This window comes from Streptomyces sp. ATCC 21386, from assembly GCF_018728545.1.
Taxonomy (GTDB): domain Bacteria; phylum Actinomycetota; class Actinomycetes; order Streptomycetales; family Streptomycetaceae; genus Streptomyces.
The window spans coordinates 9,777,689-9,834,868 of the sequence record NZ_JAAVVL010000001.1; the positions used below are offsets into that span (position 1 = coordinate 9,777,689).

Annotated in this window: 49 protein-coding genes, 1 tRNA gene and 1 pseudogene (1 of these 51 running past the window's edge); 32 read left to right on the forward strand and 19 right to left on the reverse strand. The window is 70.4% G+C overall.

Annotation, left to right across the window (positions count from 1 at the left end):
- The 6 genes in view from GWK25_RS42105 to GWK25_RS42130 are tightly spaced (at most 53 nt apart) and all read left to right on the forward strand, a layout consistent with a single transcriptional unit that may run on beyond the window.
- On the forward strand, positions 1–186 hold the end of the coding sequence (locus tag GWK25_RS42105; protein ID WP_215456984.1) for a DUF881 domain-containing protein. Its footprint begins 594 nt before the window's first position; 186 of the gene's 780 nt are visible here — the last part of the coding sequence; its start codon lies beyond the left edge, outside the window; it ends in the stop codon at positions 184–186.
- Between the two features lie 17 nt (positions 187–203).
- On the forward strand, positions 204–896 hold the full coding sequence (locus tag GWK25_RS42110) for a class E sortase (protein ID WP_215456985.1): 693 nt from the start codon (positions 204–206) through the stop codon (positions 894–896).
- A gap of 53 nt (positions 897–949) precedes the next feature.
- Positions 950–1,111, forward strand: a complete 162-nt coding sequence (locus GWK25_RS42115) for a hypothetical protein (protein WP_033530583.1) — start codon at positions 950–952, stop codon at positions 1,109–1,111.
- A complete protein-coding gene (locus GWK25_RS42120; RefSeq protein WP_215456986.1) occupies positions 1,108–1,758 on the forward strand; it encodes an aminodeoxychorismate/anthranilate synthase component II in 651 nt (216 codons plus the stop codon). The genes GWK25_RS42115 and GWK25_RS42120 overlap by 4 nt, the downstream gene beginning before the upstream one ends.
- Complete coding sequence (locus tag GWK25_RS42125) at positions 1,755–2,999, forward strand: class E sortase (RefSeq protein ID WP_215456987.1); 1,245 nt, start codon at positions 1,755–1,757, stop codon at positions 2,997–2,999. The genes GWK25_RS42120 and GWK25_RS42125 overlap by 4 nt, the downstream gene beginning before the upstream one ends.
- Before the next feature lie 25 nt (positions 3,000–3,024).
- Positions 3,025–3,765 (forward strand): class E sortase, encoded by a 741-nt coding sequence (locus tag GWK25_RS42130; RefSeq protein ID WP_215456988.1) that lies wholly within the window; start codon positions 3,025–3,027, stop codon positions 3,763–3,765.
- 170 nt (positions 3,766–3,935) lie between these two features.
- Here the strand turns inward: GWK25_RS42130 and pknB are convergent, their stop codons facing one another.
- The 6 genes from pknB to GWK25_RS42160 form a co-directional block, all read right to left on the reverse strand.
- A complete protein-coding gene (gene pknB, locus GWK25_RS42135) occupies positions 3,936–5,936 on the reverse strand; it encodes a Stk1 family PASTA domain-containing Ser/Thr kinase (RefSeq protein ID WP_215456989.1) in 2,001 nt (666 codons plus the stop codon).
- A 169-nt stretch (positions 5,937–6,105) separates the two neighbouring features.
- A complete protein-coding gene (locus GWK25_RS42140) occupies positions 6,106–7,566 on the reverse strand; it encodes a penicillin-binding protein 2 (protein ID WP_215456990.1) in 1,461 nt (486 codons plus the stop codon).
- The gene (locus tag GWK25_RS42145) at positions 7,563–9,014 is read right to left on the reverse strand and encodes an FtsW/RodA/SpoVE family cell cycle protein (RefSeq protein ID WP_215456991.1); all 1,452 of its coding nucleotides are present in this window, start codon (positions 9,012–9,014) and stop codon (positions 7,563–7,565) included. The genes GWK25_RS42140 and GWK25_RS42145 overlap by 4 nt, the downstream gene beginning before the upstream one ends.
- Positions 9,015–9,041: 27 nt before the next feature.
- Positions 9,042–10,577 carry a Stp1/IreP family PP2C-type Ser/Thr phosphatase gene (locus GWK25_RS42150; protein ID WP_251829280.1) on the reverse strand — a complete coding sequence of 512 codons (1,536 nt, stop codon included), beginning with the start codon at positions 10,575–10,577 and terminating at the stop codon, positions 9,042–9,044.
- A gap of 128 nt (positions 10,578–10,705) precedes the next feature.
- Positions 10,706–11,236, reverse strand: a complete 531-nt coding sequence (locus tag GWK25_RS42155; RefSeq protein ID WP_215456992.1) for an FHA domain-containing protein — start codon at positions 11,234–11,236, stop codon at positions 10,706–10,708.
- 10 nt (positions 11,237–11,246) lie between these two features.
- Positions 11,247–12,083: a DUF3662 and FHA domain-containing protein gene (locus GWK25_RS42160; RefSeq protein WP_215456993.1), complete on the reverse strand. Its 837-nt coding sequence runs from the start codon at positions 12,081–12,083 to the stop codon at positions 11,247–11,249.
- Between the two features lie 486 nt (positions 12,084–12,569).
- Between GWK25_RS42160 and GWK25_RS42165 the strand changes: the two genes are divergently transcribed.
- From GWK25_RS42165 to GWK25_RS42185, 5 genes are all read left to right on the forward strand, one after another.
- A tRNA-Leu gene (locus tag GWK25_RS42165) sits at positions 12,570–12,653 on the forward strand.
- Positions 12,654–13,347: 694 nt separating this feature from the next.
- Positions 13,348–13,488: a hypothetical protein gene (locus GWK25_RS42170; RefSeq protein WP_215456994.1), complete on the forward strand. Its 141-nt coding sequence runs from the start codon at positions 13,348–13,350 to the stop codon at positions 13,486–13,488.
- A gap of 289 nt (positions 13,489–13,777) precedes the next feature.
- Entirely contained in the window at positions 13,778–15,241 is a 1,464-nt protein-coding gene (locus tag GWK25_RS42175) for a DUF2252 domain-containing protein (protein WP_215457947.1), read from the forward strand.
- Between the two features lie 213 nt (positions 15,242–15,454).
- Positions 15,455–16,543 (forward strand): J domain-containing protein, encoded by a 1,089-nt coding sequence (locus tag GWK25_RS42180; RefSeq protein WP_215456995.1) that lies wholly within the window; start codon positions 15,455–15,457, stop codon positions 16,541–16,543.
- 117 nt (positions 16,544–16,660) lie between these two features.
- Positions 16,661–16,990, forward strand: a complete 330-nt coding sequence (locus GWK25_RS42185) for a rhodanese-like domain-containing protein (RefSeq protein ID WP_215457948.1) — start codon at positions 16,661–16,663, stop codon at positions 16,988–16,990.
- 76 nt (positions 16,991–17,066) lie between these two features.
- On the opposite strand, the gene GWK25_RS42190 is transcribed toward GWK25_RS42185, so the two are convergent.
- Complete coding sequence (locus tag GWK25_RS42190) at positions 17,067–18,293, reverse strand: acyl-CoA dehydrogenase family protein (RefSeq protein ID WP_215456996.1); 1,227 nt, start codon at positions 18,291–18,293, stop codon at positions 17,067–17,069.
- 326 nt (positions 18,294–18,619) lie between these two features.
- On the opposite strand from GWK25_RS42190, the gene GWK25_RS42195 reads away from it, so the two are divergent.
- From GWK25_RS42195 to GWK25_RS42205, 3 genes are all read left to right on the forward strand, one after another.
- On the forward strand, positions 18,620–19,555 hold the full coding sequence (locus GWK25_RS42195; protein WP_215456997.1) for a DUF5819 family protein: 936 nt from the start codon (positions 18,620–18,622) through the stop codon (positions 19,553–19,555).
- Positions 19,552–20,862, forward strand: coding sequence for an HTTM domain-containing protein (locus tag GWK25_RS42200; RefSeq protein WP_374200681.1), 1,311 nt, complete (start codon positions 19,552–19,554; stop codon positions 20,860–20,862). Before GWK25_RS42195 ends, GWK25_RS42200 begins: the two co-directional genes overlap by 4 nt.
- 116 nt (positions 20,863–20,978) lie before the next feature.
- Positions 20,979–21,845 carry a TrmH family RNA methyltransferase gene (locus tag GWK25_RS42205; protein WP_374200682.1) on the forward strand — a complete coding sequence of 289 codons (867 nt, stop codon included), beginning with the start codon at positions 20,979–20,981 and terminating at the stop codon, positions 21,843–21,845.
- A gap of 23 nt (positions 21,846–21,868) precedes the next feature.
- Here the strand turns inward: GWK25_RS42205 and paaN are convergent, their stop codons facing one another.
- Positions 21,869–23,575 carry a phenylacetic acid degradation protein PaaN gene (gene paaN, locus GWK25_RS42210; RefSeq protein WP_215456998.1) on the reverse strand — a complete coding sequence of 569 codons (1,707 nt, stop codon included), beginning with the start codon at positions 23,573–23,575 and terminating at the stop codon, positions 21,869–21,871.
- Between the two features lie 201 nt (positions 23,576–23,776).
- Here paaN and GWK25_RS42215 point away from each other — a divergent pair, with 201 nt between their 5' ends.
- Together GWK25_RS42215 and GWK25_RS42220 are read left to right on the forward strand one after the other, a co-directional pair.
- Positions 23,777–25,294, forward strand: a complete 1,518-nt coding sequence (locus GWK25_RS42215; protein ID WP_215456999.1) for a 3-hydroxyacyl-CoA dehydrogenase — start codon at positions 23,777–23,779, stop codon at positions 25,292–25,294.
- A complete protein-coding gene (locus tag GWK25_RS42220; RefSeq protein WP_215457000.1) occupies positions 25,291–25,881 on the forward strand; it encodes a TetR/AcrR family transcriptional regulator in 591 nt (196 codons plus the stop codon). Before GWK25_RS42215 ends, GWK25_RS42220 begins: the two co-directional genes overlap by 4 nt.
- A 93-nt stretch (positions 25,882–25,974) precedes the next feature.
- Here GWK25_RS42220 and GWK25_RS42225 read toward each other — a convergent pair whose 3' ends face one another.
- Positions 25,975–26,460: an Lrp/AsnC family transcriptional regulator gene (locus GWK25_RS42225; RefSeq protein WP_184906658.1), complete on the reverse strand. Its 486-nt coding sequence runs from the start codon at positions 26,458–26,460 to the stop codon at positions 25,975–25,977.
- Positions 26,461–26,649: 189 nt separating this feature from the next.
- Here GWK25_RS42225 and pdhA (GWK25_RS42230) point away from each other — a divergent pair, with 189 nt between their 5' ends.
- The 6 genes from pdhA (GWK25_RS42230) to GWK25_RS42255 all read left to right on the forward strand — a co-directional run bounded on the left by pdhA (GWK25_RS42230) (position 26,650) and on the right by GWK25_RS42255 (position 33,874).
- On the forward strand, positions 26,650–27,786 hold the full coding sequence (pdhA, locus tag GWK25_RS42230) for a pyruvate dehydrogenase (acetyl-transferring) E1 component subunit alpha (RefSeq protein WP_215457001.1): 1,137 nt from the start codon (positions 26,650–26,652) through the stop codon (positions 27,784–27,786).
- Entirely contained in the window at positions 27,783–28,787 is a 1,005-nt protein-coding gene (locus GWK25_RS42235) for an alpha-ketoacid dehydrogenase subunit beta (RefSeq protein WP_215457002.1), read from the forward strand. Before pdhA (GWK25_RS42230) ends, GWK25_RS42235 begins: the two co-directional genes overlap by 4 nt.
- Positions 28,787–30,238: a dihydrolipoamide acetyltransferase family protein gene (locus tag GWK25_RS42240; protein ID WP_215457003.1), complete on the forward strand. Its 1,452-nt coding sequence runs from the start codon at positions 28,787–28,789 to the stop codon at positions 30,236–30,238. The genes GWK25_RS42235 and GWK25_RS42240 overlap by 1 nt, the downstream gene beginning before the upstream one ends.
- A gap of 114 nt (positions 30,239–30,352) precedes the next feature.
- Positions 30,353–31,318 carry an NTP transferase domain-containing protein gene (locus GWK25_RS42245; RefSeq protein WP_215457004.1) on the forward strand — a complete coding sequence of 322 codons (966 nt, stop codon included), beginning with the start codon at positions 30,353–30,355 and terminating at the stop codon, positions 31,316–31,318.
- The gene (locus GWK25_RS42250; protein WP_215457005.1) at positions 31,315–32,670 is read left to right on the forward strand and encodes a molybdopterin molybdotransferase MoeA; all 1,356 of its coding nucleotides are present in this window, start codon (positions 31,315–31,317) and stop codon (positions 32,668–32,670) included. The genes GWK25_RS42245 and GWK25_RS42250 overlap by 4 nt, the downstream gene beginning before the upstream one ends.
- A 112-nt stretch (positions 32,671–32,782) precedes the next feature.
- Positions 32,783–33,874, forward strand: a complete 1,092-nt coding sequence (locus GWK25_RS42255) for a TrkA family potassium uptake protein (RefSeq protein WP_215457006.1) — start codon at positions 32,783–32,785, stop codon at positions 33,872–33,874.
- An 81-nt stretch (positions 33,875–33,955) separates the two neighbouring features.
- Here GWK25_RS42255 and GWK25_RS42260 read toward each other — a convergent pair whose 3' ends face one another.
- Together GWK25_RS42260 and GWK25_RS42265 are read right to left on the reverse strand one after the other, a co-directional pair.
- Positions 33,956–34,804: an ABC transporter permease gene (locus tag GWK25_RS42260; RefSeq protein ID WP_215457007.1), complete on the reverse strand. Its 849-nt coding sequence runs from the start codon at positions 34,802–34,804 to the stop codon at positions 33,956–33,958.
- Positions 34,801–35,832, reverse strand: coding sequence for an ATP-binding cassette domain-containing protein (locus GWK25_RS42265; protein ID WP_215457008.1), 1,032 nt, complete (start codon positions 35,830–35,832; stop codon positions 34,801–34,803). Before GWK25_RS42265 ends, GWK25_RS42260 begins: the two co-directional genes overlap by 4 nt.
- A gap of 499 nt (positions 35,833–36,331) precedes the next feature.
- On the opposite strand from GWK25_RS42265, the gene GWK25_RS42270 reads away from it, so the two are divergent.
- On the forward strand, positions 36,332–37,312 hold the full coding sequence (locus tag GWK25_RS42270) for an NAD(P)H-quinone oxidoreductase (protein WP_215457009.1): 981 nt from the start codon (positions 36,332–36,334) through the stop codon (positions 37,310–37,312).
- A gap of 114 nt (positions 37,313–37,426) precedes the next feature.
- Here GWK25_RS42270 and GWK25_RS42275 read toward each other — a convergent pair whose 3' ends face one another.
- Positions 37,427–37,858, reverse strand: coding sequence for a hypothetical protein (locus tag GWK25_RS42275; protein WP_215457010.1), 432 nt, complete (start codon positions 37,856–37,858; stop codon positions 37,427–37,429).
- 191 nt (positions 37,859–38,049) lie between these two features.
- Here GWK25_RS42275 and GWK25_RS42280 point away from each other — a divergent pair, with 191 nt between their 5' ends.
- Positions 38,050–38,595 carry a bacterial proteasome activator family protein gene (locus GWK25_RS42280; protein ID WP_215457011.1) on the forward strand — a complete coding sequence of 182 codons (546 nt, stop codon included), beginning with the start codon at positions 38,050–38,052 and terminating at the stop codon, positions 38,593–38,595.
- A gap of 137 nt (positions 38,596–38,732) precedes the next feature.
- Here GWK25_RS42280 and GWK25_RS42285 read toward each other — a convergent pair whose 3' ends face one another.
- Positions 38,733–40,388: a protein kinase gene (locus GWK25_RS42285; RefSeq protein WP_215457012.1), complete on the reverse strand. Its 1,656-nt coding sequence runs from the start codon at positions 40,386–40,388 to the stop codon at positions 38,733–38,735.
- Positions 40,389–40,778: 390 nt separating this feature from the next.
- Here GWK25_RS42285 and GWK25_RS42290 point away from each other — a divergent pair, with 390 nt between their 5' ends.
- Entirely contained in the window at positions 40,779–42,353 is a 1,575-nt protein-coding gene (locus tag GWK25_RS42290) for a protein kinase (protein ID WP_215457013.1), read from the forward strand.
- A gap of 73 nt (positions 42,354–42,426) precedes the next feature.
- Here GWK25_RS42290 and GWK25_RS42295 read toward each other — a convergent pair whose 3' ends face one another.
- On the reverse strand, positions 42,427–43,542 hold the full coding sequence (locus tag GWK25_RS42295; RefSeq protein ID WP_308404457.1) for a phosphotransferase: 1,116 nt from the start codon (positions 43,540–43,542) through the stop codon (positions 42,427–42,429).
- Positions 43,543–44,091: 549 nt separating this feature from the next.
- Here GWK25_RS42295 and pdhA (GWK25_RS42300) point away from each other — a divergent pair.
- Genes pdhA (GWK25_RS42300) through GWK25_RS42310 form a run of 3 tightly spaced genes read left to right on the forward strand, consistent with a single transcriptional unit; the run spans position 44,092 to position 47,836 of the window.
- On the forward strand, positions 44,092–45,312 hold the full coding sequence (pdhA, locus tag GWK25_RS42300; RefSeq protein ID WP_215457014.1) for a pyruvate dehydrogenase (acetyl-transferring) E1 component subunit alpha: 1,221 nt from the start codon (positions 44,092–44,094) through the stop codon (positions 45,310–45,312).
- Positions 45,313–45,314: 2 nt separating this feature from the next.
- Complete coding sequence (locus tag GWK25_RS42305; RefSeq protein ID WP_374105737.1) at positions 45,315–46,343, forward strand: alpha-ketoacid dehydrogenase subunit beta; 1,029 nt, start codon at positions 45,315–45,317, stop codon at positions 46,341–46,343.
- Between the two features lie 11 nt (positions 46,344–46,354).
- The gene (locus tag GWK25_RS42310; RefSeq protein WP_215457015.1) at positions 46,355–47,836 is read left to right on the forward strand and encodes a dihydrolipoamide acetyltransferase family protein; all 1,482 of its coding nucleotides are present in this window, start codon (positions 46,355–46,357) and stop codon (positions 47,834–47,836) included.
- A gap of 122 nt (positions 47,837–47,958) precedes the next feature.
- Here the strand turns inward: GWK25_RS42310 and GWK25_RS42315 are convergent.
- Both GWK25_RS42315 and GWK25_RS42320 read right to left on the reverse strand, forming a co-directional pair.
- Positions 47,959–48,931 (reverse strand): annotated as a pseudogene (locus GWK25_RS42315) (Bro-N domain-containing protein).
- A 172-nt stretch (positions 48,932–49,103) separates the two neighbouring features.
- Entirely contained in the window at positions 49,104–49,934 is an 831-nt protein-coding gene (locus GWK25_RS42320) for a D-alanyl-D-alanine carboxypeptidase family protein (RefSeq protein ID WP_251829282.1), read from the reverse strand.
- Positions 49,935–50,270: 336 nt separating this feature from the next.
- Between GWK25_RS42320 and GWK25_RS42325 the strand changes: the two genes are divergently transcribed.
- Both GWK25_RS42325 and GWK25_RS42330 read left to right on the forward strand, forming a co-directional pair.
- A complete protein-coding gene (locus GWK25_RS42325) occupies positions 50,271–50,954 on the forward strand; it encodes a GntR family transcriptional regulator (RefSeq protein WP_215457017.1) in 684 nt (227 codons plus the stop codon).
- The gene (locus GWK25_RS42330; RefSeq protein ID WP_215457018.1) at positions 50,951–52,267 is read left to right on the forward strand and encodes a nitrate/nitrite transporter; all 1,317 of its coding nucleotides are present in this window, start codon (positions 50,951–50,953) and stop codon (positions 52,265–52,267) included. The genes GWK25_RS42325 and GWK25_RS42330 overlap by 4 nt, the downstream gene beginning before the upstream one ends.
- 107 nt (positions 52,268–52,374) lie before the next feature.
- Here GWK25_RS42330 and GWK25_RS42335 read toward each other — a convergent pair whose 3' ends face one another.
- On the reverse strand, positions 52,375–53,199 hold the full coding sequence (locus GWK25_RS42335; protein WP_184906257.1) for a maleylpyruvate isomerase family mycothiol-dependent enzyme: 825 nt from the start codon (positions 53,197–53,199) through the stop codon (positions 52,375–52,377).
- Between the two features lie 233 nt (positions 53,200–53,432).
- Between GWK25_RS42335 and GWK25_RS42340 the strand changes: the two genes are divergently transcribed.
- The gene (locus tag GWK25_RS42340; protein ID WP_215457019.1) at positions 53,433–54,227 is read left to right on the forward strand and encodes a carbon-nitrogen family hydrolase; all 795 of its coding nucleotides are present in this window, start codon (positions 53,433–53,435) and stop codon (positions 54,225–54,227) included.
- Positions 54,228–54,295: 68 nt separating this feature from the next.
- On the opposite strand, the gene GWK25_RS42345 is transcribed toward GWK25_RS42340, so the two are convergent.
- Positions 54,296–54,790, reverse strand: coding sequence for an LURP-one-related/scramblase family protein (locus tag GWK25_RS42345; RefSeq protein ID WP_215457020.1), 495 nt, complete (start codon positions 54,788–54,790; stop codon positions 54,296–54,298).
- Positions 54,791–54,930: 140 nt separating this feature from the next.
- Between GWK25_RS42345 and GWK25_RS42350 the strand changes: the two genes are divergently transcribed.
- Positions 54,931–56,775, forward strand: coding sequence for a thioredoxin-like domain-containing protein (locus tag GWK25_RS42350; protein ID WP_215457021.1), 1,845 nt, complete (start codon positions 54,931–54,933; stop codon positions 56,773–56,775).
- 50 nt (positions 56,776–56,825) lie between these two features.
- Here the strand turns inward: GWK25_RS42350 and GWK25_RS42355 are convergent, their stop codons facing one another.
- On the reverse strand, positions 56,826–57,062 hold the full coding sequence (locus GWK25_RS42355; RefSeq protein ID WP_215457022.1) for a DUF6458 family protein: 237 nt from the start codon (positions 57,060–57,062) through the stop codon (positions 56,826–56,828).
- Positions 57,063–57,180 lie beyond the last annotated feature (118 nt).

Here is a 57,180-nt window from a genome sequence, read left to right on the forward strand (position 1 = left end):
AAGATCCAGGCGGTCGGTGACCCCGAGAAGCTGCAGAAGGCGCTCACCGCCAGCAAGGCGATCCAGAACTACATGGTCTACGTGAACGTCTACGGGCTGGGCTGGAAAGTCACCGAAGACGGGTCGGTGACTCTTCCCGGCTACTCGGGCACAGTGGATCTGAAGTACGCGAAGCCCGTGGAGTGACGGCAGCCGGGGGACCCGTGTCGGTGCGCGTGATCGTGAGGACCGCCAGCGAGCTCTGCATCACCGTCGGCACCCTGATCGTGCTTTTCGTCGTCTACGTGCTGTTCTGGACCGGCGTGAAGGCCGACACCGAGATGGATCACCAGGTCGATCTGCTCCAGGACCGCTGGGCGAAGCAGCCGACGGGGCCGACGTCCGGACCGGGATCCTCTGCGGCCCCGAAGGCGCCCGCCCCGTACGACAGCGGTGAACCCTTCGCGCTCATGTACATCCCGCGCCTTGGTTCCACGTGGAACAAGCCGGTCCTGGAGGGTACGAAGGCTGACACTCTCAAGAAAGGGCTCGGCCATTACGCGAACACCGCGCAGCTGGGACAGAAGGGGAACTTCGCGGTCGCCGGCCACCGCCGTACCTACGGCGATCCCTTCAAAGATTTTCCCACGCTGCGTCCCGGCGACGAGGTCGTCCTGTCCGACGGCGCGGACTGGTTCACGTACGTCATCGACAAGGGTCCCTACCGGACATTGCCCACGGACGTCCAGGTCATCGACCCCGTGCCGACGAAATCGGGCTACACGCGCGCGGGGCGCTATCTGACGCTGACGACGTGCGACCCGGAGTGGGGACACAGCCATCGGCTCATCGTCTGGGGCCATCTGGATTCCACGCAGCCTGTCGAGTCAGGGAAACCGGAGGCACTACGCCGTTAGTCTGGTGGCGGTACGGCGTGATTCCGGTGCCGTGGTGTGAAGGAAGGGACGGCATGTACGGCTGGATCTGGCGACATCTGCCGGGTAACGCGTGGCTGAAGGCGCTGATCTCGATCGTGCTGACCCTGGCCGTCGTCTATGTCCTCTTCCAATACGTCTTTCCTTGGGCCGAGCCCCTGCTGCCCTTCAACGATGTGACGGTGAACGACCAGTGAGTGCCGCCCGACCCGCCCGGGTCCTCGTCGTCGACAACTACGACAGCTTCGTCTTCAACCTGGTCCAGTACCTGTACCAGCTGGGTGCCGAGTGCGAGGTGCTGCGCAACGACGAGGTGGCGACCGCCCACGCCCAGGACGGCTTCGACGGCGTGCTCCTGTCCCCCGGCCCGGGCACCCCCGAGGAGGCCGGCGTCTGCGTGGACATGGTCCGCCACTGTGCCGCGACCGGCGTCCCCGTCTTCGGCGTCTGCCTCGGCATGCAGTCCATGGCGGTGGCGTACGGCGGTGTCGTGGACCGCGCGCCCGAGCTGCTGCACGGAAAGACCTCGCTGGTGGAGCACGAGGGCAAGGGGGTCTTCGCGGGCCTGCCCACCCCTTTCACCGCGACTCGCTACCACTCGCTCGCCGCGGAGCCGGCCACCGTGCCGGCCGAGCTCGAGGTCACGGCGCGCACGCACGACGGGATCATCATGGGCCTCAGGCATCGGGAACTGCCGGTCGAGGGCGTGCAGTTCCACCCCGAGTCGGTGCTCACCGAGCACGGCCACCGCATGCTGGCCAACTGGCTGGCCGAATGCGGTGACCAAGGGGCCGTGGCCAGGTCGACGGGGCTCGCCCCCGTGGTGGGCAGGGCCACGGCGTGACGGCACTGCGCCCCGAGCGCGAGAGTGCCCCCTACGGCGGCGAGGCCGCGTACGGGGGCGCCGAGGCGTTCGAGGCGGAGGCCTTCCAGCCGGGGGAGCCGTTCGGCGACCCGGCCGAGCCTCAGGCCTGGACCGTCCAGCAGGGCTCGCAGTACGGGCAGGGGGACTGGTTCGGCCAGCAGCAGCCGTACACGGAGCCCTCGTTCGAGCCGTACCAGTCCTACACCTCGTACGAGACGTACGATCCGCGTCCCCGGCCCACGGCGGAGGGGCTGTACGAGACCGACAGCGCTCTGCAGCACCCTCCGATCGACGAGGAGACGGTGGCGCTCCGGGTGGAGGAGGCGCGACGGCTGGCCGCCGCGGCCGAGCCGATACCCGCGCCCCCGGCTCCCGGAGGCCGTGCGGCCCGCCGTAAGGCCGCGAGGCGGCACGGGAGGCACGGGGGCTCCCAGGGGGCCCACGCGGACCCAGGAGCCGCTCAGGGGCCCGCGGAGGGCTTAGGAGAGGACGGGCAGTCGGCGCCCCGTTCCAGGGTCGAGGCGCGGCGGGCGGCGCGGGCGCGCAAGCCCAGCGCGGGAGTGATCGCGAGCCGGGTCATCGGCGAGGTGTTCATCACCACCGGCGTGGTGATGCTGCTCTTCGTCACCTACCAGCTCTGGTGGTCCAACATCCGCGCCCATCAACAGGCGGGCCGGGAGGCGACGAGCCTCCAGGAGGAGTGGAAGAGCGGCAAGCGCGCGCCGGGCGCCTTCGAGCCCGGGCAGGGCTTCGCCATTCTGCACATTCCGAAGCTGGACGTCGTCGTGCCGATCGCCGAGGGCATCAGCAAGTCGAAGGTCCTGGACCGCGGAATGGTCGGCCACTACGACGAGAACAGCATCAAGACGGCCATGCCCGAGGACAAGACGGGCAATTTCGGTATCGCGGGTCATCGCAACACCCATGGTGAACCGTTCCGTTACATCAACCGGCTCAAGCCGGGCGACCCGATCGTCGTGGAGACGCAGGACAAGTACTACGTCTACGACATGGCCTCGATCCTGCCGGTGACCCCGCCGTCGAACGTCAGCGTGCTCCAACCCGTGCCCCCGGGCTCCGGCTTCACCCAGCCGGGTCGCTACATCACGCTGACCACGTGTACGCCGGAGTTCACGAGCAAGTACCGCATGATCGTGTGGGGCAAGATGGTGGAGGAACGGCCGCGCAGCGAGGGGAAGCCCGACGCGCTCGTCCAGTAGGGGCTCGACCAAGGGCGGAAGAACTGTGGCAGTGACCACCGACGACACCGAAGAGAAGACGGACAGGTCCGAGGCCACGCCGCGGCGCCGCGGCATGAGCCGGATGGCCATGGCGGTCAGTGTCTTCGGTGAACTCCTCATCACGGCGGGCCTCGTGCTCGGCCTGTTCGTCGTCTACTCACTGTGGTGGACGAACGTGCTCGCCGACCGCGAGGCAGACAAGGAAGCAAACAAGGTCCGCGACACCTGGGCCTCGGACGACGGGCCCGGCGCCCTGGACACCAAGGACGGCATCGGCTTCCTGCACGTACCCGCCATGAGGAACGGCGAGGTCCTGGTGAAGAAGGGCACCTCCACCAAGATCCTCAACGGTGGAGTCGCCGGCTACTACACCGACCCGGTCAAGGCGACCCTCCCCGGCTCCGACAAGGACGGCAACTTCACCCTGGCCGCCCACCGGGACGGCCACGGCGCGAAGTTCCACAACATCGACAAGCTGGAGAAGGGCGACGCGATCGTCTTCGAGACCCGCGACAACTGGTACGTCTACAAGGTCTACGACACCCTCTCCGAGACCTCGAAGTACAACGTCAAGGTCCTCTCCGACATCCCCAAGGAGTCCGGCAAGAAGAAGGCCGGCAAGTACATCACCCTCACGACCTGTACGCCCGTTTACACGTCCCGCTACCGGTACATCGTGTGGGGCGAGCTGGAGCGCGTGGAACGGGTGAACGCGGAGCGCACGCCGCCGAAGGAGCTTCGATAGCCGCTCGGTGGGTTGCTCCCCCGGAGGGATGTTTCACGTGAAACATCCGGTTTCACGTGAAACATCGAGATGATGACGGAGCCCTGGCACCCCCTCTGGGAGGGTGCCAGGGCTCCTTCGTCATACGGGGCAGAGGGGTTGATCAGCCCCTCCGCCTCAGGCCGGCGGCGCTAACCGAAGAAGCCTCCGCCGTCGCCGCCGCCATTGTTGTTGTTGCCGTTGTTGCCGCCGAAACCGACCGACGCGAGGGTGATCGTCGTTTGGGCCGGGTCGGCTTCGTTGCCGCCGTCCGGGTCCTGGTCGGTGACGAGCGCGGTGTCGCTCTGGTCACTGCCGTTGGCGAACTGGATGTTGGTGAAGCCGGCCGCCTGAAGGATCTGCTTGGCCTGGCCCACGGTCCGTCCCACGACGTTCGGGACCTCGGCCTCCGGCTTCTCCTCCTCGGCCGCCTTACCGATCTGGATGGTGACCGTGTCGCCCTTGTTGAGCTCGGAGCCCGCCTCGGGGTTGGTCGCGACGACCTTGCCGACGAGGTTGGGGTCCTGGGTCTCGACCTCGGTACAGGTGCCGACGAGGTCGTTGGCCTCCATCTGGGACTTGGCGGCGTCACAGCTCCGGCCGGTGACGGTCGGCACGGTGGCCTTCTCCTCGGCCTTGGCGACCGTGAGGGTGATCGTGGAGCCCTTCTCCACTTCCTTGCCGGTCGTGGGGTTCTGGTCGAGAACCGTGCCGGCCTCCTCCGGGGACTCCTTCGTCTTGGTCTCGACGACGAACTCGTAGTCCTTGCCTTCCAGCTTGTCCTTCGCGTCCTCGATCTGGTCACCGATGACACTCGGAACTGCAACCTTTGGCGCGCCCGTGGACACCACCAGGTTGATGGTGTCGCCCTTCTTCACCTCGAGACCCGGCTGCGGGTTCTGCTCGCAGACGTTGCCCTTCTTCTGGTTCTCGCAGGGCCTCTGGGAAATCTGTACCTTCAGATCGACGTTCGTGGCCGCCTGTTTCGCTTCGGCCTCGCTCTGGCCCACGAAATTCGGAGCCTTGAGGGTGTCGTTGCCGGCGTCATTACCCGAGAACATCCATTGGCCGATGAGGACCGCGCCGATCAGGACCAGCACACCCGCGAGGACCAGGAGGATCGTCGAGGTGTTGTTCTTCTTCGGCTGCTGGCGGCGACGGCCCTGGCGGTCGTCGTAGCCGTAACCGTCGTCCGGGCCGACCGGCGGAAGCATCGTCGTGGCACCGGCGTCGGCGCGCAGGGCGGTGGTCGGCTGGTCGTCCGGGTAGCCGCCATAGCCGACCGACCCCATGGCCGCCGTGGCGGCGACGGGCTGACCGTCGAGGCAGGCCTCGATGTCGGCCCGCATCTCGTCGGCGGACTGGTAGCGGTAGTCCGGGTCCTTGACCAGGGCACGCAGGACGATGGCGTCCATCTCCGGAGTGATCTCCGGGTCGAAGACGCTCGGGGGCTGCGGCTCCTCCCGCACGTGCTGGTAGGCGACCGCCACGGGGGAGTCGCCGATGAACGGTGGGCGGACCGTCAGCAGCTCGTAGAGCAGACAGCCGGTGGAGTACAGGTCGGACCGGGCGTCCACCTGCTCGCCCTTGGCCTGCTCCGGCGAGAGGTACTGGGCGGTGCCGATGACCGCGGACGTCTGCGTCATCGTCATCCCGGAGTCGCCCATGGCGCGGGCGATACCGAAGTCCATCACCTTGACCTGGCCGTTGCGCGTCAGCATGACGTTGGCCGGCTTGATGTCGCGGTGGACGATCTGGTTGCGGTGGGCGTACTCCAGTCCCTGGAGGATGCCGATGGTCATCTCCATGGCCCGCTCCGGCAGCAGCTTGCGGCCGCTGTGGAGAAGTTCACGGAGGGTGGAGCCCTCGACGTACTCCATGACGATGTACGGGATCGAGACCCCGTCGATGTAGTCCTCGCCCGTGTCGTAGACCGCCACGATCGCGGGGTGGTTGAGCGAGGCGGCCGACTGGGCCTCCCGGCGGAACCGGGCCTGGAAGGTGGGGTCGCGCGCGAGGTCCGCTCGCAGCGTCTTCACCGCCACGGTGCGGCCGAGGCGGGTGTCCATCGCGAGGTAGACCTCCGCCATGCCACCACGGCCGAGCACCTGGCCCAGCTCGTACCGGCCGCCGAGGCGACGCGGCTCTTCCATAGCTTCCTACCAGCCCTCTCCGTCGGTCCCGACCGCACCCATGTGTGGTCCGGCGGCTGTGCTCCGGGCATACGGTACCCGGCTCGCCTTCTATGACCTGGCCAACCGCGTCACCCGATACAGGACCGGTATCGCAACGTGCACCGATGTGAAGGCGACGTGAGCGGGGTCACTTCTTGCTGTTGATCACTGCCTGCATCACGCTCTTCGCGATCGGGGCCGCGAGACCGCCACCGGAGATGTCGCCACGTGAGGCGTCGCTGTCCTCGACGACCACGGCCACGGCCACCGGCGAGCTGCCGTCACTGAGCTTGGCGTAGGAGATGAACCAGGCGTACGGCTTCTCCTTGTTGTTCACGCCGTGCTGGGCGGTACCGGTCTTGCCACCGACGGTGACGCCGGCGATCTGTGCGTTCGTACCGGTACCCGTCTTGACGACGCTCTCCATCATGTCCTGGAGCTTCTGGGCGTTCTCTGGTGAGACCGCTTGTGAGAGTGTCTCGGGGTCGTGGTTCTCGATGACGTCGAGGTTGGAAGCCCGCAGCTGGTCGACCATGTAGGGCTTCATCAGCTCGCCGTCGTTGGCGACGGCGGAGGCGACCATGGCCATCTGGAGCGGGGTGGCCCGGTTGGAGGCCTGCCCGATGCCGGCCATCGCGTTCTGCGGGCGGTTGTCCTCGGGGTAGACGCTCTCCGCGGCGCGGACGGGGGTGTCCAGCGTCGAGTCATTGAAGCCGAACTTCTCGGCCTGCTCGATCATCTTGTCGTTGCGGACGGCGTCGGAGAGCTTGCCGAAGACCGTGTTGCAGGACTGCTCGAGCGCGTAGCGGAGGGTGGCGTTCTTGCACACGCCGTGCTGGTTGGTGAGGGGGGTGGACGACTCCGGCAGTTTGTACGGGTCAGGCGTGTCCGTCTTGTCGTCGATATCCGTGACGATGCCGTTCTCCAGGGCCGCGGCGGCCGTGACCACCTTGAAAGTGGACCCAGGAGGGTAGGTCTCGCGCAGCGCGCGGTTCAGCATCGGCTTGTCGGAGTCCTTCTCCAGCTTCGAGAAGGTCTCGCCGTCCTTGGTGCTGATCCCGGCGAACGTGGACGGGTCGTAGGACGGCGTGGAGGCCAGGGCGAGGACCGCGCCGGTCTTGGGGTCGAGCGCGGCGACGGCGCCCTTCTTGTCGCCGAGGCCCTCGAAGGCTGCCTTCTGCGCGGCGGCGTTGAGGGTGGTGACGACGCTGCCGCCCTCCTTCTTCTTGCCGGTGAGCATGTCCAGCGTGTTCCGGAAGAAGAGCCGGTCGTCGTTGCCGGTGAGGATGCCGTCCTCGAGGTTCTCCAGCTGGGTGGCGCCGACGATCTGGGAGGAGTAACCGGTGACCGGCGCCCACATCTCGCCGTTTTTCCAAGTGCGCTTGTACTTGTAGTCGACGCCCTCGGTCGCGACGGACCCGGTGATGGCCTTGCCGTCGACGATGATGTCCCCGCGAGGCGTGGCGTAGCGCTCGATGGAGACGCGCCGGTTCTCCTTGTGGGTGGCGAGGGCATCCGCCTGGACGTACTGGAGCCAGTTGTTGCGGATGAGCAGGGCGAGGACCAGGATCCCGCAGAAGATCGCGATGCGGCGCAGAGGCTTGTTCATGACGGGCGGACCACCTGGGTCATCTCGGCGTCGGGGTTGGGTGCGGGGGCGGGTGCGGGTCGGCGTGCGGTGTCGCTGATTCTGATCAGCACGCCGATGAGCGCCCAGTTGGCGATGACCGACGATCCTCCGTACGCCAGGAACGGCATCGTCATACCGGTCAGCGGGATGAGGCCCATGACACCGCCGGCGACGACGAAGACCTGGAGGGCGAACGCACCGGACAGGCCGACGGCGAGCAGCTTGCCGAACGGGTCGCGAGCGGCGAGGGCCGTACGGATTCCGCGCTCCACGACCAGACCGTAGATCAACAGGATCGCCATTACACCGGTCAGACCCAGTTCCTCACCGAAGGTGGCGAGGATGAAGTCGGAGTTAGCGGCGAAGCGGATCAGTTCGGAGTGGCCCTGGCCCCAGCCGGTGCCGAGGGTGCCGCCGGAGCCGAAGGCCCAGAGGGCCTGCATGGCCTGCTCGGAGTGGACGACGCCGTCGTTGACCCCCGCGCGGCTGAGCTTGTACTCGCGGTACGGGTCGAGCCATGCCTGGACACGGGTCTGGACATGGGGCTCGAAGCTGGCCACGCCGACCGCGCCGGCCGCGGACATCAACAGACCGAAGACGATCCAGCTGGTCCGCTCGGTCGCGACGTACAGCATGATCACGAACATGCCGAAGAACAGCAGCGAGGTGCCGAGGTCGGTCTCGAAGACCAGGATGAGGATCGAGATCGCCCAGACGACGATGATCGGGCCGAGGTCGCGGCCGCGCGGCAGGTACAGGCCCATGAAGCGGCGGCTCGCCAGGGCCAGCGCGTCGCGCTTCACCATCAGGTAGCCGGCGAAGAAGATCGCCAGCACGATCTTGGCGAACTCGCCGGGCTGGATGGTGAAGCTGCCGACCTGGATCCAGATCTTGGCGCCGTAGGTGAGTTCCGCGCCGAGGCCCGGTACCAGGGGGAGCAGCAGCAGGACCAGCGCGCCGGCCATGGAGATGTACGTGTAGCGCTGAAGGGTGCGGTGGTCCTTGAGGAAGATCAGGACGGCGATGAGGAGCGCGATGCCCATCGCCGTGTAGACGAGCTGATTGGTCGCCTTGCCGCCTGCCTGGCCGATCTGCTGGAGCAGTTTCGACTGGTCCAGCCGCCAGATGGCCACCAGCCCCAGCCCGTTCAGCAGCGTGGCCAGCGGCAGCAGCAGCGGGTCGGCGTACGGCGCGAACTTGCGGATGACGAGATGACCGATACCGGCCAGCACCCCGAGACCGATGCCGTAGGCGGCGAGCCCGGCGGGCACCTCGTCGTTGAGGGCGAGACCCACGTTGGCGTAGGCGAACACCGGGATGACGACCGCGAACGCGAGCAGCGCCAGCTCGGTGTTGCGTCGGCTCGGTGTGCCGATCGCGCCGATCGTGGACGTGTGCTGCGTCGACGGGTTGGTAGTACTGCTCATGGTGTACGTGGGCCCCTCGCGGCTTGCCTACTGCTCACCGCACCGTGAGACCAGCTGCTGCTCCTCCTCCGAGAGGGTGGGGCCGGCCGACGGTGTGGGTGCGGTCTCAGTCTGGTTCGGGGTCGGGGACGCCGACTGTGTCGGCGTCGGGGACGATGTGGCCTTGGACGTGAGGGAGGTCTTCGTGGTTCCCGTGACTCCGCCTGCCTCGCCCTCGCCCGTCTTGGCGTTGCTGTCCGCGGCCTCGCGGCGCTCGGCGTTCTTCTTGCACGCCGACGCCTGGGTGGACAGCTCCTCGATCTTCTTCTGGGCGTCGCTCAGACCGCCCTCGGCGATCGTGGCTTCGACCAGCTTCTGCTGGTAGGGCGGGAGGTACTTGAGTTCGATCTCGGGGTGGTCCTTCTCGACCTTCGAGAGCGAGATCCAGGCCAGGTCCTGGCTGATGCCCCGGTACAGCGCCACGTGGTCATCCTTGGAGCCGACGTAGTACTGCGTCTGCGTCCAGCGGTAACCGCCGTACAGGCCACCGCCGACGACGGCGAGGGCGAGGATGCCGAAGAAGGATCTCTTCATCCACCTGCCCTTCTTGCGCGGCTTGACGAAGTCGTCGTCGGAGTAGTCCCCGAAGCCGCCCGCGGCGGGCATGTACCCGGTGGTGTCGCCGGAGCCGGGCGGGCCGAACTCGCCGCCGCCCTGCCGGTGCCCCTGACGGCCGAGACCGGAGGCCCGGCCGGCGGGGGTCTGCATGATGCCGTTGTCCTGGAGGTGGAGCTGGTTCTCGGCGACGGCGCCGACCACGACCGGGGTGTCGGAGAGCTGCCCGGCGAGGGTGTCTCCGGTGTCGAGGTCGAGGACGTCGGCGACGATGACCGTGATGTTGTCCGGGCCGCCGCCGCGCAGCGCGAGCTGGATCAGTTCCTGCACGGTCTCCTGCGGGCCCTGGTAGCTGGCGAGGGTGTCCTCCATCGTCTGGTGGGACACCACGCCGGACAGGCCGTCGGAGCAGATCAGATACCGGTCGCCGGCCCGGACCTCACGGATGGAGAGGTCGGGCTCCACGTGGTCGCCGCTGCCCAGCGCGCGCATCAGCAGGGAGCGCTGCGGGTGGGTGGTGGCTTCCTCCTCCGTGATGCGGCCCTCGTCGACCAGACGCTGCACCCAGGTGTGGTCCTGGGTGATCTGGGTGAGGACACCGTCCCTGAGGAGGTAGGCGCGGGAGTCGCCGACGTGGACCAGGCCGAGTCGCTGACCGGTCCACAGCAGGGCAGTGAGCGTGGTGCCCATGCCCTCCAGCTGCGGGTCCTCCTCGACCATCGAGCGCAGCTGGTCGTTGGCGCGCTGCACGGCAGTGCCGAGGGAGGTGAGGATGTCGGAGCCGGGGACGTCGTCGTCGAGCGTGACGAGGGTGGAGATCACCTCGGAGGAGGCGACCTCACCGGCCGCCTGGCCGCCCATGCCGTCGGCGATCGCGAGCAACCGCGGACCGGCGTAGCCCGAGTCCTCGTTGCCCTCGCGGATCATGCCTTTGTGCGATCCGGCGGCGAAGCGCAGTGACAGACTCATGCGCACCTCGCCCGTCGGCTCCGGGTACATCCGCACGGTGCCCACCCTCCGGTCGGGAGCGCGCCGGGAGCCCTGGTGAGGGCCGCCCCCGCGTGCTCGCTCCGCTCGCGCCTACTCATGATGTAGCACTACTTCCGCAGCTCGATGACGGTCTTGCCGATGCGGATCGGCGCGCCCAGCGGAATCGGCGTGGGAGTCGTCAGTCGGTTCCGGTCGAGATATGTGCCGTTGGTGGACCCCAGGTCCTCGACGATCCACTGGCCGTCGCGATCCGGGTAGATCCGGGCGTGCCGGCTGGAGGCGTAGTCGTCGTCCAGCACGATTGTGGAGTCGTGTGCGCGGCCCAGGGTGATGGTCTGGCCCTGGAGTGCCACGGTCGTCCCCGTCAGTGTGCCCTCGCTCACGACGAGCTTGGTCGGGGCGTTGCGCCCGCGACGGCCGCCACCGCCGGTGGAGGGGGCGGGTTGCTGGCCGCGCTGCTGCGGGGGCGCGGTCTGGCGGGCCGCCGGTTGCGGCCGCGCGCTCTCCCGGCGCGACCCCCGCTGGGTGACACGCGTACCGAACAGGTCGCTGCGGATGACCTGCACGGCCACGATCACGAACAGCCACAGTACGGCCAGGAAACCCAGCCGCATGACCGTGAGGGTCAGCTCTGACATTGCCCCCGCTTCACCCTTCGGCTTGCCGGTAAATGATGGTGCTGCTGCCCACGACGATCCGCGAGCCGTCGCGGAGCGTAGCGCGGGTGGTGTGCTGCCCGTCCACCACGATGCCGTTGGTGGATCCGAGATCCTGGATCGTCGAGGGCGTTCCGGTCCGGATCTCGCAGTGCCGGCGGGAGACGCCGGGGTCGTCGATCCGCACGTCGGCTTCGGTGCTGCGCCCCAGCACCAGCGTCGGGCGGGAGATCTGGTGGCGGGTGCCGTTGATCTCGATCCAGTAGCGCGTGCGTCCCCCGCCCGCCGGAGAGGCGGGCGGCCGCTGGCCGAGCGGGGCGGGACGGCCGCCGGGCGGCGGTGTGGCCGGCATGGGCGGGGCACCCGTGGGGGCGGCGGTGGGCGGGTAGCCGTAGCCGCCGGGGCGGCCCGCGGCGGGGCTCGCCGGGGCGCCCGAGGGGGCCTGCTGGTTGGTGGAGGAGGCGAGCGTACGACTGCGCACCCGGTACAGACCGGTGTCGAGGTCGTCGGCTTTCTCCAGATGGACCTTGATGGGGCCCATGAAGGTGTAGCGCTGCTGCTTGGCGTAGTCGCGCACCATGCCGGCGAGTTCGTCGCCGAGCTGGCCGGAGTAGGGGCTGAGTCGCTCGAAGTCGGGCGTGCTCAGCTCCACGATGAAGTCGTTGGGGACGACCGTACGGTCGCGGTTCCAGATGGTCGCGTTGTTGTCGCACTCCCGCTGGAGTGCTCCCGCGATCTCCACGGGCTGGACCTCGGACTTGAACACCTTGGCGAAGGTGCCGTTGACCAGACCTTCGAGACGTTGCTCGAACTTCTTCAGGACTCCCATGGGGCACCTCCTCCGTCGTCACCGCTCTGCGTACCGCATCGGTACTGCTTACTGATCGTATCCACGCGCCGGGAAATCGGCTGGTTCCCCCTGTCGGCCCGGTCGACCGGTGTCACCCGGCGTCGACGCCCACTGAAGTCCCCTCCCGGATTCCCATCGGAGCTCCTCTTCGAACTACCCCGTCCGAACTCTGCCAAGGATCGTAGAGGCGGCGCGAGACCAGTGTCCCGCACCGGACTGTGCGCCCCGTCCCTCTCCCAAGGAGATGGCCGGGACCGGTACGAGGTTGATACGTGAACCAGCACTCGTTGATACGTGACAGGAGAGGGCGTGTGTTCGGTCCGTGCTGGTCGGCCGGTCCAGGGCGGCGTGGTGTGGGGCGGGCCGCGGTTTAAGGGATGTGAAGCCACCCTCTCCAGCGTGCTAATCTTCTCGATGTCGGAAGGCGCCAGACCGCAAGGAACGGGGCCTGAGGACACACTCAATGCGCGGGTGGCGGAATAGGCAGACGCGCTGGATTCAGGTTCCAGTGCCCGCAAGGGCGTGGGGGTTCAACTCCCCCCTCGCGCACAGCGAAGCGGTCCCATCGTGATCACGATGGGACCGCTTCTTTTTTGTCGTTGGACTGCGCGCTCAGAGGCGGGTCGGCTTACTGCGCGGGACTCTGGAGTGTGAGGAGTCTCTCAGGAGATTCAGTAAGGGCTTTCGTCTTCCGGTGGTGCGAGACGGCGTGGGGGCGTGCCGCGCTGCGTGTGCGCGGTCGCCTGCGTCAGGCGGTCAGCGTCACATGAACCGCCGTAGATGCGGGCACGAACGATGTTTCACGTGAAACGGTGCCGAGGGCGTGCAAGTGGCCCCGTGAGGTGGACCGTTGGCCTCGGGAGGCCGTCAGTGCCGTTGACGCCCGACTGTGGCATACCGACCTTCTGGTCGATAATTCGCACAACGTACGAAATGTCGAACGTAATCTTCACTTCGATCTCAGCCACACCCCACCCCGCCAGAGACGGGGCGCACATGGCACCGCCCCTCTCCAGACGTTTCCTCCTCCAGTCGGCGATGCTCGCCGCGGCCGCACCCGGGGTCTCACTGGGGGCGGGCGGCGGCCGAGCGGTCGCCGCCACGGTCCCGACGCCGTCCACCTGGTCGGTACGGCCCTTCGAGCTCAAGGACGTGACGCTCGGCCAGGGCCTTTTCGCGGACAAGCGTCAGCTGAGGCTCGACCACGGCCGCGGCTACGACGCATGCTCGCCGTCACCGGCAAGTGGGGTGGCACGAAAACAAGGTCGCGCTGGTGGCGCGGGTGCAGTCGACCGTCGGTACGTGGGTGTCGGCGGGACTGCTGAGCCAGACCGACGGCCAGAGGGTGGTGACCACCGCGCAGAGTGCCACGTATGCGGCCTGAGGCCGTCTGACGCCGTCTGAACCGGTCGACGGGGTGGCTGCTTCCTCGCCGGGGTGGCCTCCCCTCGCATTCCCCGGCGGACCTGGGCGGCGAGGCGGGCAGGCTCCCGGTCTTCTCCGGTGGAGAGGACGTCGGTTCGATCCGGTTTTCCACAGGTGTGGACGGGTGCGACGTGGAGTTGTCCACAGGGTCTGACGCGTTTCGGCCACCGGCTGTACCGTCGTCACGAGTTGATGTTCGTGCGTGGACGTGTGCGGGGGAGGCGGTCGCTGTGACCGAGGTCGGTGTGATGGCGGCGGGCGCGGGAGCCGAGCCGGGGGCGGCGGAATCCGGGCGGACCGGGGCGGCGACGGTGGCGCCGTCCGCCGCCGCGCGGGTGCCGGCGGTGACGGGGTTCGCCCGTTGGCCCGCGGTGGGGTCGCCCAAGGACGAGGGCAAGGCGCTGCGCACCAGGGTGCCCCGCAGCGCGCACGCCGACCTGACGCTCACCACCGACCGGCCGGACGCGGTGTCGGCGGTCGAGGAGTCCAACCGCGGCCGGATCCCCGAGCTCACCCCGATACGAGTCGGCAGGATGGCGGCCACCCCCTTCGCGTTCCTGCGCGGCTCGGCCGGCCTCATGGCCCATGACCTGGCCCGTACGCCGATCACCGGCATCGGCGCGCAGATCTGCGGAGACGCCCACGCGGCCAACTTCGGCCTGTACGGGGACGCCCGCGGGGGGCTCGTCATCGACCTCAACGACTTCGATGAGACCGTGCACGGTCCTTGGGAGTGGGACCTCAAGCGCCTCGCCACCTCGCTGGTGCTCGCCGGCCGGGAGGCGGGCGCCGACGAGGACGTCTGCCGGAAGGCGGCGTACGACGCGACGGGCGCCTACCGGCGCACCATGAGGCTCCTCGCCAAGCTCCCGGCGCTCGACGCGTGGAACGCCATCGCGGACGAGGAACTGGTCTCCTACACCGACGCCCACGACCTGCTGGGCACGCTGGAGAGGGTGGCGGAGAAGGCGCGCGCCAACACCAGCGGCCGTTTCGCGGCCAAGTCGACGCGGCAGGTGGAGGGCGGTGGGCGCCACTTCGTGGACGCCCCGCCGGTGCTGCGCCGCGTGGACGACAAGGAGGCCGCCGTCGTGGCCACCTCCCTGACGCAGTACCTGACCACGCTCTCGGAGGACCGCCATCCGCTGCTCGCCCGGTACGCCGTGCAGGACGTGGCGTTCCGCGTGGTGGGGACCGGCAGTGTGGGCACCCGTTCGTACGTCGTCCTGCTCCTGGACCACCGTGGTGAAGCGCTCGTCCTCCAGGTGAAGGAGGCCCGCCCGTCGGCTCTGGAACCGCACCTCGTGACGGCCGGCTTCGAGGTGCCGGAGGTGGACCACGAGGGGCGCCGGGTGGTCCTCGGCCAGAAGCGGATGCAGGTCGTCAGCGACATACTGCTGGGCTGGACGACGGTCGACGGACTCCCCTTCCAGGTGCGCCAGTTCCGCAACCGCAAGGGCAGTGTCGACCCCGCCGCCCTGGCCGCCGACCAGATCGACGACTACGGTCGCATGACCGGCGCCCTCCTCGCCCGCGCCCACGCCCACAGCGCGAACCCCCGCCTGCTGGCCGGCTACTGCGGCAAGAACGACGAACTCGACGAGGCGACGGCCACGTTCGCCGTCACCTACGCGGACCGCACGGAGGCGGATCACGCGGACCTGGTGGCGGCGGTACGGGCAGGGCGGATCGCGGCGGAGTCGGGGGTCTGAGGGCAGGACGGATCGCGACGGATCCGAGGTAAGGGGGCGAGCGGGGGACGGGGCGGCCACGCGTGACGGCGGGTGGACGGGAGGGGCGGCCTGGGGCGGTGGCGGCGGACGGACATGGCGGCCTGGGGTGGTCGGGCGTTCGTATGGATGCGCGATGGCCAGGTGTCCGGTGGCTTGCGGTGCGGCCTGGGGCCGTGGCCTAGGCTGGGTCGGGTGACGACCCCGGAAGCCGACCAGACACCGTCCGAGCGCTCCACCGAGCCCGTGGAGACCACGGAGCCCGGCGCGGGCACCGAACCCGGCGGAGCGACGCCGTCCGCCGAGGGCGACGCGTCTCGGGCGTCAGGACCTGCTGAGTCGGAGCCTGCCGAGGCGTCGGGGCATGCCGAGTCGTCGGTGTCCGACGCGGGCCCGGCATCCGCCGACGGTCAGGGGAACGCCGGGGAGGCGGGCTCCGGGCGGCCCGAGGAGCGGTTGGAGCGGGCCGTGCGAGCGGCCGAGCAGGCGTTGATCGAGTACGAGATCGCGGTGGAGACCTTCCGGGTGGAGGTCGAGAACTTCTCCCGGTTGCATCACCAGAAGCTCGGCCCCATGTACGCGCGACTGGACGAGCTGGACGCCCAGATCGCCGAGGCGAAGGCAGCGCGCACCGGTGACCCCGAGGACGTGCGCAAGGCGCAGGAAGCGCGCGCTCGGGTCATGCCCATGCCGGGCGTGGAGGAGTTGTTCCACGGTTGGATGGACTCGGAGGGGTTGTTCCCCGAGGCGGCGGCCATGCTCACCGACCAGCCCGTGCGGCCCCCGGAGCGGGTCCGCCCGAGCGACGAGGCCCGCAGGCTCTACCGCGAACTGGTGCGCAAGGCGCACCCCGACCTGGCGCGGGACGACAAGGAGCGGGAGCGGCGGGACGAGTTCATCGCCCGGGTGAACGCCGCCTACGGCCGTGGTGACGAGGTGCTGCTGCGGGAGCTGTCCGAGGAGTGGGCGGCCGGTCCGGTGCCGGAGGAGCAGAGGCCGAGCCGTGCCGAGGAGCTGTACGCACGGCTGGAGTGGCTCGCCCAGCGCAAGGAGCTTCTCGCGCTCCTCGCCCGGGAGCTGGAGGAGGGTGCCATCGGCTCGATGCTCCGTCTCGCGCCGGACGACCCGGACCGCCTCCTCGACGAGATCGCCGACCAGCTGCTGGCGGAGGTCGAGCAGCGGGAGGCGGAGCTGGCGGGGCTGGTCGGCCAGGGCGTCGACGGTGGCCGGGACGGACAGGGGGAGCAAGAGGGCCAGGGAGGCCAGGATCGGCAGGGTGGCTGAACCGGCTGGGGCGGGCTGGGGCTGCTGAGTCGGTCCGCTGGTCCGCTCGGTTGCCGACGGCTTCGGACGGCGGCCGTTCGGTCGGGTAGCGTCGGACGCATGCATTTCGGAGCGGGTGTGCCCACGGTCGAGGTCTCGGACCTCAAGGACGACGACTTCCTGCTGGACGTCCGGGAGGACGACGAGTGGCAGGCGGGTCATGCCGAAGGGGCGCTGCACATTCCCATCAGTGAGTTCGTGGCGCGCTACGGCGAGCTCACCGAGGCGGCGCCGCAGGACGGCAGGGTCCATGTGATCTGCCGCTCGGGCGGGCGTTCGGCGCAGGTCACCAACTATCTCGTCCAGCAGGGCATCGACGCCGTGAACGTCGACGGCGGCATGCAGGTCTGGGCTGCCGTCGGTCGTCCCGTGGTGGATGACAAGGGCGGGGCGGGCTTCGTTCTCTAGGGAACGTGGCGGTTCGGGGCGCGCGGAGGACGAGCGGATCGGACGGGCGCGCCCCGCGTCGAGGCGTGCGCGTCGCTCAGCCGAGAGGGTGTGCCGCCAGCAGGTCCCCGAGGGCATCCTCGTGGGCCGCCGCAGGGCCGAGCGACAGTTCGAGGTGCTTGGCCCAGGCGTGATAGCGGTGCAGGGGATAGTCGACGTCGGCGCCGAAGCCCCCGTGCAGATGCTGCGCGGTCTGCACGACCCGCCGTACTCCTTCCGAGGCCCAGATCTTGGCCACGGCCACATCTCCGGAGGCGGGCAGCGCCCCTGTCGCGCCGGAGGTGATGCGCCAGGCGGCCTGCCACAGCGTCGCCTCCATCGCGCGCAGGTCGATGAAGCGGTCGGCGGCCTGGACGGCGACGGCCTGGAACGAGGCGATCGGGAAGCCGAACTGTTCGCGTTTGCCGGCGTAGTCGCTGGTCATGCCGAGGACACCCTCACCCAGGCCGAGCGCCAGCGCGCAGGTGCCGGTGGCCAGCAGGTCCCGTAGCCGTTCCCACGCGCCGTCCGCGTCGAGGACGTTCCGGTCGGCGATCCGCGCCGAATCCAGTCGCAGTTCCGCGAGCCGTTCGCCGGTGGTGGAGATCTGCTCGGCGAGCGTCACGCCGGCGTGGAGGCGGGGCACGAGGGCGAGCACGGCCCGGCCGTCATCGGCCGCGACCGGGTCCGGCTCGGCGGCACCGGCCTCGGCCGCCCCCTCGGATCGCTCGGCGGAGGCGCCGGGGGCCACCGACGTCGGTGCGACCGTCGCGGGAACGACGATGAAGTCCGCGTTGTGGGCCCAGGGCACCGCCGTCTGGATGCCGTCCAGGACCCAGGCGCCGCCTTCGTCCCGGCGGGCGGTCACGGCGAGCTCGGCCGGATCGTGTCCGCTGCGGCCGTGCGCGGCGACGGTCAGGACGACCTCGCCCCGGCCGACGCGCGCGAGCACCTCCGCTTTCAGGTCCTCGTCGCCGTGGGCCTGCACGGCCACGGCGGCCGCGCCGCTCTCCAGCAGGGGGACCCTGGCCAGCACCTTCGACGACTCGCGCAGCACCAGGCAGAGGGCGATCGGGTCGAGACCCGACCCTCCGTACGCGGGCTCGAGCAACAGGCTGAGCAGGTCCGCGTCGGCGAGCTTCGCCCACAGGGCCCGGTCGAAATCGTCGGCGACCGCCCCCGGCACGAGCGACGGGCTGGGCACTCCGTCCGGCGCGACCCCGGCGAACACCGCCCTCGCCGCCTCGGCCGCCGCCTGCTGCTCCTCGGTGAACGTGAAGTCCACGGTCCCGCCCCTTCCGTGTCGCCGATGACGGGGCGTCAAGATAGAACAGGTTCTAGAAGAAGGGAATGGTGCGGCGGGGCCCGGGCGACGGTCGGGTGACGAACGCCTGGTCCGGCGGGCGGCAGCGCGGCGGCAGGGGCTTTCGGGAGAGAAGCGGACCACACCGCGCCGTAAGGTGTCCCCCGCTGTGGATAACCTCTGGGGTGCCGTGTGAGCGGTGTGACGATGTGACTGCTGTGGCCATCGGGGCTGTGCCGGAGGAACACGGCTGAGTAAGTTCCGGTGGGGAAGTCGACCGGGTAGTGCAAATCGGGGAGCTGGGCGCAATGGACGCGAACGACGAGGACTCGAACGCCCGGCGAGGGCCGGACGAGCCCGAGAACGACGCGGCCTCGGTGCGCGATGCGCCTCGGAAGAGTCCGAAGAGCCCGGATCATCGACCGCCTCGTGAGGAACCGACGCCGTCGCCGCACCCATCCGAGTCCTCGGAGCCGCTGGTGGGGTCGCCGGCGGAGGTGTCCCCCTCGGGGCCGGAGCGGATAGCCGAGCCGGTGCAGCCGGCCTCCGGTATCGCCGCGCTGACCCTGCCGTACCAGATCGCCGTGGCGCTGGTGCTCGCGATCGTGGCGGTGACGACCTGCGCGCATCTCGGGCTGGTGTTTCTGCACATAGCCCCCTCGAACACACTGACGAAGCAGCACGGCCGAGCGGTCGACGAATGGGTCTACCCGGAGTTCGAGCAGAACTGGAAGCTGTTCGCGCCGAACCCGCTGCAGCAGAACATCGCGGTGCAGGCGCGCGCCGAGGTCCGCACGGCCGACGGTGAGGTGCGGACCACCGGCTGGTACGACCTGTCGGCGCTGGACGGCGCCGCGATCGACCACAATCCGGTGCCCAGCCACACCCAGCAGAACGAGCTGCGCCGGGCCTGGGACTTCTACACCGCCACGCATGACGGTGAGCACCGCGCCACCTCGTCGCGCGGTGATCTGTCCGAGCGCTATGTGCGCCGCATCGTCGTGATGCGCCTCGACCGTGAGCAGGCCGGCGGCCCCGGCGGCGAGCTCGAGCGCATCCAGCTCCGGTCCCGTACCACCAATGTGCAGCCGCCCGAGTGGAGCGAGGAAAAGGTGTCCGACAAGCCCGTCGTCCGCGAGCTGCCCTGGTGGTCGGTGACCGACGACGACCGGACGGACGCCGCCGCCGACGCGGCCGGTGCCGACCGTGCCGTCACCGGTCGGACGGAGGCGAGCGCCGGATGAGCTCCATGAGCCCGCCCCACCCGGCTCCGCCGGTGAGCCCCGTGGGACGCCTCGTCGCCGCGATCGGCAACGGCATCACCCGTGTCACGGATCGCGCGCTGGGCCCGTACCAGAGCGCGATCATCCGGATCGGCTTCTCCGCGACCTGGCTGCTGTTCCTGCTGCGCGAGTTCCCGCACCGGCGCGAGCTGTACGGCCCCGACGGGCCATGGAGCTTCGAGCTGGCCCAGCGGCTGATCGCGGACAACCACGCCTTCACGGTGCTGATGTGGTCCGACAGCATGGTGTGGTTCGAGATCGTCTACGCCCTCGCCGTGCTGTCGACCTTCCTGCTGCTGCTCGGCTGGCGCACCCGCGCCGTCAGCGTCCTGTTCATGGTGGGCGTGCTCTCGCTGCAGAACCGCAGCGTCTTCATGGGGGACGGCGGCGACAACGTCATCCACCTCATGGCGATCTACCTCGTCTTCGTCCGCTGCGCCCAGGTCTGGTCGCTGGACGCACGGCGCGCACGGCGCACGCGCGAGCGTCTCGAGCGCGACGGCCGAGCGCAGGAGGATCTGGTCGGGCCCGTCCTGTGGTGTGTGCTCGGTTTCGCGCTGCTGGTGGCGACGTTCGGCGGCCTGATCCCCGGGGGCCTGTTGGGCGGCTGGCTCACCTTCTTCTGGGGTCTGTGGGCGGTGCACGGCCTCTGGTGGGTCGCCGGGCGCGTCGAGTCGGACACCAAGCCGCGTGCGCTGCTCGACATCGTCGGCAATCTCTCGCACAACGCCGCCCTGGTCGTGATCATGGCCGAGGCGTGTCTGATCTACGCGGCGGCCGGCTGGTACAAGGTCCAGGGCTCGCGCTGGCAGGACGGCACGGCCGTCTACTACCCGTTCCACCTGGACTACTTCTCGCCCTGGGCCGCGCTGTCCGACCTGATGTCGTCCAGCGCCACGATGGTGATGCTGGTGACGTACGGGACGGTGATCGTGCAGGTCGCCTTCCCGTTCACGCTCTTCAACCGGCGGGTCAAGAACGTCCTGCTGGCGGTCATGATGACCGAGCACGCCGTGATCGCCGTCGTGCTGGGACTGCCGTTCTTCTCGCTCGCGATGATCGCCGCCGACGCCGTCTTCCTGCCGACGCCCTTCCTGAAACGCCTGGGTGGCCTGGTGGCACGCGCGCGTGACCGCGTCCTGCGTCGTGTGCCGCCCGGCGGCGGCCGGACGATCCCGGGCCAGCGCGTCCCGGGGCAACCTCCGCTCCCCCAGGAGAAGCAGGAGAAGGGGCCGGCCGAGCAGCCCCCCGTAGGCTTCACCGCATGAACGATCCGGTGAGCGCGCCAGGGGGCGAAAAGGCGGGCGGACCTGCGAGCGAGGCGGCTGGCGGACCCGAGGGCGGAGCGGCGGGCGAGCCTGGGGGCGGAGCGGCGGCCGGGCCGATGGCCGGACCCGCTGGCTACCCGGCGAGCGGATCACCCGCCCGTCCTGCCGACGCCTCGGTGAGCGAATCAGCCGCCCGTCCAGCAGGGATCCCGGCGAGCGCATCGCCCGCGTCCCCGGCCGGGGAACCCGTGCGGGCCTGGCGTCGTCTCGTCGACACCGCCGTCCTGCTCGACGGATTTCACGCCCTCAAACACGCCGTGCGCTTCGGCGCCGACGTGCCGGTGGCCGTCACCGTCGACCGTGCGGCGGCGCTCGCCCTGGCCGACGACCTCGCCCCGGACGTACGGGACCGTCTCGCGGGTCTCCTCCAGGAGGTCCCGGAGGAGACGTACCGGACCCTCGTGGCGCGGCCGCACCCCACCGCCGTCGCCGCCCTGGCCGTGCGCCCAGCGCGCGAGGCCCATCTGGCGGCGCTCGCCCGCATGCCGCGCTCCGCCCCGGTCGTCGTCCTCGACAACCCGCGCAACCTGGGCAACGCGGGCGCCGTGATCCGCCTGGCGGCCGGCTTCGGCGCGACCGGCGTGGTCACCACGGGCACCATGGACCCCTGGCATCCCACAGTGGTGCGCGGCGGGGCGGGCCTGCACTTCGCGACCGCCGTGGAGCGCCTGACCGTGGCCGATCTGCCCCCGGGCCCCCTCTTCGCGCTCGACCCCGAGGGCGACGACCTCCGGGGGCTGAAACTCCCGGACGACGCCGTCCTCGCCTTCGGCTCCGAACGCAGCGGTCTCTCGGCAGAACTGCGTTCCCGAGCCGACCACTTGCTGTCGCTGCCCATGCGGCCCCAGGTCTCCAGCTACAACCTGGCGACGAGCGTGGCGATGACGCTGTACCACTGGAGCGCGGGGTCGGGCGCCCCCTGAGGGGCGCTCAGCGGTGTGATCCGCTATGCCTCACGGCGCACTTCGACGACCCGGAAACGGTTGGCGACGAACGCCCCGTCGCACAGGGCCGCGTTCGCCGCCGGGTTGCCACCGGATCCGTGGAAGTCGGAGAACGCCGCTGTCTGGTTGACGTAGACCCCGCCCGTGAGGTTCAGCGACAGCTGCGCGCACTCCTCCAGGCAGACCTCCTCGACGGCCTCGGCCACCTCGTCGGAGGTCGTGTACGCGCCGACGGTCATCGCGCCCTTCTCGGCGATGGTCCGGCGCAGCAGGTCGAGCCCGTCCGCCGTCGAGTCCACGGCGACGGCGAACGACACCGGCCCGAAGCACTCGCTCAGGTACGCGGCCTCGTCGTCGGTCCGCTCCCAGTACTTGCGCGCGCCGTCGAGCTTCACGATCACCGGCGTCCTGACGACCGCGTCCGGGAACTCGGGGTGGGTGATCTCCCGGGAGGGGAGCGCGACTTCGCCGAGGGACGCGGCCGCTTCGAGGCGGGCCTTGACGTCGGGGTTCACGATCGCGCCGAGCAGCGCGTTCGCGCGCGCGTCGTCGCCCAGCAGGCCGCCGACGGACTTGGCGAGATCGGTGACGACCTCGTCGTAGGACTTGGCGCCCTCGTCGGTGCTGATGCCGTCGCGGGGGATGAGCAGGTTCTGCGGGGTGGTGCACATCTGGCCGCTGTACAGGGACAGGGAGAAGGCCAGGTTGGAGAGCATGCCCTTGTAGTCGGCGGTGGAGTCGACGAGCACCGTGTTGACGCCGGCCTTCTCCGTGTAGACCTCCGCCTGGCGGGCGTTGGCCTCCAGCCAGTCGCCGAAGGACGTGGAGCCGGTGTAGTCGATGATGCGGATCTCGGGGCGGGTCGCCAGGGCCTTGGCGATGCCCTCGCCGGGGCGTTCGGCGGCCAGCGCGACCAGATTCGGGTCGAAGCCGGTCTCGGCGAGGACCTCGCGGGCCACCTGGACCGTGAGGGCGAGCGGCAGCACCGCACGCGGGTGGGGCTTCACGAGCACCGCGTTGCCGGTGGCGAGGGAGGCGAACAGGCCCGGGTAGCCGTTCCACGTGGGGAAGGTGTTGCAGCCGATGACCAGGGCGATTCCGCGCGGGACGGGCTTGAAGCTCTTGGTGAGCGCGAGCGGGTCGCGCTTGCCCTGGGGCTTGCTCCACGCCGCCTCGTCGGGGGTGCGCACCTGCTCCGCGTACGCGTAGGCCACCGCCTCCAGGCCACGGTCCTGGGCGTGCGGGCCGCCGGCCTGGAACGCCATCATGAACGCCTGGCCGCTGGTGTGCATGACGGCGTGGGCGAACTCGTGGGTGCGGTCGCTGATGCGCTTGAGGATCTCCAGGCACACCGCCGCGCGCGCCTCGGCGCCCACGTCGCGCCACGCGCGCTGCCCGGCCTTCATGGCGGGCAGCAGCGTGTCCACGTCCGCGTGCGGGTAGGTGACGCCCAGCTCGATGCCGTACGGGGAGGTCTCGCCGCCCACCCAGTCGTCGGTGCCGGGCTGGCCGAAGTCGAGACGGGTGCCGAGGAGGGCGTCGAAGGCCGCCTTGCCCTCGGCCATGCCCAGGCTGCCGTTCTCGCCGTACGCCTTGGGGTGCTCGGGGTGGGGCGACCAGTACGCGCGGGTGCGGATCGCTTCCAGGGCCTGGTCGAGGGTGGGCCGGTGCTGGGCGATCAGGGCGTGCGCGGACGGTTCGACGGCCATGCTTGACCAACTCCTCACGTCAGGGGCTCTTCATCGAGTCCTGACCTGGGCAGGAACGAATTCGGGGGGTGGCGCGAAGCGCCTCGTGCAGGGTGGTGGTGGGCGACGGGCGGGCGGACAGAGTTAGAGTAACCGAACGATCGGTCGGGACAAGGGGGTCCGCCGCATCTGTGGACAACGCCGTGCGGGAGGATCGCGCACATGACAGCACTCGACCTCAGCAGCCCCGTGGCCGTCGTCGGCACCGGCACCATGGGCCAGGGCATCACCCAGGTCGCGCTGGTCGCCGGTCATCCCGTACGTCTGTTCGATGTCGCGCCCGGTCGTGCCCGGGAGGCCGCAGAGGCGATCGGCGCGCGGCTCGACCGGCTCGTCGCGAAGGACCGCATGAAGGGCGCGGACCGCGACGCCGCGCGCGCCCGGCTGCACGCCGCCGAGAGCCTCGCCGACCTCGCGGACTGCGGCCTCGTCGTCGAGGCCGTCCTGGAGCGGCTGGACGTCAAACAGGAGCTGTTCCGCGCTCTGGAGGACATCGTCGGCGAGGACTGCCTGCTCGCCACCAACACCTCCTCCCTGTCCGTCACGGCCATCGGCGGTGCCCTGCGCAACCCGGGCCGTTTCGTGGGCCTGCACTTCTTCAACCCCGCGCCGCTGTTGCCGCTCGTCGAGGTCGTCTCCGGGTTCGCCACCGACGTCACCTCCGCCACGCGCGCGTACGAACTGGCGCGCGTCTGGGGCAAGACACCGGTCGCCTGCGCGGACACCCCCGGCTTCATCGTCAACCGCATCGCACGGCCGTTCTATGCGGAGGCCTTCGCGGTGTACGAGGCGCAGGCCGCCGAGCCCGTCACCATCGACGCGATCCTGCGGGAGTGCGGCGGGTTCAGGATGGGCGCCTTCGAACTGACCGACCTCATCGGGCAGGACGTCAACGAGTCCGTCACCCACTCCGTCTGGCAGGCGTTCTTCCAGGACGTGCGGTTCACGCCCTCGCTCGCCCAGCGACGGCTCGTCGAGTCCGGCCGGCTCGGCCGCAAGACGGGACAGGGCTGGTACGACCACACCGACGGCGCCGAGCGCCCCGAGCCGCACACCGCCGAGCCGGTGCCCGCACCGGCGTACGTCGTCGTCGAGGGCGACCTCGGCCCCGCCTCCGACCTGCTCACCCTGATCCGGGAGGCGGGCATCCCCGTCCGCGAGGACGAGGAGGACCACGGCACGCGGCTCGTCCTGCCGAGCGGCGGCCAGCTGGCCCTCGCCGACGGGCAGACCTCCGTGGAGTTCCGGGACGTCGTCTACTTCGACCTGGCGCTCGACTACCGCAGAGCCACCCGGATCGCGCTCTCCGCCTCCCAGGACACCTCACCGCAGACCCTCACCGAGGCCACCGGCCTCTTCCAGGCGCTCGGCAAGGACGTCAGCGTCATCGGGGACGCACCCGGCATGATCGTGGCCCGCACGGTGGCCCGGATCATCGACCTTGCGCACGACGCCGTCGCCAAGGGCGTGGCCACCAAGGAGGACATCGACACGGCGATGCGGCTGGGCGTCAACTACCCGCTGGGGCCCTTCGAATGGAGCCGCAGGCTGGGCCGGAACTGGGCGTACGCCCTCCTGGACGATCTGCACCTGCGCGACCCGTCCGGACGCTACGCGCCGTCCCTGGCGCTCTACCGCCACGCCTACGCCTCCGACAAGCGGGAGGGCACCTCCTCATGACCACCGCCAGACGCGACACGTACACCCCGGAGACGCTGCTGTCCGTCGCCGTCCGGGTCTTCAACGAGCGGGGCTACGACGGCACGTCCATGGAGCACCTGTCCAGGGCGGCCGGTATCTCCAAGTCGTCGATATACCACCACGTCACCGGCAAGGAGGAGTTGCTGCGCCGGGCCGTCAGCCGGGCGCTGGACGGCCTCTTCGGGATCCTCGACGAGGAACCCGCGCGCGAGGGGCGGGCGGTGGAGCGTCTGGAGCACGTCGTCCGGCGCATGGTCGAGGTGCTCATGAACGAGCTCCCCTACGTGACCCTGCTGCTGCGGGTGCGCGGCAACACCGACACCGAGCGCTGGGCGCTGGAGCGGCGCCGCGACTTCGACCACCGGGTCGCCGAACTGCTGAAGGCGGCGGCGGCCGACGGGGATGTCCGGGGTGACGTGGAGGTACGGCTCGCGACCCGGTTGGTCTTCGGGATGATCAACTCGATCGTGGAGTGGTACCGGCCGGACGGGCGGGGCATGGGCGAGCGGGAAGTGTCCGACGCCGTGGCGCATTTGGTGTTCTCGGGGTTGCGCGCCGAGGGGTGAGCCGTCCTCGGTGGGCGCTCCTCGGCGCCCGCTCCTTGACGCGAGCGTGCGCCTGGGCGTCGTGCGGCGGGGCAGCCCGGTCCTCGGGCCCGCTCAGCCCTCCGGTTCCACGTCCTCCTCCTCGAACACCAGCAGCGTCCGCGTGCTGAGCACCTCCGGGATGGCCTGCAGCTTGGTGAGGACGACCTCGCGCAAGGCTCTGTTGTCCGAGGTGTGCACCAGCAGCAGGACGTCGTAGTCGCCGCCCACCAGCGCGATGTGGGCGGCGCCGGAGAGCTGGCGCAGCTGGTCGCGGACCGTGCGCCAGGAGTTCTGCACGATCTTGAGGGTGATGTAGGCCGAGGTGCCTTTCCCGGCGCGCTCGTGGTTCACGCGCGCCCCGAAGCCCCGGATCACGCCGTCCTCGATGAGACGGTTGATGCGCGCGTAGGCGTTGGCACGGGAGACGTGGACCCGTTCGGCGACCGACCGTATGGAGGCGCGGCCGTCCGCCTGCAGCATGCGAAGGATGTCCTGGTCTATGGCGTCCAGCGGTCGAGGGGGCGGCAGCGCCGGGCCGTGCTCCGACGGCTCGGCCATTTGTTCAGGTGCCATGTGCCCCCGCCTCCCTACCATGGACGTACTGCGTTCATTTGAGGTTGTGCAGAACCGTTTGTCCACAGCCTCGGGGTGCCTGTAGCCAAAATGCGCCAACGACCGAACAATCGGTAGGTGAGACGCGTCACAACCGTGCCGCGTCCCTGAGCCACTCCCACGAGGAGGTGCCGTATGACGGTCATGGAGCAGCGGGGCGCGTACCGCCCGACACCGCCGCCCGCCTGGCAGCCCCGTACGGACCCCGCGCCGCTGCTGCCCGACGCCCTGCCGTACCGCGTGCTCGGCACGGACGCAGCCGCCGACGCCGATCCCACGCTGCTGCGCCGGCTCTACGCCGAGCTGGTGCGCGGCCGCCGGTACAACACCCAGGCCACGGCCCTGACCAAGCAGGGCAGGCTCGCCGTCTACCCCTCCAGCACCGGCCAGGAGGCCTGCGAGGTCGCCGCCGCGCTCGTCCTCCAGGAGCGGGACTGGCTCTTCCCGAGCTACCGCGACACGCTCGCCGCCGTCGCCCGCGGCCTCGACCCCGTCCAGGCGCTCACCCTGCTGCGCGGCGACTGGCACACCGGCTACGACCCGCACGAGCACCGTGTCGCGCCCCTGTGCACCCCGCTCGCCACCCAGCTCCCGCACGCCGTGGGCCTCGCGCACGCCGCGCGTCTCAAGGGTGACGACGTGGTGGCGCTCGCCCTGGTCGGCGACGGCGGCACCAGCGAGGGCGACTTCCACGAGGCCCTCAACTTCGCCGCCGTCTGGCAGGCCCCGGTGGTCTTCCTCGTCCAGAACAACGGCTTCGCGATCTCCGTCCCGCTCGCCAAGCAGACCGCCGCCCCGTCGCTCGCCCACAAGGCCGTCGGCTACGGGATGCCGGGCCGTCTGGTCGACGGCAACGACGCGGCGGCCGTGCACCAGGTGCTCGCCGAAGCCGTGGCCCACGCGCGCGCGGGCGGCGGACCCACGCTGGTCGAGGCGGTGACGTACCGCATCGACGCCCACACCAACGCCGACGACGCCACCCGCTACCGGGGCGACGCCGAGGTCGAGACCTGGCGCGCGCACGACCCGATCGCGCTCCTGGAGCACGAGCTGACCGAACGCGGACTCCTCGACGAGGACGGCATCCGGGCCGCCCGGGACGCCGCCGAGGCGATGGCAGCCGACCTGCGCGAGCGCATGAACCAGGACCCGGCGCTCGACCCGATGGACCTCTTCGCCCACGTGTACGCCGAACCCACCCCCCAACTGCGCGAACAGGAAGCCCTGCTGCGGGCCGAGCTGGCGGCGGAGGAAGAAGGGGCGCACCGATGACCACCGTCGCGCTCAAGCCCGCCACCATGGCGCAGGCGCTCACCCGCGCCCTGCGCGACGCCATGACCGCCGACCCCACCGTGCACGTCATGGGAGAGGACGTCGGCACCCTCGGCGGTGTCTTCCGGGTCACCGACGGCCTCGCCAAGGAGTTCGGCGAGGACCGCGTCACCGACACCCCGCTCGCCGAGGCGGGCATCCTCGGCACGGCCGTCGGCATGGCCATGTACGGGCTGCGGCCGGTCGTGGAGATGCAGTTCGACGCGTTCGCCTACCCGGCGTTCGAGCAGCTCATCAGCCATGTCGCCCGGATGCGCAACCGCACGCGCGGCGCCATGCCGTTGCCGATCACGATCCGCGTCCCGTACGGCGGCGGCATCGGCGGCGTCGAGCACCACAGCGACTCCTCCGAGGCGTACTACATGGCGACCCCCGGCCTCCATGTCGTCACGCCCGCCACCGTCGCCGACGCCTACGGGCTGCTGCGCGCCGCGATCGCGTCCGACGACCCGGTGGTCTTCCTGGAGCCCAAGCGCCTGTACTGGTCCAAGGACACCTGGAACCCCGAGGAACCGCAGAGCGTCGAGCCCATCGGCCGCGCGGTCGTGCGCCGCAGGGGCACCAGCGCCACCCTCATCACCTACGGCCCGTCCGTGCCCGTCTGCCTGGAGGCCGCCGAGGCGGCCACGGCCGAGGGCTGGGACCTCGAAGTCGTCGACCTGCGGTCCCTGGTGCCCTTCGACGACGAGACGGTCGCCGCCTCGGTACGGCGGACCGGACGCGCGGTGGTCGTGCACGAGTCCGGCTCCTACGGCGGACCGGGCGGCGAGATCGCGGCCCAGGTGACCGAGCGCTGCTTCCACCACCTGGAGGCCCCTGTGCTGCGCGTCGCCGGGTTCGACATCCCGTATCCGCCGCCGATGCTGGAACGGCACCATCTGCCCGGCGTCGACCGGATCCTGGACGCCGTGGGGCGCCTGCAGTGGGAGGCGGAGAACTGATGGCCCAGGTGCTGGAGTTCAAGCTGCCCGACCTCGGCGAGGGACTGACCGAGGCCGAGATCGTCCGCTGGCTCGTCCAGGTCGGCGATGTCGTCGCGATCGACCAGCCCGTCGTCGAGGTCGAGACGGCCAAGGCCATGGTCGAGGTCCCCTGCCCCTACGGCGGTGTCGTCACCGCCCGCTTCGGCGAGGAGGGCACGGAACTGCCCGTCGGCGCGCCGCTGTTGACCGTGGCGGTGGGAGCGCCGGTCACCGACGGTTCTGCCGGGACGCCGGGCGCGGGCACCGCCGACAGGAGCGAGGGCTCCGGCAACGTGCTGGTCGGCTACGGCACCGGGGCGCCCCCGGCGCGCCGCAGGCGGGTGCGGCCGGGCGAACCGATCCGGTCCGCGGGCCCGGCGGCGCCGACGGTGGCGCTCGACTCCGTCGGGACGGCGGCAGCGCCGGACACCTTCCCCGGTCGGTCGGACGGGGCCGTTTCTGCCGCCTCCTCCGCTCGCCCGGAGAACCTCGCGCCGGACACCTTCCGCGCCCGCCCGGACGGGCCCGTGCCCGTCATCTCCCCGCTCGTCCGCCGTCTCGCCCGGGAGAACGGGCTCGACCTGCGGGAGCTGCGGGGATCGGGGCCCGAGGGCCTGATCCTGCGGGCGGATGTGGAGCAGGCGCTGCGGGCCGCCAAGGCTCCGGTCCAGGCACCCCCGGCCGTGACCCCCACGCCGGCCGCGACTCCGGACTCGCGGTCCGTGCCCGCGGGCACCGCCTCCGGTACCCGGGTCCCCCTCCGTGGCATCCGCGGCGCCGTCGCCGACAAGCTCTCCCGCAGCCGGCGTGAGATCCCGGACGCGACCTGCTGGGTGGACGCCGACGCGACGGAGCTGCTGAACGCCCGCACGGCCATGAACGCCGCCGGAGGCCCGAAGATCTCGCTCCTGGCGTTGCTCGCCCGAATCTGCACCTCCGCGCTGGCCCGCTTCCCCGAGCTCAACTCCACGGTCGACATGGAGGCCCGCGAGGTCGTACGGCTGGAGCAGGTGCACCTCGGGTTCGCCGCCCAGACGGAACGAGGGCTGGTCGTCCCCGTCGTGCGGGACGCGCACACCAGGAACGCGGAGTCGCTCGGCGCGGAGTTCGCCCGGCTGACCGAGGCGGCACGCACCGGCACCCTGACGCCCGGCCAGCTGACCGGCGGCACCTTCACGCTCAACAACTACGGCGTGTTCGGCGTCGACGGCTCCACGCCGATCATCAACCACCCCGAGGCCGCCATGCTCGGTGTCGGCCGCATCGTCCCCAAGCCGTGGGTGCACCGGGGCGAGCTGGCGGTACGGCAGGTCGTGCAGCTCTCGCTCACCTTCGACCACCGGGTGTGCGACGGCGGCACGGCAGGCGGCTTCCTGCGCCACGTGGCGGACTGCGTCGAACAGCCGGCGGTGCTGCTGCGCACGCTCTGATCACCGGCGTCGCCCGGTCGGGTCCGGCCGCCAGGGCGGCACCGGACCCGACCTGGCCGGGAACGCGCGCCCTCCCCCGTTCCCAGTGATCGTGGAGGCCCGCATACTCGGAGGGTGACCGCGTACGAGCCCCCTGGGTACCCCGGTACCGACGTGTTCGACGCCGTCGTGCTCGCCGGCGGTGCCGCCCGGCGGCTCGGCGGCACGGACAAGCCCGCCGTGCGCGTCGGCGGACGGGCCCTGCTCGACCGAGTGCTGAGCGCCTGCGCCGGGGCCGGGACGACCGTGGTCGTCTCCGACCCCCGGCCCACCGCGCGGCGCGTCCTGTGGGCCCGCGAGGAACCCTCCGGCGGCGGCCCCCTCGCCGCGCTGGACGCCGGACTCCGGCACACCACCGCGCCGTACGTCGTCGCCCTCTCCGCCGACCTGCCGTTCCTGGACGAGAAGACGGTACGGCGGCTGCTCGACGCCCTCATGGCCGACGCGGGGACCGCCGACGGCGTCCTGGTCGCCGACCCCGACGGCCGTGACCAGCCGCTCGTGGCCGCCTACCGGGCCGAGGCCCTCCGCCGCGAGCTCGCGCGGCTCGCCGTCGAGCACGACGGGCTGACGGGGCTCCCCCTGCGGCGGCTGACCGCCGCACTGCGCCTCACCCGAATCACCGACCCCCTCGCGTCCTTCGACTGCGACACCTGGGACGACATCGCCGCCGCCCGCGCACGGATCAGGGAGCATGGCCACGTGTTGGATGAATGGATTTCCGCAGTCAAGGACGAGCTGGGGATCGACCTCGACGTCGACATCACCGATCTGCTCGACCTCGCCCGTGACGCCGCCCACAGCGTGGCCCGGCCCGCCGCCCCGCTGACCACCTTCCTCGTCGGCTACGCCGCCGCCAAGGCCGGGGGAGGCCCCGAGGCCGTCACCGAGGCCGCGCGCAAGGCATCCGCCCTGGCCCTGCGCTGGGCCGACGAGGCCACTCCCGAGGCCGAGCCGGCCGCCGACCCCGAAGCCGCCCCGGAGGTCCAGCACCACCCCGGGCCCGGCGCCGGCCAGGACACCGGCCCGGCCGCCGGATGACCGCCCAGGACGCCGAGGAACTCGACGTGGAGGAGGCGCTGGCCGTGGCCAACGACAGGCCCGTCCGAGGACAGGCCGAGCCGAGCTCCCCCCGCGAGACCCCCACGGCTGGTCAGACCGGCGCGCACCGCGCCAAGGACGATTCCCACCACCGGGCCACTTCCTGGCCCGAGGCCCGGGCCGTCGCCGAAAGCGCCGCCCGCTCGGCCGGGCGTCGGGCCGCCGTGTCGGTCACCGTCGACAAGGCACTCGGTCTCGTGCTCGCCGCCCCGCTGACCGCCCTCACCGACCTTCCCTCCTTCGACACCTCGGCGATGGACGGCTGGGCGGTCGCGGGCCCCGGCCCCTGGGCGGTGCGCGCGCACGGAGTGCTGGCGGGGCACGGCGAGTCCGGCCGGCTCACGGACGGGGAGGCGGTCCGGATCGCCACCGGCGCCCGTATCCCGCCGGACACGACCGCCGTCCTGCGCAGTGAACACGGCCGCACCGACGACAAGGGGCGACTGCACCCGACCCGGGACCTCGCCCACGGGCAGGACATCCGGCCACGGGGCCAGGAGTGCCGCAACGGCGACCAACTGCTGCCGCTCGGCACGCAGATCACCCCGGCCGCGCTCGGACTCGCGTCGGCCGCCGGGTACGACACGTTGAGCGTGGTCCCCCGCCCACGCGTCGAACTGCTCGTCCTGGGCGACGAACTGCTCACCGAGGGGCTCCCGCGCGAGGGCTCGATCCGGGACGCCCTCGGACCGATGCTGCCCTCCTGGCTCCGGGCACTGGGCGCCGAGGTCACCGCCGTACGTCGCCTCGGCGACGACGCCGACGCCCTGTACCGGGCGGTGAAGAAGTCCTCGGCCGACCTCATCGTCACCACGGGCGGCACGGCGTCCGGGCCCGTCGACCATGTCCACCCCACTCTGCGTCGCGTCGGGGCCGAACTCCTCGTCGACGGGGTGAAGGTGCGCCCGGGCCACCCCATGCTGCTGGCCCGCATCAAGCCGGATCAGCACCTTGTCGGGCTGCCCGGCAACCCCCTGGCCGCCGTGTCCGGGCTGTTCACGCTCGCCGAGCCGCTGCTCCGCACCCTCGCCGGGCGCGCCGCCCCGGAGCCGTACACGATGCCGTTGCGGGAGGCGGTGCACGGGCACCCGTACGACACACGGCTCGTGCCGGTCGGTCTGCGGGGTGATGACGCCCTTCCGTTGCACTACAACGGTCCCGCTATGCTCCGCGGAATCGCCACCGCCGACGCCCTCGCCGTCGTACCGCCGGGCGGCGCTCGTTCCGGCCAGGAGTTGGAACTGCTCGATCTGCCCTGGGCGACGGCGGGCATCCAGGTGTGTTTCACGTGAAACGTCGATATGGCCCACCGGCCTTGCGGCCAACGGTGTTTCACGTGAAACAACACGCAGTCGGGGGCGGAGTGCAGCCAGGGGATGTACGCCGAAACGGGGAGTGTTTCACGTGAAACTTCCGGGCCAGGACGCGATCGCCCGCAATGCGGACGAGCGTCACGTGACCCACCAGGTGAGACTGCCGAAACAAGAGGTCGAGCGGCCGATCCGGCAGGTCGGCAAGCGACTGGCGATGGCTTTGTTCGTGCTGGTCTCCACCGCCTTCATCGTCTATGCCGACAACGAGGGGTACAACGACAACTCCGACGGTTCGGTGGATCTGCTCGATGCGTTCTACTACGCGACCGTCACCCTTTCCACCACCGGATACGGCGACATCACCCCGGTCAGCGATGCTGCCCGGTTCACCAATATCTTCGTGGTCACGCCGCTGCGTGTGCTGTTCCTGATCATCCTGGTCGGCACCACGCTGGAGGTTCTCACGGAGCGCACGCGCGAGGAATGGCGACAGAACCGCTGGAGGGCGGCCTTGAGGGAGCACACCGTTGTCGTCGGCTGGGGGACGAAGGGACGGTCGGCGGTCCAGACCGTCTGCGCGACGGGTCTGAAGAAGGAACAGATCGTCGTCGTGGACCCGAGCTCGAAGGCCATCGAGGCGGCGACCTCCGAGGGGTACACGGGGGTCATCGGGGACGCGACCCGCAGTGATGTGTTGCTGCGGGCCGAACTGCAGAAGGCGCGCCAGATCATCATCTCCACCGCGCGGGACGACACCGCCGTCCTGGTCGCGCTGACCGCCCGCCAGCTCAACCGGGGCGCGAAGATCGTGGCCGCCGTCCGGGAAGAGGAGAACGCGCCGCTGCTGAAGCAGTCCGGGGCCGATGTCGTCATCACCAGCGCCAGCGCGGCCGGACGGCTCCTCGGGCTCTCCGTGCTCAGCCCCGCCGCCGGCATGGTGATGGAGGACCTCATCCAACAGGGCAGCGGGCTCGACATCGCCGAACGGCCGGTCATAAAGGCCGAGGTGGGGCGAGGTGTTCGGGAGACGGAGGACCTGGTGGTCAGCGTGCTGCGCGGACACCGGGTGCTGGGCTACGACGATCCGTCCATCGGTGAGCTGCAGTTGACGGACCGGCTGATCACCATCGTCCGGGCCACCCCGAGCACGAAGATCACCCCCGAGACCAAGCACCTGCCGTAGCGGGAGCGAAAGCCGTAGCGGGAACGAAAAGGGTGGCCCCAGGGATTCCGCACCCCGGGGCCACCCTCTTGGACTGATCGCCTACTTGCGGTTGTACAGCCGCATCGTGATCGGTCCGAAGACCAGCACGAACAGGGCGGACCAGCCCAGCGTCCAGGCGAGCTCCGCCGTCGGCCAGTCGCCCGCCATCAACTCGCGGACCGCCGAGGCCAGATGCGTGACCGGGCTGTTGTTGACGAACGCCTGGAGCCAGCCCGGCATGGTGCTCGGATCGACGAAGACGTTGGACAGGAAGGTCAGCGGGAAGATCACCATCATGCTGACGCCCATCACGGACTTCTCGGTGCGCAGCATGAGACCGAACATCGTCCAGATCCACGAGAACGAGAACGAGAAGACGATGAGCAGCGCGACCCCGGCGACCACACCGACCACGCCCCCGTCCGGGCGGTAGCCGAGGATCATGCCGACGGTGAGCATCACCACGGACGCGATCGCGTAGCGCAGGGCGTCGCCCAGCAGGTAGCCGACCATCGTCGACGGCCGCCAGATGGGCAGTGAGCGGAACCGGTCGAAGACACCCTTCTCGATGTCCGTGTTGACCGAGACGCCGGTGTACATCGTGATCATCACGACCGACATCACCAGGATGCCGGGCAGCAGGAACTGGATGTACTGCTCCGGTGAGCCGGCCAGCGCCCCGCCGAAGAGGTACGTGTACATCAGCACCATCATGATCGGGAAGGCGGTGACGTCGAAGAGCTGCTCCGGTACGTGTTTGATCTTGAGCATGGCCCGCCAGCCGAAGGTCAGCGAGGCCGACACGGCGCTGGGCCGCGGCGGGCGGTCCTTGGCGATGAGCAGCGCGGCGAGCGACTCGGCGCTGACGGGGGCGAGTTCCTTGTTGTCGGTGGTGGTCGCCGTGCTCATGCCGCTGCCTCGTCCTTCGTCTCGGAAGCGTCGTCGGCCGGTGTGGCCGCCGCCTTGGTGTCGTGTCCGGTGAGGGCGAGGAACACCTCGTCCAGGCTGGGTTGGCCCAGCGAGAAGTTGTCGACGGTGATGCCGGTGCGCGCCAGCTCCGCGAGCGCCCGGGCGGCGGCCTCGGCGGCCCCTTGTCCGTTGGCGGATCCCGCGCCGACGCGAGCCGTCAGCGCCACCGGGTCCGGCTCGCGCTGCACGTCGGCGTCGAGGGCGAGGCGCAGCACCTCCTCGGCCTGCGGCCGCTGGGCCGCCTCGCGCAACCGCAGATGGACGGAACCGGCGCCCACGGACGCCTTCAGCTCACCCTTCGTGCCCTCCGCGATCACCTTGCCCTGGTCGATGACCGCGATCCGGGACGCCAGCTGGTCCGCCTCGTCCAGATACTGAGTGGTCAGCAGCACGGTCGTGCCCTGGGCGACCACCGCGCGCACGATGTCCCACACGTGGTTGCGGCTGCGCGGGTCGAGGCCGGTCGTCGGCTCGTCCAGGAACAGCAGGTCGGGCGTGTTGAGGATGGACGCGGCGATGTCGATACGGCGCCGCATGCCGCCCGAATAGTGCTTGACCTGCTTTCCGGCCGCGTCGCTCAGTCCGAAGGCCTCCAACATCTGACCGGCGCGCTGCCGGGCCGCTCGCTTGCCGTGGCCGAGGAGCCGGGCGAGCAGCACCAGGTTCTCGCTGCCGGTGAGGTCTTCGTCCACGGACGCGTACTGCCCGGTCAGGCTGACCCGGCCGCGTACCTCGTCGGCCTCCCGGACGACGTCGTGTCCGAAGACGTGCGCCTGGCCGCCGTCGGGGCGCAGCAGTGTGGCGAGCATCTTCACCGTGGTGGTCTTGCCGGCGCCGTTCGGGCCGAGGACGCCGTAGACCGTGCCGGCGGGCACGGCCAGGTCGACGCCGTCGACGGCCCGGGTCTCGCCGAACGTCTTCACCAGACCCGCGGTCTCGATCGCGAGGCCGGATGTCTGTGCGCTCATGTTGAGATCCTTCCGCGTACGGGGCCCGTGTCCGGGGCTACGCAAGGGGAGACCGCCGGGACCGCCGGAACTCATCGGTCGCCGCGCGGGAAAAACGTGGGAAACACGATCGCGTCGGCTGCTTCGGCATCGGGGCGAAGCGTGTCGGCGAGAACCCGTGCGGCCGTGGGGTCTCTACGGTCTCTCCGATGGGGGTCGATCGCACCCCAATTACGCCCGACCAGAGATGAACGATCAAAGGACCGAGGGCCGAACGACCGAGGGGCCGAACGACCGAGGGGCCGGCGGGGCCGGGCGGGGCGACGAGGGCAGGGCGGCGAGGCTGGACCGCGGTGGGAGTCCGCAGAGCCAGGTTGTGGGGCGGCCGGGGCGGTGATGCAGGTCGGATGCCCGGGGCGCGCGAGGGAGGCGCGGGGCGTGCGGGGGCAGTCCGGGATCGGCGAAGCCAGGGGGTACGGGGCCGGGATCGGACGGGGAGGGCGGGGGTAGCGTCCCTCTCATGCATGCGATCACGATTCCCGAACCCGGCGGACCCGAGGCCCTGGTGTGGGACGAGGTCCCCGATCCGGTGCCCGGCGAGGGCGAAGTGCTCATCGAGGTGGCGGCGAGCGCCGTGAACCGCGCCGACCTGCTGCAGCGGCAGGGCTTCTACGACCCACCGCCCGGCGCCTCCCCCTATCCCGGCCTGGAGTGTTCCGGCCGTGTCGCGGAGATCGGGCCCGGGGTGGCCGGATGGAGCGTCGGCGACGAGGTGTGCGCGCTGCTCTCGGGCGGCGGCTACGCGGAGAAGGTCGTCGTTCCGGCCGGTCAGCTGCTGCCGGTCCCCTCCGGCCTCGACCTTCGGCAGGCCGCCGCGTTGCCCGAGGTGACCTGTACGGTCTGGTCGAACGTCTTCATGATCGCCCACCTGCGTCCCGGTGAGACGCTCCTCGTGCACGGCGGCTCCAGCGGCATCGGCACGATGGCCATACAGCTCGCCAAGGCCGTCGGCGCGAAGGTCGCCGTCACGGCGGGTACCAAGGAGAAGCTGGAGCGGTGCGCCGCCCTGGGCGCGGACATCCTGATCAACTACCGCGAGCAGGACTTCGTCGAGGAGGTTCGGGCGGCCACGGACGGCAGGGGCGCGGACGTCATCCTCGACAACATGGGCGCGAAATACCTGGACCGCAACGTCCGGGTCCTCGCGGTCAACGGACGGCTTGCGATCATCGGCTTGCAGGGCGGTATCAAGGGCGAACTGAACATCGGTGCCCTCCTCGCCAAGCGGGCGGCGATCAGCGCGACCTCGCTGCGGGCCCGGCCCCAGGAGGAGAAGACGGCCATCGTGGCCGCCGTACGCGAACATGTCTGGCCCCTGATCGCCGGAGGCCATGTGCGCCCGGTCGTCGACCGTGAGATCCCGATGGACGACGCGGCCACGGCGCACCAGGTGCTGGAGGAGAGCGGCCACGTGGGCAAGGTGTTGCTGGTGGTGCCGTAGAAGGGCTCGGTGAGCCGCGCGGGCCGCCACCGTGCCAGGGAGCGGTGCGGACCCTGCCCCTACGGTGGGCCGGGCTCAGCTGGACCCGGCCTGACTCTGTGGCACGCCTGCGTTTCAGTACCGCCGTATGCGCAGCCCCACGAAGGCCAGTCCCAGGCCCATACCTATGAGAATGAGGCCGCCGCCGAGGGCGAGGGCCTGCAGGACGGGCTCCTCGACGGTCGCGGTGCCGGACCCGGGCGGAACGCCGGGGACGGGCAGGGCGGCGTTCTGGGAGGAGTCGGGGGCGAGGGGGGAGTCCGAGCCGTCCGGTTCGGCGGCGGGCGCTTCCGGGGGCGTGGAGGTCTCGTCCTCCGGTTCCACGGGGACTGCGTCCGGGCGGCCCGGCCGTTCGCGGCCTTCGCCCGCGCGGCTGCCGGCCCAGGAGGTCGCGGGGTCGGGGTCGGCCGCGTACGCCGTCGGCGCGGCCCCCGTCGTCAGAACGACGAGCAGCCCCGCGACGAGAACCGGTCCCGTCACGCGCACCGAACGAAGCCAGGTAGCCACGCCCTCAGCGTCACACGGCACCGACCTCCCGGCATCCGGACGCACCGCACCGCTGCTCCGAGCCGACCGGCCACGGCACGGCACGGCGGCATCGGTGGGTCAGAGGCGCGACCGTGGCTACGTAAACGGTGGATCACCCTGTGTGGGGGGCACCAGGGTGGTGAGGTGTACGCGTGCGAGAGAATGGCGGCATGGAGATGCCGAGGAACGAACGGTCGCCCGAACAGCCCCAGATCCTGGTCGTGGGCCAGGACGGCATGGCCGTGGGCGGCGGTGGAGGCGACGAGGAGTCCCGCGAGGTCCCGGTGACGGAGATGGTGGAACAGCCGGCCAAGGTCATGCGCATCGGCAGCATGATCAAGCAACTGCTCGAAGAGGTACGGGTGGCCCCCCTGGACGAGGCCAGCCGGGCCCGGCTGAAGGAGATCCACGCCAGCTCCGTCAAGGAACTGGAGGACGGCCTGGCGCCCGAGCTGGTGGAGGAGTTGGAGCGGCTCTCCCTGCCCTTCACCGACGAAGCGATCCCGAGCGATGCGGAACTGCGGATCGCCCAGGCCCAGTTGGTCGGCTGGCTCGAAGGCCTCTTCCACGGGATCCAGACGACGCTGTTCGCCCAGCAGATGGCCGCCCGGGCCCAGCTGGAACAGATGAGGCGCGCGCTGCCGCCCGGCGTCGGCGGCCACGAGGGCGACGACGACCCGCGCACGCTCGGCCGCTCCGGCGGCCCCTACCTCTAGCCACTCCTTCCGGCAGGCTCTCGGCGAGAGCCTGTGAGAGCCGTTCGGCGAACCCCCCACCACGTACGCAAAGGGCCCGGCACATCGAGTGCCGGGCCCTTCCTACGACTGTTCCCGCGATGGCTGCGACCGGGGCGTCAGGCCGGGTTGCCCGTCGAGACCTTGAGGATGATCGAGGGCATGTCCTTGGGGTCGACGTCTTCGGAGGCGGCCGGGTACTGCTCCATGACCGTGCCCTCGCCGTACGTGTTCTCGTCGACCTTCTGGACGTCGTACTGCCAGCCCGCCGCCTGGAAGCACTTCTTCACCGAGTCGATGTTCTTGAAGGTGAAGTCCGGCAGTTCGATCTTGTCGGGGTCGTTGTACGACTCCGTGGGTTCCGTGCACTCGGTCGAGTCGATGACCTTCGACGTGTCCGGACCCTTGTGCCCCTCCACCACGGTCGGAGAGGGGGACGCGCCCGCGCCGTCGTCGCCGCCTTCGGCCTCACTGCCCAAGTTCAGGCTGAGCGCCACGATCAGACCGCCCACCGCCAGGACCGACACCGCGATCGCGCCCATGATGACGCCCTTGTTGTTCTTCCCGCCCCCGGAACGCCCCGCCGACAGCGAGGACTGCTGGGGCGTGAGGTTGTACGGCGGCGGGGTGGCCGCGCCCTGCTGCGGCGCGTACGCGGCCGTCTGCGGCGGCGTCTGGTAGCCGCCCTGCTGCGGGTAGCCGTAGGACGGGGCGGGCGTCGGAGTGGGGGCGGGTGTGGGCGGGCCGTAACCGCCCGTCGCCGGCGGCTGGTACGGCGTCTGCACGCTGCCCGACTGCGGCGCGCCCGTGTGGTCGATCGGCGGGAAGACCGCGGAGGAGACCCCCGCGCCGCTGGCCGTCTGCACACCCGGCACGATGCTCGGCGCGACGGGCTGGAGGGACGCGGCGACCCGCAGGCACTCGTCCCGCATCGCCTCCGCGCTCGGGAACCGCTCGTTCGGGTTCTTCTTCAGCGCGCGGGCGATGATGGCGTCCACGGCGGGCGGCAGGGAACGGTTGATCGAGGAGGGAGCGACCGGCTCCTCCTGGACGTGCGCATACGCTATGGCCAGCGGCGAGTCCGCCTCGAACGGCAGTCGCCCGGTGGTCAGCTGGAAGAGCATGATGCCGACCGAGTACAGGTCGGAGCGGGCGTCCACGCCGCGGCCGAGGGCCTGCTCGGGCGAGAGGTACTGCGGGGTGCCGACGACCATGCCGGTCTGCGTCATCGATGTGACACCGGACTGCATGGCGCGGGCGATACCGAAGTCCATGACCTTCACGACGTTGCGCTTGGTCATCATCACGTTGCCCGGCTTGATGTCGCGGTGGACCAGGCCCATCTCGTGGCTGATCTCCAGCGCCGCCAGCACATCCGCGGTGATCTTCAGTGCCTTGTCGGAGGGCATGGCGCCGAGCTGGGCGACATCCGCGTCGAGCACCGAACCGAGCGGCTTGCCCTCGATGTACTCCATGACGATGTACGGCGTCGTCATGCCGTCCAGATCGTCCTCGCCGGTGTCGAAGACCGACACGATGTTGGTGTGGGTGAGCTTCGCCACGGCCTGCGCCTCACGGCGGAAGCGCTCCCGGAAGGCCTGTTCGCGGCCGAGGTCGGTGTGCAGTGTCTTGATCGCGACCTGTCGGTCGAGCACCGAGTCGTACGCGAGGTGGACGGAGGCCATTCCGCCCTCGCCGAGCAGGTCACGCAGTTGGTACCGGCCACCGGCTAGCGACCGCCCCGCGTACCGGTCCTGTGCGGCGTCCTGGCTCATCTTCCTGCGTCCCCCATCGGCGCGCGCGAAAGCAGCTGGCGTGGCTCCCGCGATCGGTGATCCCTGATGATGCTGGTGATCCTTTGTGCTATTCCCGGCCAAGTCTGCCCCAGGGCACTGACACGTCAAGCGCGGTGCCCGATCCGTGACCGTACGCGAAAGAAGCGTCGCGGAAGCGTTACAGGGGGCGTACGCCCGGTACACAGAACTTGCACGAGTGCGCGCGCTGCGGGTTTCATGGCCGATCAACCTTTGAATCCACCTTGAATCCGTCGTGAACCCGTCGCGCATCCAACCCGGACCGGCCTCTTGCGTGAAGGCTGTAGCGTGGCCGACGGAGACCGTAACAAGTACCGCGCGGACCGCGGGCAGAAACGACGGCGAGGACTGATGGCACAGCAGCAGCGCTCTCAGGGCCCGTCCGACCCCGAGGCGACTGGCGGCGGCATGTCGGACGCGCCGGAGTTGTGGGGCAACGGCGGGCTCGTAGGCGACGGCCGGTACCGGCTCACCCACAGACTCGGCCGGGGCGGTATGGCCGAGGTGTTCGCGGCCGAGGACGTACGTCTCGGGCGGACGGTCGCGGTCAAACTGCTCCGCTCCGACCTTGCCGAGGACCCCGTGTCCAAGGCCCGCTTCACGCGCGAGGCCCAGTCCGTGGCCGGCCTCAACCACCACTCGATCGTGGCGGTCTACGACTCCGGTGAGGATGTCGTGAACGGCACCCCGGTGCCGTACATCGTCATGGAGCTGGTCGAGGGCCGCACCATCCGTGACCTGCTCCTCAACGCCGAGGCCCCCGGCCCCGAGCAGGCGCTGATCATCGTCTCCGGTGTGCTGGAGGCGCTCGCGTACTCGCACCAGCACGGCATCGTGCACCGTGACATCAAGCCGGCGAACGTCATCATCACCACCAACGGCGCGGTGAAGGTGATGGACTTCGGCATCGCCCGCGCCCTGCACGGGGCGTCCACGACGATGACGCAGACCGGCATGGTCATGGGCACGCCGCAGTACCTCTCCCCGGAGCAGGCGCTCGGCAAGGCCGTCGACCACCGCTCCGACCTGTACGCCACCGGCTGTCTGCTCTACGAACTCCTGGCGCTCCGGCCGCCCTTCATCGGCGAGACGCCCCTTTCCGTGGTCTACCAGCACGTCCAGGACATCCCGGTGCCCCCCTCCGAGACCTCGGAGGGGGCGGCGCCCCCGGAGCTCGACGGGCTGGTCATGCGCTCCCTCGCCAAGGAGCCGGACGACCGGTTCCAGACGGCCGAGGAGATGCGCGGCCTCGTCCAGTACGGCCTGCAGATGCTCTACGACCAGGGCGGCCACACCGGCACCTGGAACACGGGGCCCGTCACCATGCACGAGGGCCGGCACACCCCTCCGGGCGGTATGTCCGGCACGACGGTCATGCCGCACCCGGGGGAATCGGGCACCTCGCAGATCCCGCAGCCGATCCTGCCGGGGTACGGCGGCGGAGGCCGGGACGACGGCGGTTTCGAGGGCAACGGCAACCGGGGCAGCGGCCGCGGCAAGCTGTGGATCCTCGCTGTTCTCGCGGTGATCGCCATCGCGGCGGGTGTCGCCCTCGCGCTGAACAACAAGGGCGACTCGGGCGGCGGCGGCAACGAGACCACGAAGTCCCCGACGGCCACGGCGTCCAGCAAGGACAAGGACACCAGCGAGTCGCCCACCGAAGAGGAGACCGAGGAGCCCACGGACGACTCCACGGACTCGAACAACGGCGGCGGCTACACGCCGTCGTACACGCAGCAGCCGAGCTCCAGCCCGTCGCCGACGCAGAGCCAGCCGTCGGAGGAGCCGACGACCGAGGAGCCCACGTCGGAGGAGCCGACCACCGAGGAACCGACCGACGAGCCGACCGACGAGCCGACCGACGACAGCAGCGGCGGCGGCGACGCCGGAGGCCTGCCGGGCGGTATCGGCGGCGAAGAGGGCTGACCACGCTGGAGGGGGTGCGCCGGGCGGACTCGCCGGGCGCACCCCTCCGTCGTGCAGCGCGCGCTGAGTCGGCTCACTCCACGAACGCCTCGCGCACCGCGTCGTACTCCCGTGTCCACCACACCACCAGCGCCGAGGCCGCCGGGAACTGCGGGTCGGCGCGGGTGTCACCCCGCTCGTAGTGCCAGCGCAGCATCCAGAAGTCGTTGAGCCGCTCCCACCACACACGGTGCACGGCCGCCGCCAGCTCGCCCGGGGCGGCGCCCGCGGAGCGCCGGTACGCGCGCGCGTAGGCGCGCACCTTCGCCAGGTCCAGGGCGCCGACGGGACGTACGAAGAAGATCACCGCCGCCCGGACCGCCTCCTCCGCGCGCGGCCGCACACCGAGCCGGTCCCAGTCGAGGATCGCGGCCGGCACCTCGGGGACGTCGTCCCGGTAGAGCACGTTGTAGGGGTGGAAGTCGCCGTGCACCCACCCCACCGGGCCACCCCCGGGCGGCCGCCGGTCCGCGTGCCGTTCCAGCAGGCGCCGCCGCTCCAGCAGCCGGTGCCGGGCGAGCGCGTCGAAGGGGGCGGCCGGGCGGTGGTGGCGTACCCGGTCGAGCAGATCGTCGATGAGGGCGAAGGTCTGCGCGGGATCGGCGCTCTCGGTCCCGTCGGCCGCCCCGGCACCCCTTTGGGGTCGGCGGGTCTCCCCCGTCCGCCGCTGCGCCGGGATCAGCCGCTTCGGTGAGGCCGCGACCGGATCCGGCGTCGGCATCACCCGTTCCAGCGAGGCGTGCACGACGCCCAGCAGCGCCCCCAGACGGGCGCACTGCCCGGGGGTGAGCTGGCCGCCGTGCCGGTGGCGCCCCTCGATCCACGGGTGCAGGGCGTAGGCGTGGCCGGCGACGATCGCCACCGTGCCCCCGTCCCGGCCGGTCAGCGGCGGGGCGACGGGAACGCCCAGGTCGGCGAGGCACTGGGTGGCCCGGTGCTGGCGCAGGATCGCGGCCGGGTGGGCGGTCTCGGGGTCGAAGTGGTGCTTGAGGAAGTACCGGCCGCGGGTGGTGCGGAGTCGATAGCCGCGATTGAGAAGTCCCTCGTCCACGGGTTCACAGGCCAGCACGGAACCGGCGGCGTACTGCTCCAGCAGGGGGCCCAGAGGGGGCGTGTGGAGCACAGGGGGTGGTACAGATGAGCGCGGCACGCGCCAGATGTTAGGGCACGCGCCACGCCGCTGACCTCACGCTTGTCACACACAGTCGTTACCGATCACCGAGGGCATAGATCCGAACTACGACTCGACGCGCAGACATACGGGCCGGGTGGACGCCACGCCCGGGCGGAGCGGGGCGCTCCCGCCCGCTTCACGGATGGAGCAACTTGCGCCACCGATCTCACGGCCCGCCTCCGGCGAACTCTTCCCGTGGCCGGGGTGGCCGGGATAACGTGCCGGTGTTCCGGCCCCCTGCCAGGCTGTTTCCAGTGCTGTGACCAGCAGCTGTTCCCGACGGACGCGACTTACTTGGACCCCCTAGTACCGAATTACTTGGAAATCCAAGGAAAATCGCAGGTCAGTAGGGGTTTCACAGGAATGTGGCGCACTGGGTAACGTGCCTCGTGCAGGGCGCTCGCCGGGGCACCTGTCACGTCTGTTCCCGGCCAAGGGCACCCACCCCGTGCACGGGCACCGGGATCAGGCGAGCCGCACTGGTCACCCGGCAACCCCGGGGGCCGGACCGACGGAGGAGCACACGTGACCGTGGAGAGCACTGCCGCGCGCAAGCCGCGACGCAGCGCCGCAGGCAAGACCGGCACCACCGGCAGCAAGGCGGCCGGCACCACCGGCACCAGGCGCGCCACTGCTGCCAAGAAGCCGACCGACGCCCAGCCCGAACTCGTCCAGCTGCTGACGCCCGAGGGCAAGCGCGTCAAGAACGCCGAGTACGACCCGTTCGTCGCCGACATCACCGCCGACGAGCTGCGTGGCCTGTACCGCGACATGGTGCTGACCCGTCGCTTCGACGCCGAGGCCACCTCCCTGCAGCGCCAGGGCGAGCTGGGCCTGTGGGCCTCGCTGCTGGGCCAGGAGGCCGCACAGATCGGCTCCGGGCGGGCCACCCGCGAGGACGACTACGTCTTCCCGACCTACCGCGAGCACGGCGTCGCCTGGTGCCGGGGCGTCGACCCGACCAATCTGCTCGGCATGTTCCGCGGCGTGAACAACGGCGGCTGGGACCCGAACAGCAACAACTTCCACCTCTACACGATCGTCATCGGCTCCCAGACGCTGCACGCCACCGGCTACGCCATGGGCGTCGCGAAGGACGGCGCCGACTCGGCGGTCATCGCCTACTTCGGTGACGGTGCCTCCAGCCAGGGCGACGTCGCCGAGGCCTTCACCTTCTCCGCGGTGTACAACGCGCCGGTCGTGTTCTTCTGCCAGAACAACCAGTGGGCCATTTCGGAACCCACGGAGAAGCAGACCCGCGTCCCGCTGTACCAGCGCGCCCAGGGCTTCGGCTTCCCGGGCGTCCGCGTCGACGGCAACGACGTCCTCGGCTGCCTCGCCGTCACCAAGTGGGCGCTGGAGCGCGCCCGCCGGGGCGAGGGCCCCACCCTGGTCGAGGCGTACACCTACCGCATGGGCGCCCACACCACCTCCGACGACCCCACCCGCTACCGCCACGACGACGAGCGGGTGGCCTGGGAGGCCAAGGACCCGATCGCGCGTCTGCGCAGTTACCTCGAGTCCGAAACGGACACGAACGAGGGATTCTTCGCGGAACTCGAAGCGGAGAGCGAGGCGTTGGGAAGGCGAGTGCGCGAAGTGGTGCGTGCCATGCCCGACCCGGACCACTTCGCCATCTTCGAGAACGCGTACGCGGACGGCCACGCGCTCGTGGACGAGGAGCGCGCCCAGTTCGCGGCGTACCAGGCGTCGTTCGCCGATGTGGACGAAGAGGAGGGCAAGTAGCGATGACCACGCAGACAGCCGCGCAGGCGGCAGGGCAGACCGCCGGGCAATCCGCTGTGAAGAACATGGCGATCGCCAAGGCGATCAACGAATCGCTGCGCAAGGCCCTCGAAGCCGACCCCAAGGTCCTCGTCATGGGCGAGGACGTCGGCAAGCTCGGCGGTGTGTTCCGGGTGACCGACGGCCTCCAGAAGGACTTCGGCGAGGACCGGGTGATCGACACCCCGCTCGCCGAGTCCGGCATCGTCGGCACCGCCATCGGCCTGGCCCTGCGGGGCTACCGCCCGGTGGTGGAGATCCAGTTCGACGGTTTCGTCTTCCCCGCGTACGACCAGATCGTCACCCAGCTCGCCAAGATGCACGCGCGCTCGCTGGGCAAGGTCAAGCTCCCCGTCGTCGTCCGTATCCCCTACGGCGGCGGCATCGGCGCCGTCGAGCACCACTCCGAGTCCCCGGAGGCGCTGTTCGCGCACGTGGCGGGCCTGAAGGTGGTCTCGCCGTCGAACGCGTCGGACGCCTACTGGATGATGCAGCAGGCCATCCAGAGCGACGACCCGGTGATCTTCTTCGAGCCGAAGCGCCGCTACTGGGACAAGGCCGAGGTCAACCCCGAGGCGATCCCCGGCCCGCTGCACAAGGCCCGGGTGGTCCGCGAGGGCACCGACCTCACGCTCGCCGCGTACGGCCCGATGGTGAAGCTCTGCCAGGAGGTAGCCGACGCCGCCGCCGAGGAGGGCAGGGCCCTGGAGGTCCTGGACCTGCGGTCGGTCTCCCCGCTGGACTTCGACTCCATCCAGGCCTCCGTGGAGCGGACGCGCCGCCTGATCGTGGTCCACGAGGCCCCGGTCTTCTTCGGTTCGGGCGCGGAGATCGCCGCCCGCATCACCGAGCGGTGCTTCTACCACCTGGAGGCCCCCGTCCTCCGGGTCGGTGGGTACCACGCCCCGTACCCGCCGGCGCGCCTGGAGGAGGAGTACCTGCCGAACCTGGACCGGGTGCTCGACGCCGTCGACCGCTCGCTGGCGTACTGAGGGAGAGGTCCGTGACGACGATGACAGACACGTCTCCGCGCGAGTTCAAGATGCCCGACGTGGGCGAGGGACTCACCGAGGCCGAGATCCTCAAGTGGTACGTCCAGCCCGGCGACACCGTCACCGACGGCCAGATCGTCTGCGAGGTCGAGACGGCCAAGGCCGCCGTCGAGCTGCCCATCCCCTATGACGGTGTCGTCCGCGCCCTGCACTTCCCCGAGGGCACCACGGTCGACGTCGGCACGTCGATCATCGCGGTGGACGTGGCGGGCGGTGCGGCCCCGGCCGGCGCCGCTGACACCGCTGCCGGTGATGCCGCCCCCGCCCAGCCGGCGGCCGAGCCGAAGCCCGCGGCCAAGCCCGTGGCGGCGACGGCGGCCAAGAAGCCCGAGGGCCGCAAGCCGGTCCTCGTCGGTTACGGCGTCGCCGAGTCCTCCACGAAGCGCCGCCCGCGCAAGGGTGTCCCGGCCGCCGCCGCGCCCGCCGAGGACACGCTGTACGGCGCCTCGGCCCTCCAGGGCATCCAGGGCGACCTCAACGGACACGGGCAGCACGGGGTCACCGTCGCCCGTCCGCTGGCCAAGCCGCCGGTCCGCAAGCTCGCCAAGGACCTCGGGGTGGACCTGGCGACGATCACCCCGTCCGGCCCGGACGGCATCATCACCCGCGAGGACGTCCACGCGGCCGTGGCCCCGCCGAAGGCTCCCGAGCCCGTGACGGAGACACCCGCGGCCCCGGCCGCACCTGCCGCGCCCGTCCAGGCCCCGGCTCCCGTGGCCTCGTACGACGGCGCGCGGGAGACCCGTGTCCCGGTCAAGGGTGTCCGGAAGGCGACGGCCGCGGCGATGGTCGGCTCGGCCTTCACCGCCCCGCACGTCACGGAGTTCGTGACCGTCGACGTGACGCGGACGATGAAGCTGGTCGAGGAGCTGAAGCAGGACAAGGAGCTGGCGGGCCTGCGGGTCAACCCGCTGCTGCTGATCGCCAAGGCCCTGCTGGTCGCGATCCGGCGCAACCCGGACATCAACGCCACCTGGGACGAGGCCGCCCAGGAGATCGTGGTCAAGCACTACGTCAACCTCGGCATCGCCGCGGCCACCCCTCGCGGTCTGATCGTCCCGAACATCAAGGACGCGCACGCGAAGACGCTGCCGGAGCTGGCGCAGTCGCTGAGCGAGCTGGTCTCCACGGCCAAGGAGGGCCGGACCTCCCCGGCCGCCATGCAGGGCGGCACGGTCACCATCACCAACGTCGGTGTCTTCGGCATCGACACCGGCACGCCCATCCTGAACCCGGGCGAGTCCGCGATCCTCGCGGTCGGCGCGATCCGCCTCCAGCCCTGGGTCCACAAGGGGAAGGTGAAGCCCCGCCAGGTGACCACCCTGGCCCTGAGCTTCGACCACCGCCTGGTGGACGGGGAGCTGGGCTCGAAGGTGCTGGCGGACGTGGCGGCGATCCTGGAACAGCCGAAGAGGTTGATCACTTGGGCGTGAGTCCACCTGCCACGGGATAGGCTCACGCCGAAGGGGCCGGCCGCAACTTCGTCTTGCGACCGGCCCCTTCTTTTTTCATTCTTTCTTTTTCATTCTTTGTCAGCCCTGGTCAGACGTTGCCGTCAGCGTCGGCTGAGCACATACACCGGCGCCCCGTCCTCCGCCGCACCCACGGGATGGATGCAGGCGTGCTTACGCAGCAGCCGGAGGCATTCGTTGACGCGGTGCACCGACAGTCCCGTACGGGCCGCGATGGCGTCCAGCGGCTGCCGCAACTCGCCCTTCTCGACGAGGACCGGGGCGATCACGACGGCCACGGTCCACACGTCCGCCGTCACGGACAACCGCTCGCGCCAGTCGGCCAGAACCGCCTCCGTGGTGGGGCGCGTCGAGACCGCGGTGGTGTCCGGCGTCGGTCGGGCGAGTGTGAGGGTGAGGACGTCGAGCCGGTCGGCGATGCGTTCCATGGCCTGGGCGATGGCCTGCTGGGCGGCGAGGGTTGCGCTCTGCAACTCCACCATTTGCTCCTGCAGGGCGATCGACCTGTGCTGCGCCTGCGCGAGTTGCTCGTCCGCATGGAGGTTGCGCTCCTCCAGGCGGACGATGGCTTCCGCCACCTGCTCCGGCATGGCGTACGCGACGGGTGCTGCCGGATCGGCGGGCTGCACCTCGGCCTCCTCCAAGGTGTAGGAGCCTTCGCGTTGAACGGTCTCGATCACTTCGGCGACCCACCGTTTGAAGGGGGCGCACTCCGGCTTGGTGCAGGCGCTGACGAGCAGGATCAGACCTTGGAGATCGATGAGATTCAGGTCTCGACGCCAATCCCTACCTGCGGGAATGCCGAGACCGTGACTTCCAGTCAGTGTCTCGAGACACTCTCGATGTTCTTCCGGCACGTGATCGAGGAGTGCCTTTCGGGGGCGTGGTGTAGCCCAACTGCTTGCAGACATCCACTGCCGGGAACCAGTGAGTCCCGTCCGGCATGGTCAGTCGGCGGACGCGGGCTCCGGTAGCCGCGTAGACGAAGTCGCCGACGTCGAGGGCGTCCTTCTTCCGCATGCGGGGGTCGGGCTGGTGCTTGCTGGGTTCGATCATGTGAACCACCTCCGCTGCGGAACGTACGGCGGTGGGAATCGAATATGCCAGCCGGGTTAGCCATGTTCACTATTGCGAGGTAAATAGGCCTGATCGGCTTGCGCGGGAAACGCGAAGGGGGCCACCGCGGTGAGCGGTGGCCCCCTTCGCATGCCTCCGAGAGGCCGGTCGTCTAGAGAGTGGCGAAGCCGTAGTCCATCAGCTTCTTCACATCGGCCGTGCGGGTGGTCGCATTGGTGGACGTCAGGACGGTGCCCACGATCGTCTTGCCGTTGCGGGTCGCGGCGAAGACAAGGCAGTACTTGGCCTGGGCGCCGGAGCCGGTCTTCACACCGAACGTTCCCTTCCAGCCGAGCAGGGTGTTGGTGTTGTTCCAGGTGTAGTAGCGGTAGCCGCCGCTCTTGGTGGTCACCTTCTGCTTGGTGGTCTTCGTGCCCACGATGGACTTGAACGTGGAGTTCTTCAGCGCGTTGCTGGCGAGCTTGGTGAGGTCGCGAGGCGTCGAGTAGTTCGAACCGTTGCTGATGCCGTCGAAGGAGTCGAACTTCGTGTTCGTCATGCCGAGGCTCTTGGCGGTGGAGTTCATCTTCCCGATGAACGACTTCACCCGCGCCGCACGCGTCGAGCCCGTGCCGAACTTGTCGGCGAGCGCGTACGCGGCGTCGCAGCCCGACGGCAGCATCAGCCCATAGAGGAGCTGGCGGACGGTGACCTTGTCGCCGACGATCAGGCCGGCGTGGGAGGCCTGGTTCTTGACGATGTAGTCGCTGTACGCCTTCGAGACCGTGACCTTGGCGTTCAGGTTCAGGTTCTTCTGCGACAGCACGACCTTGGCGGTCATGATCTTGGTGGTGGAGCCCGTGGACCGCTTGGTGTCCGCGGTCTTCGTGTACAGGGCCTTGCTGTTGGCGTTGTTCCATACGAACCCGCCCTTGGCGGTGATCGTCGGCTTCGCGGGAGCCGCCTGCGCGGGAGCGGAGGTGACGACTCCGGTCGCGATCATCGCACCGGTGGTCACGACGACTGCAGCGGCTCTGCGGACACGTGCGCCCTTTATGGCGGTAATCAAGTCAAGTACCCCGATTGCGTCAAATGTCTGTGGAGCGCGGCCACTTGTGCTCCTTTTTCGGGCAAGCAGTGCCGCTTCTCATGTGACAAGTGAGTAGCACAAAAGGTTGTGCTCTGGGTGGGGAGGGGGGCAATTCGCGTCCATCTCACAGTTCTTCGACGGATTCAGGGTGGGTGCGAGGCGGGTTCGGAGCCGGTTCCGCAGTGGGCGTGCTGTCCCGGATCGTGGACGAGGGCGGCAATGCGTACGTGTTGTATCTATGCTGTGGGCATGCCCTCCGCCCCAGCTTCCGCCACCGTCCCCGCGCTCCCCTCCGTGAAGCAGCCCCCCGCCGCCGACCGTGTCTACGCCCATGTCAAGCAGGGTGTGCTGGAGCGCCGCTACGAGGGCGGCACGCTGCTCACCGAGGGCGAGCTCGCTGAGGCGGTCGGCGTGTCGCGGACACCGGTGCGCGAGGCGCTGTTGCGGCTGGAGGTCGAGGGGCTGATCAAGCTCTACCCGAAGAAGGGCGCCCTCGTGCTGCCCGTCTCCGCGCAGGAGATCGCGGACGTCGTGGAGACCCGGCAGCTCGTCGAGGAGCACGCGGTCCGCAAGACGGCCCCGGCCTCGCCGCGGCTGATCGAGCGGCTGGAGAGCCTGCTGGAGCAGCAGAAGGCGCAGGCCGCCGCCGGGGACCTGGCGGGCGCCGCGGTGACCGACCGCTGTTTCCACGCCGAGATCGTCCGCAGTGGCGGGAACGAGATCCTCTCCCGCCTCTACGACCAACTCCGCGACCGGCAGCTGCGGATGGGCGTCGCCGTGATGCACGCCCACCCGGACCGCATCACCAAGACGCTGACCGAGCACGAGGAGATCCTCCGGGCGCTGCGCACGGGCGACGCGGAGGCGGCCGTGGAGATCGTGCACCGCCACGTCAGCTGGTTCTCCAACCTGGCGCGGGGTGAGGTCCGTTGAGCCGCCCCGTCATAGCGTCGTCCGCCGGGTCCCTGCCCGGGGACCCGCCCGGCGGCCGTCGCGCCCTCGCCGTCTGGGGTGTGGGCGTCTCCGTCTACTTCGTCGCCGTCATCTTCCGTACGTCGTTGGGCGTGGCCGGCCTCGACGCCGCCGACCGCTTCCATGTCGGCGCCTCCGCCCTGTCCACGTTCTCGATCCTCCAGCTGCTGGTCTACGCCGGGATGCAGATACCCGTCGGCCTGCTGGTCGACCGGCTCGGCACCAAGAAGGTGCTGACCCTGGGCATCCTGCTGTTCACGGCCGGCCAGATCGGCTTCGCGCTGTCGCCGTCGTACGGCATGGCGCTGGCGTCGCGGGCGCTGCTGGGCTGCGGCGACGCGATGACGTTCATCAGTGTGCTCCGGCTGGGCAGCCGGTGGTTCCCGGCCCGACGTGGGCCGCTGGTCGCGCAGATGGCGGGCCTGGTCGGCATGGCGGGCAACCTGGTCTCGACGCTGCTGCTGGCCCGACTGCTGCACGGGGTGGGCTGGACGGCGGCGTTCGCGGGGAGTTCGGTCGCCGGTCTGGTCGTGCTGGTCCTGACCCTGCTGTTCCTGAAGGACCACCCGGACGGGCACGCGCCGGAGCCGTTCCCGCACCGCGGTGCCGCGTACGTGCGGCGGCAGATCGCGGCGTCCTGGCGGGAGCCCGGCACCCGGCTCGGGATGTGGGTGCACTTCACCACGCAGTTCCCGGCGATGGTGTTCCTGCTGCTGTGGGGAATGCCGTTCCTGGTCCAGGCGCAGGGACTCGACCGGGGCACCGCCGGTGAACTGCTCACCCTCGTGGTCCTGTCCAACATGGTGGTCGGCCTGGTGTACGGCCAGATCGTCGCCCGGCACCACGCCGCGCGGTTGCCGCTGGCCCTCGGCACCGTCCTGACGACGGCGGCGGTGTGGGCGACCACGCTGCTCCACCCGGGCGAGCACGCCCCGATGTGGCTCCTGATCGTGCTCTGCGCGGTCCTCGGCGCCTGTGGCCCGGCCTCGATGCTCGGCTTCGACTTCGCCCGCCCGGCGAACCCGCCGGAGCGTCAGGGCACCGCCTCCGGAATCACCAACATGGGTGGTTTCGTCGCCTCCATGACGACCCTCTTCGCGGTCGGCGTCCTTTTGGACCTGACCGACGACGACTACGGCATCGCCTTCTCCGCCGTGTTCGTCCTCCAGGCGCTGGGCCTGAGCCAGATCCTGCGCCTGCGCGGCCGTGCGGCCCGCCGTGAGCGGGAGCGCCTGGTGGCGAGCCGGGTGGAGACGGTGCACGTACCGGCGTAAGGCCGGGGCGCCGGTGTGAGGGGCGACGCTTCGGCGGCCCCGCGAGCCGACGGCCCCGCAGAGCCGGCCGCTACCAGGTCACCCAGCGCTACCAAGTCACCCGGCCGCTACACGGTCACCGCGAAAGCGTGCAGGATCGCCGCGATCAGGTGGGGGTCACCCTCCGCCTTGATGCGGTCGGCGACGAGATCGGCGGTGACGCGGCCGCAGGCGAGGCGGACGTAGGTCTCCCAGTCGAGCGTGAGGGTGGCGGCGGGGCCGAGGGCGGGAGCTGTCTCCAGCGTGCCGCGGCCCTGGATGTCCACGCGGACGGTACGGATGAACTCCACCGGGCCGTGCACGTCGAAGACGACGGCCGAACTGCGCGGCGCCTGGGCGTCCTCCGCGACCACCTTCGGCAGCACGGACAGCAGCTCGTCCCGGACCACGTGCGCGCCCGGCGAGTCGAGGTTCCCCGGCTGTCCCAGCGCGGCGCGCAGGTCCTGCTCGTGGACCCAGACGTCGAAGGCGCGGTTGCGCATGGCCTGTTCGAGGGTCAGCTCGGTGCCGAGCGGCCCCCGCACCTTGTGACCCGGATCCCGGGACTCGTTCCGCAGCTGGCGGTTGCGCCGGATGATCGTGTACTCCAGCTCGGAGGTCATCTCCGGCGCGGTGTGGTGGCGTCGGGCGTCGACCTGCATCTCCATGTACCGCTGGTGCTCGGTCCGTACGTGGTACAGGTCGCGCGGCAGGGTGTGGATCGGCCGGGGGTCGCCGAGCATCTCGCAGTCCAGACCGATGACATGGGACACCACATCGCGCACCGACCACCCCGGGCACGGCGTCCGGCGGTTCCACTCGCCCTCCACGAGCGGCGACACCAGCTCGGATATCGCGTCCACGGAGTGGGTCCAGGCGTCGGCGTAGGGCTGAAGAGTGGGATGCAGACTCACGGAACGGGACCCCTCGGGCGGTCGGTACGTGTCAGTACGGTCGGTACGTGTCGGCTACGTGGGTGGTGGTCTTCAGTGGGGGCGTCGGCGTTGACGGCGTGGAGTAGGTCGTCGGCGGCTGTCAGTGGGTGCTGTGAAACGTTAAGTTACGCTGCTCTGAGGCACCCCGGCAGTGCTTTCGTGTGACGATCGTAGGCCGGTATGGACGGCTCGAATGCCAGGACGGTGGTACTGTGCGCGCCTCGCTCATCCAGATCGGCGTAGACGAGGGCGAATCGGTCGAATCGCGCAGGCGGCGGGTGGCCTCGCGGGTACGGGACCAGGCGGGCGCCGATCTCGTCGTCCTCCCGGAGCTCTGGACCACCGGCGCATTCGCGTTCGAATCCTTCGCCTCGGCGGCCGAACCGCTGGAAGGGCCGACGTACGAGGCGATGGCCAAGGCGGCGAGCGACACGGGCGTCTGGCTGCACGCGGGCTCGATCCCGGAGCGGGCCCCTGACGGAACCCTCTACAACACCTCCCTCGTCTTCTCACCATCCGGCGACCTCGCCGCCTCCTACCGCAAGATCCACCGCTTCGGCTTCGACAAGGGCGAGGCCGTGCTGATGGGTGCCGGCGCGGAACTGGTGACACTCCGCGTCCCGGACACCACCGTCGGCATCGCCACCTGCTACGACCTGCGGTTCCCGGAGCTGTTCCGGGGGCTCGTCGACGCGGGCGCCGAGATGTTCGTGGTGTCGGCGGGCTGGCCGGAGCGCCGCCGCTCCCACTGGACGTTGCTGGCGCAGGCCCGGGCCGTGGAGAACCAGGCCTACGTCCTCGCCTGCGGAACGGCCGGTACGCACGCGGGAGTTCCCCAGGCCGGTCACTCGATCGTGGTCGATCCCTGGGGCGAGGTCCTGGCGGAGGCGGGCCCCGGCGAGGAGGTCCTCACGGTCGACCTCGACCCGGCGAAGGTCGCGACGACACGTGAACAGTTCCCGGCACTGAAGGACCGCCTGCTGGGACTGGAACCACCGCGGCGCTGAGCTCTCGCGCCGCTGAGCTTCGGCTCGGCTGAGCCTTGGCGGCGCGTGCGCTTCCCGGCGTGTGTCCCTCAGTCGTCGTCCCGTTCCCGCTCCGCCAGGTTGATCACGCACACCGTCACGGCGATCAGCAGGGCCGGGTCCGCGTCGTCGCGTACGACGTCGAGGCCGTAGGTCTCGCGGACGTGCAGCCATCTGCGGGAGATGTGCGCGAGGAGTTCGCCCTCGTACTCGATGGCGAACTCACGGTCGAGGATCTTGCCGCTGACGTCGAGTTCGGTGCCGTCCGCCAGGGAGACCCGGTAGTGGTTGCGCAGGAGGGAGAGGCGCTTGCGGCGGACGGTGGCGAGGGGCTCGCCACCGCGTTCGACGACCATCGTGTCGCGCAGCGCGAACATCTTGCGGCGGATGTCGATCAGCACCTCCCCCCGAGTGTCCTTCAGTTCGAAGGTGTCCCGCAGCCGCATGGCCTTGCCGTCGACGAGGAAGGCCTTCCGGCCGTGCTCGTCCTCGATCCAGTAGTCGTCACCGATGCCGAGGATCCGGTCGCGTACGAGGAATCTCATGCCTGCAGACGTTCCCCGGGGCGCACCGCGGAACATCGCCGTAGACCCGAAAAGCCCAGCCCGACGAGTTGTCCACAGGCTGGGAGCGCGGTTTTCCACAGGCTCCGAAGCGGTTTCCCGAAAAGTGGCACGCTTGATCCATGAGCGATCCCACGACCCAGCACCCGGCCCCCCGCCGTGTCCGTGTCCGCGCTCCCGAGCTGATCGGGAAGGGCGGCTGGCTGAACACGGGCGGCAAGCAGTACACCCTCGCCGACCTGCGGGGAAAAATAGTGGTGCTGGATTTCTGGACGTTCTGCTGCATCAACTGCCTGCACGTTCTCGACGAGCTGCGGGAACTGGAGGAGAAACACCGGGACACCGTGGTGGTCATCGGGGTGCACTCGCCGAAGTTCGCACACGAGGCGGAGCACGGTGCGGTGGTCGACGCCGTCGAGCGGTACGGGGTGGAGCACCCGGTGCTCGACGATCCGGAGCTCGCCACCTGGAAGCAGTACGCGGTGCGGGCCTGGCCCACGCTCGTGGTGCTCGATCCCGAGGGGTACGTGGTCGCCCAGCACGCGGGCGAGGGGCATGCGCACGCCATCGAGCGGCTGGTCGCCGAGCTGGAGACCGAACACGAGGCCAAGGGGACACTGCGGCGCGGCGACGGGCCGTACGTGGCACCCGAGCCCGAGCCGACGGTGCTGCGGTTCCCCGGCAAGGCTCTGCTCCTGCCGGACGGCGACTTCCTCGTCAGCGACACCACCCGGCACCGGCTGGCCCGGCTGGCGGCCGACGGCGAGACCGTCGTACGGCATTACGGCTCCGGCGAGCGCGGGTTCGTGGACGGCGGCGCGGAGCACGCCCGCTTCAGCGAACCGCAGGGGCTGGCCCTGCTGGACGGCGGTGCCGTGGTCGTCGCCGACACGGTGAACCACGCGTTGCGCCTGCTCGACCCGGAGACCGGGGAGGTCACGACGCTCGCGGGCACCGGCCGCCAGTGGTGGCAGGGCTCCCCGACCTCCGGGCCGGCGCGGGAGATCGACCTCTCCTCCCCGTGGGACGTGGCCGTGTTCGACGGCAGGGTGTGGATCGCGATGGCCGGTGTCCACCAACTGTGGACGTACGACCTCACAGACCGCACCGTGGCGGTGGCGGCCGGCACGACCAACGAGGGGCTGGTGGACGGGCCGGCGGACGAGGCCTGGTTCGCACAGCCCTCGGGGCTCGCGGCCACGGCCGACCGGTTGTGGCTCGCCGACTCCGAGACGTCCGCGCTGCGTTGGGTGGACCTCGACGGCGCCGTGCACACGGCCGTCGGGACGGGACTCTTCGACTTCGGGCACCGGGACGGCCCGGCCGAACAGGCTCTGCTGCAGCATCCGTTGGGCGTCACGGCCCTGCCCGACGGGTCGGTGGCCGTAAGCGACACCTACAACCACGCGCTGCGCCGCTACGACCCGGCGACGGGTGAGGTCGGCACCCTGGCCACGGACCTGAGGGAGCCGAGCGACGCGGTGCTCGTCGGGGACGACATCGTGGTCGTCGAGTCCGCCCGGCACCGGCTGACCAGGCTGCGGCTGCCGGAGGAGACGGTGAAGGTGGAGGCCGTCGCCCACCGCACCCGGCGCGCGGCCACCGAAGTCGCCCCCGGCAGGCTGCGGTTGGACGTGGTCTTCCAGGCCCCGGCGGGGCAGAAGCTCGACGAGCGGTACGGGCCCTCGACCCGGCTGCTCGTCTCCGCCACCCCGCCCGAGCTGCTGCTGCGGGGCGAGGGCGCGGACACGGCCCTGTCCCGCGAGCTCGAACTCGACCCGTCCATATCCGAGGGCGTGCTCCACGTCTCGGCGATGGCCGCCTCATGCGACGACGACCCCTCCCATGCCTACCCGGCCTGCCACGTCCACCAGCAGGACTGGGGCGTGCCGGTCCGGCTCACGGAGGGCGGGACGGACCGGCTGCCGCTGGTGCTGGCGGGGATGGACGCGGACGACGGGGCGTAGGCCCGGGCCAGGCGCGGCCCACCAGGACCGGGCCAGGCCGTGTGTCCGGCCTAGTAGCCCTGGTAGCCGCCCCGCTGCTGGCCGGTCTCGTCCACGACCGGGGTGGTGGGGGGCACCACCACCCGCCTCCGCCTGGCGATACTGCTGAACGTCGCGACTCCGATGAGTCCGACGATCATGAAGATGATGCCGACCAGGTCGAGGTTGACCCCTTGCATGTCCCAGTCGGTGGCGAACGTGAGGATGGCCCCCACCGCGATCAGAATGATGCACCCGCCCAGGCCCATGAGTGTTCCTCCCTGTGTCCGGTTGGGTCGGCCGGTCGTTCCGGTCGTTCGGTCCTACCGGTTGACATCGGGTACCCGGACAGGCCGGTGAGTAACAGGCGTTGAGGGCGGGACGGGG

Coding starts and splice junctions, on each gene's coding strand:
- GWK25_RS42155 (WP_215456992.1), bottom strand. CDS start 11,236: ATGTCAGAGCTGACCCTCACGGTCATGCGGCTGGGTTTCCTGGCCGTA.
- GWK25_RS42225 (WP_184906658.1), bottom strand. CDS start 26,460: ATGGCCGAGCCGTCGGAGCACGGCCCGGCGCTGCCGCCCCCTCGACCG.
- GWK25_RS42355 (WP_215457022.1), bottom strand. CDS start 57,062: ATGGGCCTGGGCGGGTGCATCATTCTGATCGCGGTGGGGGCCATCCTC.
- GWK25_RS42240 (WP_215457003.1), top strand. CDS start 28,787: ATGGCCCAGGTGCTGGAGTTCAAGCTGCCCGACCTCGGCGAGGGACTG.
- paaN (WP_215456998.1), bottom strand. CDS start 23,575: ATGGCCGTCGAACCGTCCGCGCACGCCCTGATCGCCCAGCACCGGCCC.
- GWK25_RS42260 (WP_215457007.1), bottom strand. CDS start 34,804: ATGAGCACGGCGACCACCACCGACAACAAGGAACTCGCCCCCGTCAGC.
- GWK25_RS42325 (WP_215457017.1), top strand. CDS start 50,271: ATGCCCTCCGCCCCAGCTTCCGCCACCGTCCCCGCGCTCCCCTCCGTG.
- pknB (WP_215456989.1), bottom strand. CDS start 5,936: ATGGAAGAGCCGCGTCGCCTCGGCGGCCGGTACGAGCTGGGCCAGGTG.
- GWK25_RS42285 (WP_215457012.1), bottom strand. CDS start 40,388: ATGAGCCAGGACGCCGCACAGGACCGGTACGCGGGGCGGTCGCTAGCC.
- GWK25_RS42350 (WP_215457021.1), top strand. CDS start 54,931: ATGAGCGATCCCACGACCCAGCACCCGGCCCCCCGCCGTGTCCGTGTC.
- GWK25_RS42280 (WP_215457011.1), top strand. CDS start 38,050: ATGGAGATGCCGAGGAACGAACGGTCGCCCGAACAGCCCCAGATCCTG.
- GWK25_RS42205 (WP_374200682.1), top strand. CDS start 20,979: ATGGCCGGACCCGCTGGCTACCCGGCGAGCGGATCACCCGCCCGTCCT.
- GWK25_RS42290 (WP_215457013.1), top strand. CDS start 40,779: ATGGCACAGCAGCAGCGCTCTCAGGGCCCGTCCGACCCCGAGGCGACT.
- GWK25_RS42115 (WP_033530583.1), top strand. CDS start 950: ATGTACGGCTGGATCTGGCGACATCTGCCGGGTAACGCGTGGCTGAAG.
- GWK25_RS42220 (WP_215457000.1), top strand. CDS start 25,291: ATGACCACCGCCAGACGCGACACGTACACCCCGGAGACGCTGCTGTCC.
- GWK25_RS42250 (WP_215457005.1), top strand. CDS start 31,315: ATGACCGCCCAGGACGCCGAGGAACTCGACGTGGAGGAGGCGCTGGCC.
- GWK25_RS42235 (WP_215457002.1), top strand. CDS start 27,783: ATGACCACCGTCGCGCTCAAGCCCGCCACCATGGCGCAGGCGCTCACC.
- GWK25_RS42195 (WP_215456997.1), top strand. CDS start 18,620: ATGGACGCGAACGACGAGGACTCGAACGCCCGGCGAGGGCCGGACGAG.
- GWK25_RS42140 (WP_215456990.1), bottom strand. CDS start 7,566: ATGAACAAGCCTCTGCGCCGCATCGCGATCTTCTGCGGGATCCTGGTC.
- GWK25_RS42345 (WP_215457020.1), bottom strand. CDS start 54,790: ATGAGATTCCTCGTACGCGACCGGATCCTCGGCATCGGTGACGACTAC.
- GWK25_RS42215 (WP_215456999.1), top strand. CDS start 23,777: ATGACAGCACTCGACCTCAGCAGCCCCGTGGCCGTCGTCGGCACCGGC.
- pdhA (WP_215457001.1), top strand. CDS start 26,650: ATGACGGTCATGGAGCAGCGGGGCGCGTACCGCCCGACACCGCCGCCC.
- GWK25_RS42265 (WP_215457008.1), bottom strand. CDS start 35,832: ATGAGCGCACAGACATCCGGCCTCGCGATCGAGACCGCGGGTCTGGTG.
- GWK25_RS42200 (WP_374200681.1), top strand. CDS start 19,552: ATGAGCTCCATGAGCCCGCCCCACCCGGCTCCGCCGGTGAGCCCCGTG.
- GWK25_RS42160 (WP_215456993.1), bottom strand. CDS start 12,083: ATGGGAGTCCTGAAGAAGTTCGAGCAACGTCTCGAAGGTCTGGTCAAC.
- GWK25_RS42175 (WP_215457947.1), top strand. CDS start 13,778: ATGGCGGCGGGCGCGGGAGCCGAGCCGGGGGCGGCGGAATCCGGGCGG.
- GWK25_RS42150 (WP_251829280.1), bottom strand. CDS start 10,577: ATGAGTCTGTCACTGCGCTTCGCCGCCGGATCGCACAAAGGCATGATC.
- GWK25_RS42320 (WP_251829282.1), bottom strand. CDS start 49,934: ATGATCGCGACCGGAGTCGTCACCTCCGCTCCCGCGCAGGCGGCTCCC.
- GWK25_RS42305 (WP_374105737.1), top strand. CDS start 45,315: ATGACCACGCAGACAGCCGCGCAGGCGGCAGGGCAGACCGCCGGGCAA.
- GWK25_RS42270 (WP_215457009.1), top strand. CDS start 36,332: ATGCATGCGATCACGATTCCCGAACCCGGCGGACCCGAGGCCCTGGTG.
- GWK25_RS42145 (WP_215456991.1), bottom strand. CDS start 9,014: ATGAGCAGTACTACCAACCCGTCGACGCAGCACACGTCCACGATCGGC.